This window comes from Amazonocrinis nigriterrae CENA67 (assembly GCF_016056305.1).
Lineage (GTDB): Bacteria > Cyanobacteriota > Cyanobacteriia > Cyanobacteriales > Nostocaceae > Amazonocrinis > Amazonocrinis nigriterrae.
Map to the genome: position 1 here is coordinate 1 of NZ_JAECZC010000105.1, position 50,082 is coordinate 50,082.

The following is a 50,082-nucleotide window of genomic DNA, read 5'->3' on the forward strand; positions in this document are numbered from 1 at the left end:
AGATGAGGGAGATGGGGGAGATGGGGGAGATGAGGGAGATGAGGGAGATGAGGGAGAATAACCAATTCCCAATTCCCAATTCCCAATTCCCAGTGCCTTTCACCTTCAAAATTACTCCCCCAGTTCCAAGCCTTTGCCGCCTTGATATAACTGTTTGAGTCACAAACATAATATGTGACTGAATATCAATTACCCCTTGTTTATTGATTATGACTTTCTAGATAGACGGCTTTGCCCATTTGGGCATAACAAATAATGAAAATCCTTTTTCGACTTAGCACTCACCAGTACGATGGACGCAAGGTCTTGCGCCCGTACAAATTTAGCAATATTTCCCAGACAGTTCCCCAGAACCAGCCCTTATGCAATTAAGAGATTCTCTACGCCGAACAAAAATTGTCGCTACCATTGGCCCCGCCACTAGCAGCCCAGAAATGCTGAAGGCGATTATTGAAGCGGGTGCAACGACGCTGCGGTTAAACTTCTCCCACGGTACTCATGCCGACCATCAGCGCAATATTCGCCTAATTCGACAAACTGCCTTTGAACTAAATCAACCAGTGGCAATTCTCCAAGACTTACAAGGGCCAAAAATTCGCTTGGGGCGGTTTGAAAATGGGTCTATAGTTGTGGCAAAAGGCGATCGCTTCACCTTGACAAATCGCCCAGTTATCGGTACACAAGAAATCAGCTGTGTCACCTACGATTACCTAGCAGAAGAAGTTCCCGTAGGTGCAAAAATCCTCCTCGATGATGGACGAGTAGAAATGTTGGTGGAGGAGATTAACCGGGACAAAGGTGATTTGCATTGTCGCGTGACTGTGGCCGGTAAACTATCTAACAACAAAGGCGTAAATTTTCCGGGAGTTTACTTATCGATTAAAGCTATGACCGACAAAGACCGTGAGGATCTGATGTTTGGTCTAGACCAAGGCGTAGATTGGGTAGCACTTTCCTTTGTTCGTAATCCCCAAGATATCATCGAAATTAAAGAACTAATTTCCAGCACAGGCAAGCAAGTACCAGTAGTTGCCAAAATTGAAAAGCATGAAGCTATTGAACAAATGGAAGCGGTTCTGGCTTTGTGCGATGGCGTGATGGTTGCTAGAGGCGACTTGGGCGTAGAACTGCCTGCGGAGGATGTTCCCGTATTGCAAAAGCGGTTGATTGCTACGGCAAACCGCTTGGGGATTCCCATCATCACGGCTACCCAGATGTTAGATAGCATGGTGAGCAACCCGCGTCCCACTCGTGCAGAAGTGTCAGATGTGGCCAACGCAATTTTAGATGGTACGGATGCGGTGATGCTCTCCAATGAAACTGCTGTAGGTAACTACCCAGTGGAAGCAGTAGCAACTATGGCAAGAATTGCTGAACGCATTGAGCAAGAAGAGGCGCAGTCTACAGCACGTCAAATGAGAGATTCCAGGCGTTCTATTCCCAATGCAATTAGTCAAGCCGTGAGCCAAATTGCTGAACAACTGGGAGCAGCGGCAATCATGACCCTAACACAAACAGGGGCAACAGCTCGCAATGTCTCTAAATTCCGTCCCCACACACCGATATTAGCAATCACGCCCCACGTTAATGTAGCACGGCAGTTACAGATGGTATGGGGAGTAAAACCGCTGTTGGTACTGGGACTACCTTCTACCGGACAGACATTTCAAGCTGCAATTAACGTTGCTCAGGAAAATCAGTTATTATCTGAGGGTGATTTGGTAGTAATGACTGCTGGTACACTCCAAGGGATTTCTGGCTCAACAGATTTGATTAAGGTTGAGGTAGTGACAGCAGTGCTAGGACAAGGAATTGGACTAGGACAAGGTTTGGTGAGTGGTCGCGCCAGAGTGGCTTACACTGGTTTAGAAGCGAGTAACTTTAATCCTGGAGATATTTTAGTTGCTCCTCGCACTGGTGCTGATTATGTAGAGGCAATTCGCAAAGCATCTGGGATTATCACAGAAGAAGAGAGTTTGACTAGTCATGCAGCAGTGATTGGTTTACGTCTCGGTGTACCTGTGATTGTTGGTGTGAAGAAGGCGACACAAGTAATTCGAGATGGAGCAATTCTGACACTAGATCTGCAACGGGGTTTAGTATACTCTGGCGCGGTGGGAACACCGTAAAATTGGGGATTGGGGATTGGGGATTGGGAATTGCTATTAGTTATTTCACCCCTACTCCCCTGCTCCCCTGCTCCCCTACTCCCCTGCTCCCCTAAAGAAATTGTTTCAGGACTTCAGCAGTGGCTTGTCCTGTTTTTTCCCAACTAAATTGCTCTGCTCTGGCGATGCTTTGGGTGGAAAGCTGCGATCGCAATTGTGAATCTGTAGCAATTGTTTGCATTGCTTCAGTAATTTCTCCTGTGTTGTAGGGATTGATGAGAATGGCTGCATCGCCAGCAACTTCTGGTAAAGAGGAAAGGTTGGAGGTGATGACAGGAGTACCACAAGCCATTGCTTCTAAAACAGGAAACCCAAAGCCTTCCCAAAGACTGGGGAAGACAAGAGCGATCGCCCGATTGATGATTGCTGGCAATTCGTTGTAAGGTACATAGTTGAGGAATTTTACCTGATTAGTTATCCCCAGTTTTTTAGCTTGTGCCTGTAAAACCGGGGTATAACGGCGATCGCTGGGGCCTGCGAACCACAGTTGATAGTCTTCCCTGTTGGGTAGTGCAGCAAAGGCTGCAATGAGCCTGTGTAAATTTTTATATGGGTCTTGCCGTCCAATGTAAAGGAAGTAGTTGCCTTGGGGTAGATTGAGAAAGCGAAAGTGAGTGCGATCGTGGGCTAGGTGAATGGGAGTAATCTTGCTGGCTGGAATTCGATAAAAGTCGATGATGTCCTTAGCTGTGGCTTGGGAATTACAAATGATGTGTTGCGCTTGCTTGAGAACTTGGGGAATGTAGTAGCGATGGTAGGGTGTCAACGGTGAAAAAGGTTTAGGAAAGCGCAACGGTATCAGGTCGTGTGACATCACCACAAAACGACATTTGGTGTATAGAGGTGCTTCTGGTAGTGGGGAAAATAACAGGCGCGATCGTAAAGTTTTATAAATTTTTGGTAATTGGAATTGCGTCCAAACAAGGCGGGAAAAATGCCCTTTTGTACCATGAGCAGGAGTAAGATTATTGGGGATTAAATGGCATTTAAAATCAGAGTATTCTTGCGACGTTAATAAAACGGGATTGAGAGCTTTTAAATACGGAAATATCTTTTTAGCATAGTTACTGATGCCTGTTGGTTGAGATAAAACAATAGATAAATTAATAATTAATTCTTGATTTATAATATTCATTAAATTATGCTTCTATAAGCTTTTAATGTTTTTCTTGCCGTTATTTCCCAAGAAAATAATTTTGCTCTTTCTTTCCCTTGATTAATTAAGTCTTGGCGTAACTCCGAGTCACTGATTATTTTCAGGATAGCTTCAGCTAGTTGGACATGTTCATTGGGGTCAATTAGTATAGCTGCATCTCCTGTAACCTCTGGAATGGACGAAGTATTACTAGCAATAACAGGTGTACCCAAGGTCATCGCTTCCAATACAGGTAGCCCAAATCCTTCGTAATGAGATGGATAAACGAAAACATCAGCTTTTGAGTAAAATAATGCAACTAATTCATCAGATAAGTAGTCAAGATGATGAATTTCATTTTGCCAAGGAGAAGTTTCAATAGCTGTAAATACTGGAGCATAATTCCATCCTTTTTTACCAATTAATATTAATTGATGGTCGATTTTATACTGAAATTTTAAAAAATTAAATGCTGTAATTATACTATTAATGTTTTTTCTTGGTTCTATAGTGCTAACAAATAGTAGATATGGCTTAGAAAAATCATAGCTAACTTTATTTTCCAATTCCTGAATATTTTTGCCACATAAATAATCAGAATGATAGCGGCTAGCTAGAGGCGTAACCCAGATTTTTTTTGGATCTACTTGTAAATATTCAATAATGTCTTTTTTAGAACTTTCAGAAATTGTCAAAACTAAATCTGTCCACTGTAAACAGCGTTTAACCTTTCTAGCATAAGTTTGAACAACTGAGTCTATATAATTAGGATATTTAATAAAAGTTAAATCATATATATTTATTACCTTTAAACTATTCTGACAGGGATAAACAGAGTAATTAGTGCCATGTAATATATCTGGAAAGCCAAAATATTTTTCAAAGTAAGCTAAACTAGGTTTAAAAGAAGTTGCTAATAGTAAATCTGATATTCTCACAGGTAAGGGCAGCAAATGCTTTTGAGAATAATGTTCAAGGTAGTTAGGAAAAGTGAAATTACATTGCAGCCACTTCTTTAAACCTGGTTGATAAGCTACTCCTAGCTGAAAATTTTCTTCTTGTTGTAGTGCATCAAGGGCACATATTAAATTAGCCACATAAAAGCCTACTCCACTTTGTTTTGGATCTACAGGGGTAGCATCAACTACAATTTTTAGCATGAAAATATTTAAGCTCTGCCATTACTCAATTTTGTGAGATCATAATCAACCATTGACTTGACCAATTCTTCAAAGGAATGTTGAGGCTGCCAACCTAGCTCAGTTTTAATTTTATTAATAGAACCAATCAATTGTACTGGTTCATCAGGTCGGTAAAAAGCAGGGTCAACTGATACATAATCTTGCCAGTTGAGACCAACGCAATTAAAGGCACACTCAACAAGTTCTTTGACAGAGTGAGTTTCACCACTAGCAATAATATAGTCATCAGGCTGTTCTTGCTGCAACATCAGCCACATGGCGTAAACAGCATCTTTGGCGTAGCACCAGTCACGACGGGCATCAAGATTGCCTAATTTTAGTTCATTTGTGAAACCGAGTTTGATTTGAGCTGCTGTATGTGTAATTTTGCGAAATACAAATTCTGTACCGCGTCGAGGAGATTCATGAGTGTAGGTAATGCCACAGCATGTGTAGAGGTTGTATTTTTGCCTATAGTTGACAGTCATCCAGTGAGCATAAGCTTTGGCAACACCGTAAGGATTGCGGGGACGGAAAGCAGTGCGTTCAGTTTGCGGTGATTCGTCTGGCTGACCGAAGACTTCGCTACTAGAGGCTTGATAGAATTTAGCATCCGGTTTGCAGCGGCGGATGGATTCTAGTAGTCGAGAGACACCGAGGGCTGTGTATTCCGCTGTCAGTGCTGGTTGTGTCCACGAAAGCGGAACATAACTTTGCGAGGCAAGGTTATAGATTTCATCAGGTTGTGATTCTGCAATCACATCCATCAAAGAAGACTGATCCAAAAGGTCACCAGACACAATTTCAACGTTACCTGAAAGATGGGTAATGCGCTCCAAGTTGCTAGTGCTGGAACGACGAACTAAGCCAAAGACTTGGTAGCCTTTGGCTAAAAGGAGTTCAGCTAGATAAGAGCCATCTTGTCCGGTTAAACCGGTAATTAGAGCTTTTTTCGTCACGTTGGTAATTAGAGTTTATTTTTGCCAAACAACTAATATTACTCCACTCACGATTAAACTCAAGCCCACTAAGCGTGTTAGTGGAATAGTTTCTTTAAAAATGAAATAACCTAATAATACTGAAAAAACATAAACTAGTGATACTGATGGCCCGGCAACGCTGAGGTTGACTCTAGTTAGCAGAAGGATATAGGCTAAAGCGCCCAAAGCATAGCAGGTCAGTCCTATTAGAAGTTCAGGTATTGTAATAATACTAATAATGTGGCTCACGGCATTTCCTACATGGACTCTGCCTAACTTCAAAGCACCTGCTTTTAAAAAAAATTGTCCTCCTATACTGGCTAGGACTGACATCAGCAGTAAAATAAATTCTTGTGGTGTCACAGATATATCCTCACACTAATTTTTCAGTTTTTTCTAATTAAGATTAATCTCATATAAGCTTATATATATTAATTGATATTTTATAATTTTCAAAATATTCATACATATCATTATTTTTTTGCATTTTTCTATATAATTACTAGAATATATTAATTATTAAAATTATTAAGTTAGTTATTTTTTGTTCAACTATAAAACTATCTAACTAAACAATTTTTAAAATTACTTTATTAATCTTCCACCTTTACATCTATTACATACTTTGGCTGACTAACATTTTGTGGAAATTCACCTAAACCTTCAGCTATCAAGTCTAAGGTAAGTTTGTACATTCCTGGTTTTTCAGGGAAAATAATAGAAGCGATCGCATTTGATGATTCATACTGTTTAGGATTTCCAGAAACAAACAGTCTAACTTCATTGATCTGCTGGTTATTTTCATCATAAAAACGCCCTCTTACCCGCACTTCACCCTTTTCTATAGCAGATTCATAACCAAACCACTTTGATAAACCCGTATTTTCAATATTGGCCTTAATAATTTTTTGAGATCCGGCCTTAACTAAAATTAGCGAACCAAAAGGTTGATTATTTTCATCCATAACTTTTTTAATCACCCCGTCCAGGTCTTGGATGTAAACTGCATTATCTATGGGTAGTTTAATAATCTTATAAAATAAAGCATTAGCATTTCTTTCTATTGGGTTATCGCGTATATTCCAAAGCCTATATTGATATTTATCAATATTTAAAGGGATACTATTCCACTGACCGCCAGGATTATATCCAAAAGCTCCTACAAACTGAGTTAATGTTGAAAACACTAGCAAACATATAAAAACTGATATATTTATGATGAATGTTTTTGTTACTCTATTATTTATAATTTTAATCGTTAAAAAGTAATTCAGTAGATAGCAAATTATAGGCATTATATCAGTCATGAACCTTGATCCATAACTGAAGCCAGCCCACCAAACTATATAGAAGCAATAACTCAAACTTAAAATAATAGCAGCAATAGTCATACATGCTATCATTTTTTCATCTTTAGTGGATCTTAATTTAAAAACTTGATAAGCTCCTGGAAGAAAATATAAAACTATAGGAGAAAATATTAAAAGACCTCGACTAGGACTAATGAACGTTCCTAAAGAAGCTTTGATAAAATTATTAAAATTGAAAATATATGGTGAACCTGAAAATAGTTTTGAGTAGCCACCAGTAAGGTTGCTGAAGTAGTATAAATTCCATAGAATACTAGGTATTGCAGAAAACAAACCAAAAAACAAGTAAATAGATTTTAATTGATAGGTAAAAACTGAGTACACAATAGCTGCAATCATGTAAAGTGTACTAGTAGGACGAATACCAGGTAAAAGCCCACAAGCAAATCCTGCCAATAATAACCAGTTTTTTTGGCGTTGTTCTACAGCACGATTGGCCTTAAGTAAGCAAAATATAATACTTGTAACAGCTAAATTAGATATTCCGTGTTGCCATAGTCCTTGAGAACTTGTCATCCAAGTATTTGTAGCAAAGGCAAAAACAAAAGTTGAAACTAGAGATATATTTCTATCAAATTTTAACCTTGTAGATAAATAAAATATGACTACTGTAACAGCTGTGGTTATTGTTGCAGCTAATTTTTCAAAAAGTATTCTGTATACTTCAAAGTTTGCAGATGTTAAGTCAAGAGGAACTGAAGCTGATAAACCATATATGTACTTAAAACAAACATAAAAGACTAGGTATAGAGGAAAAGTAACAATCGCAGGGCCAATTGGATATACAGAACTTAAATGACCATTATTAGCCTCTGTAAAAAAATAGCAAGGTGAATAATTATCTGAGCAAAAATAACTTTCTCTGAAAGCATCAAAATGAAAAGTATGGTTCTCAAGCAGATTGAATGCTAATAAAGTGTTAGGAATTGCATCACCGCTACTTATGGTTACTCCATTAGCCAGGTAGGTTATAATACAAAACAAAAATATACTTAAAACTTCAATTGTAAAGATTAAATTTGCTTTAAGTCTTTCTGGCATTTTAGTTTTTTAATTGCAAAAATGTAAGTACAATTATTATTTCAAAATAAGTTATATTTTATAATACAATATATAGCTCTGAATCCATCTTTCCAACTAATTTTTTTACCTTCCTTATATGTACGACCATAATAAGATATGCCAACCTCATAAATACGGCAACCCATTTTAGCTACCTTTGCTGTTATTTCAGGTTCAAAGCCGAAGCGATTTTCTCTGATCCTTATAGATTGAATAACTTCCCTACGAAATGCTTTATAACAAGTTTCCATATCTGTTAGATTTATATTGGTAAACATATTTGATAACATTGTTAGGAAGCCATTACCCACTTTGTGCCAATAGTAGACAACTCTGTGAGGTCTACCACCTTGGAAACGCGAGCCGAAAACTACATCGGCTTTATTGTCAATAATTGGTTTAATCATTAAAGGATATTCTTGGGGATCATATTCTAAATCTGCATCCTGAACAATTACGATGTCACCAGTTGCAGCAGCAAAACCGGTGCGTAATGCAGCACCTTTCCCCATATTCTTTTTGTGATAAATAATTTGATCTACTTCTAGCTCCAATCTAGAACATAATATATCTGTTGTTCCATCAGTTGAGCAGTCATCAACAATAATTATTTCTAAGTCTTGGATAGGAGATGTCTTAACTGCATGTAAAACTTGTTCAATTGTTCCAAGTTCGTTATAACAGGGAATAATAACAGATAGTTTCATATAAATAAATTAAACCTTTTTCACAACTGTACAAAAATTGTTCATCCACAACTGAAAATATTCATGATGGAAAGATTTAAATCCAGTAACCTCAATCAAAACTTTCTTGAGTTTGCTACGATTGTAGTATCTTTTATGATCCCGAATTTCGGCTTCACTTATAATTTTTAGTTTATAAGCTAAAAATTCTAGTATTGGCTGAGACCATACTGATGGAACTGTCAATACCAATTTGCCACCTGGCATAAGAACTCGATAAATTTCTTGTAAAATTTCCTTTTCTTGATCAATGTGTTCCAAAACTGCTAGCATAGTAACCACTTGGAAAGTTTCATCAGCAAAGGGCAAATGGTTTTCTAGCTTCAATTGTTTAGTTTGAATATTATCAAATTGATAATTATTTACTTTGAAGTCAACCCCGAATCCCTGTTTAATAAAGGGAGATATCGCTTTTAAAAAAGCTGCTTTATTACCACAACCTATATCTAAAACTACTGATCCTTGTGGGATATGACGTATTACTCTTCGTAGCCGCAAGTATCTTAATATTGGTTCTAAAATGGGTTCACTCATATATACTTGTTGGGTTTTATATATTCAAACAAAGTATTGAAATATTTTTTCAAGCTTTGACAATAGTATTGACTTTTTCGTAAAATTATTTAAATTTATGAAATTCTCTACCAATAAAATATATAGCTTCTGCAATTTGTTCTAATTGTGAATTTAATATTTCATAATTCATCCAGCTACTTAGTTCTTCTGCTACCTTTTCTATGAGATCAAATGCTACAGCATTACTTCTGAATTTTTGACTATTTTCTGCAAAGCTGATAATTGCCTGAGCATAAATTTTTGGGTTATGTTGCTCTTGCAAAAGTTGCTGACCCTTTTTCCCCTTTGCTGCAAAGAGTTCGGGATTGGCAATAAAATTTCTAAAGTGTTGTTGAATATCCTCAATTTCATGCTCTGGACGCACAAATGCAACTGTATTTTCAGGTTGTTCTGCATACCATCCAACCTGTGTAACTAAACTGGGAAGCGCATGACTCCAAATCCGAAGTTGACTTCCTGAAGCTTCTCCCATCGTTGGATAGCGCAAATTTACAGCTAGATGAGCATTTGCCAAAGCTGAGTCTAACTCACTTTCTTTGACAAAACCATGCAGTTTTACTAAGTCACTCAGTCCTAACTTCTGAATTTGATAGCAGATGTAGTTTTTATCCCAAACTTCACCGTAAATGTCTAAACGAAAATGGTCTCTTTCAGGAAAATTAGATAAAGCTTTTAGAAAAGGTTCCAAACAGCGATTGGGCCCAATATATCCGAAAATTATTAACCTATATGGTGCATTAACTACTTTATTACTTGTTTTTGCTTGCCATTTACTAACATAAGGTAGAGGTGCATAGCCCACAAGCCAACGATTTTTCTGTTTGAGCGTATGAAAAACCTCTTTTGTATGAGTTACTACTCCTACTGCATTTTCTAAAGCTAGAAACGTTAAAGGATAGTGTTCAGCCATGTATTCAGTTGTTAAAGCACCATTCCAAAACCTGACACCAGCTTGCTCACCCTCAACACCATAGTATCTTTTCATGTGTGATATGTAAGATATGTAAGCTTGTTGATTATTTTGTTTTTCTTTATAGATACCAGTAAAAAAGTGTTGGAGCTTAAAATCATGAAGAATAACTAGCCCAGGACATTGTTGGCTAATCTGCCAGGTTTCGTAATGAAAATTTGTATTATTACCTATGTGATATATATTTAAATCAGCTTCGTTAATTTCTGCCCAAGGAACATTCACAAAATTATATTGGCAAACTTTGGCATACTTCTCAACCTCTGAATTCCATGTCGACTGATCTGTCCATAGCAATACCTCAGCATAGTGACTTAAAGCTGGAATTACACGCATTGTATACTCAGCAATATCTGTTTTGGCTGGTGGTATTGGCGAAAACCAATTAAGTTTCATGAGAGTAACTTTTGAACAACCTTAGACCATGAGATGTTGAGGCTATCATAATAGTCTCGTCCCGCCTTTCCAAGAAATTGTGCCCAAGAACGATTTTCCCATAATTGATCCATCGCTGCTGCAAGAGATTGAGGAGTAGGCTCACTATATAATCCAGTTTCTTCATGACGGATAAATTCTAAGGAACCTCCTGAGTCTGTACAAGTAATAACAGGTTTAGATGCTAGCATTGCTTCCAAGGTTACATAGCCGTAGTCTTCATCCAAGGGAGGGTAAATAACTCCTATACTTTTTGCATATCTTCTAATTTTTTCTTCTTCACTAATTTCGCCTAAAAAAACTATCTTCTTCGTAACTCGTAACTTTTTAGCTAAATTATTTAAATGTTCAGCATAAGCTATTGTATCCGGCTTACCTGCAAACAAGACCTTTACAGGGTTCTTGGTTTGTGCAATGGCTGTTATTACAAGTTCTTGTCGTTTGAGAGTCGTAAGTCTACTAGGAAAGAAGAAATAATCATCTGGTTCTTGACAATAGAAAAGTTCTGAATTTTGAGGAGGATGATAAAGTGGTATTGAATCTACTTGATTAAATTTCTTTAAACGTTTGGAAACATTTCCAGCAATAGTATATATAGAGCTATACTCCTTCATAATTTGATTATCAGCATTGATAATCGCTTCACGAATTTGTAATCCATTTGGGAAATATATTAGATCGCAATAATTTGTCTGCCACAAATCATAAGCTGTGCGATGTTGATGCAACAGCCACATGACTTTATTAGGGTGTGGAATTAAATATGCAGGAAATTTCAGACCTATAATTCTATCTACAACTTGACCACAAGCTTCTGATAGATCTAGTAAGCGACAAGCCAACATAGTATCCAAAATTCGTTCTGGGGGATACCATTTGAAGGGAATTGCAACTATCTCAGCCTCATGACCTTCAGTACGTATAGCTTTGAGCAACCCTTCTGCTAGTATCTCTGCACCTCCTCTAACAAAGGGAACTTGAGTCGTAACTATTAATACTCTCATGGCTTAAATCCTACAACTGCATAATCTTGTGGCCCATAAAAGTAATCACTGAAACGCTCAGCCACTTCTGAGCCAGTCAACCTGGATTCAGCAGTATCATGAAGCTTGATACATGAAACTCTCGATAGACCAAATGATTCAGCCACAAACTTGATCATAGAACTTGGCAGCGGGTTGCGATGAGTTGGATCGAGATAGAATGTGTTACTACCCACTAATACGTTATCAGGATTTGGTGTTTCAAAAATGATCAATCCACCAGTTTTAAGCACTCTAGTAGCTTCATTGAATAACTTGAGCAATACCTCAAATGGTAGATGTTCAATGATGTGGAAACCAGTTACTGCACCCAAGCTTGCATCTGGGAGAGATTGCAAATAGCTAATCACATCCGCTTCTAGAACCTCTAAACCTCTGGCTCTGCATTGCTCTAGCATTACTCTGTTGATGTCCAAACCCCTAGCTGTGTGTCCTGACTCTCGCAGCAGTTCTAGCCACTCACCCCGCCCACAACCGACATCTAAAATAGGCGAGTCTGGTTTGCCAATATCTGCTTCTTCAATCAAAGGTAAATAAACTTTTAACCTATTCAAAATATCTACACGACTACCCCTAAATTGGTCTTCAAAAGCTACATAAAAAGCATCTAATGTATGTTGCTTCTCTTTTGCGAAGCTGTGTAGTTGGTCTTGAGTGAAAGGTTCTGTTAGACGTTTTTGTGCTTCTTCTAGAAACATTGTGATTAAGCGCTTTTGCTGTATTAAGTCATTTTTGAGATAACTGTCATTTTTCATGTAACGCTCATCAATTTCTTGGACACGATTATCCGCAGTAACTAAATGCTCATCTACAGCAACTAAATGCTCATCTATACCTTGTAATGTACTATTTACATTCCCCAAACGTTTTTGAATATCAGTTAGACAGTTATTAATTGAGGAATCTTTGATATTTATATTCTCATCAATTCCTTGAATACTTATAGATGTATCATTCAGACGCTGATCTAGTACTTGGAAACGACTATCTACATTACTGAACTGCTCATATATTTGTGTATTCAGATCTGTGATTTGTGTATTCAGATCTATGATTTGATTTATCAATTTTTTATTGAGCGCTACCGATTCTTTTAAAGCAGTGATTAAATTGAGATTTACTTCTCTTTGATCTTTGAATAAAAAATTAAATAATTTAAGAATTAATTTTGATATTTTAGGATTAAAGTTAAGAGGAAAACGATTGACTTTAGACGGCAATTTTGTCCGAATATATGCTCTAGACTCTGCATTTCTCAACAAAGCTTCAATATAATGAATAAATTGTATCATTTTGTCTGGATCAGAATTTTGATGCATATTACGAGAGTTATCTAGAGATTTAGCAATTTTTTCACGGATTTTGTTTATGATAATATCAGGGTTAATTTCAGGGGTACTTATTTCAATCATTATTCGAGTCAGGAAAATATGTGAATTTTGAAAAAATCTTTTATAAAAAATTATTTCATATTGATTTGAGAGCATTTAAGTAGCAATTGACAGTTGCGTCAGCTTTCCCTGCAAAGCGGATGTTTCCTTTGTCCAACCAAACTACCCACCCACAGGATTGTTTAATCAAATCCAAATCATGAGATACCACTAAAACCGTTGCGCCCTCATCCCAAAATTTATTAATTCTTTGCTTACACTTATTTTTAAAATTTTCGTCTCCTACCGATAACACTTCATCCAAAATCAAAATATCAGGTTGTATATCGGTAGCAATAGAAAATCCCAATCTTGCTACCATACCAGAAGATAAACCTTTCACAGGTACTAATGCATAATCCTCCAATTCTGCAAATTCTAAAATAGACTTTGCTCTGTGGCGCATTTCTGCTCTAGAAAACCCCAATAATACTCCATAAAGTTGGATATTATCCATTACGGAAATTTCCGGATCAAATCCTGCTCCTAGTTCAATCAATGGTGCAATCTTACCGCGTACCCGTACTGTTCCACTCGTTGGTTGAAGAATCCCAGAAATTATTTTTAATAGTGTTGATTTACCAGATCCATTTGCCCCAATAATACCTATTTTCGCTCCTTGTTCAATTACTAAATCAATTTGATCTAGTACTAATTTTTTTGCAGGTCTGCGATATTTACCTTCCAAAATGGATAGAATAGTCTTTTTGAGGTCATAAGAAAACTCTTCTTGAGTCCGCCGCCACAACGAAACTTTATCTAGACGAATGACTTCCATCTACAGCAAATCCATGAAATGAGAACGCCACGAGTGAAAACAAGTCCATCCTAGGGACAAGATGATAATGCCAGTGAACAAAGCACCCCAAATTAAATTTAAATCCGGTAGCATTCCTGATAATGTAATCTGACGCAGACTTTCAATAATCGGTGAAAGCGGATTTAATCCCAAAAATGACTTGACCTGTGCTGGGACAATTGCAGCCGGATAAAATATGGGACTGGTAATCCAAAGCACAAATACGATTAATTCATAAAAGTAAGGCAAGTCTCTAAAAAAGACATACAATGCACTGACTAAAAATCCAATACCTGTGGAAACTAAGATGAGAGCAAGGCATGGAAATAGTAGCGCTAGAACATTCAATAGACTCTTAGAATTAATAAAAGTCATTACTATTAGTAAAGGCAGCACAGCGATCGCAAACTGAAATACATTCGCTGCAATCATCGATACCGGAAAAATACTACTCGGCAGTTGAATCTTATTCAGTAGCGATCCGTTTGTGACTACGCTACTTAAAGCTTGGGAGGTAGAAGCTGAGAAAAAATTGATGACTACCAGCCCTGTAAAGGCTGCCAACATGTAGTTTAGTATGGAATTACCATAGTACGACGCAAAGGTTGTTCCAAAAATCGCAGTATATAGCCCCGTCATAATCAACGGGTTTAATAGTGACCAATAAACCCCTAAAAACGAACCACGATAGCGCACTTTCAGATTACGCGATACCAAGACTTGCAGCAGTTCCCAGTAACGTCGCACTCGCAACCAATTGGAATTATCTTTAAGCGAAAGGGTCATCCTCAAAAACCACCACACAGCACAGGCAAGTTATTCGCGCATTCTATACTATTGAAGCAAACTTTGTCGCACTAATTTGCCGCCAAAACATTGTAAATTACTCTTACTTGTAAATTATTAAGCACATCTTAACCTCTGCACGTCAGTAAAGCAAAATACGGTTGCGCTCAAGTATTCCATTGATCACATTGGCCCTAGCTTGGTTTAGAGAGCAATCATCATCTCTTCAAAAGCATCAGGCGAATTTTCATGGCAGGAAAGTAGGATATTGCCTCAGCGCCATAATTTTGCAAACAAACGCTCTGTGAGTGATGGAAGATACCCAGTTTCAGCTAAACTGAGATTTGGTTTATATCTAATTGTTAAGTTGGCATGGAAATCGGACAAAAAGTTAAGGTGTTTCGTTTGCGCGATCGCGTATCTCCCTCCATCGTGAAAAAATTAGGACAAGAGGGCATCATCCTAGGCTACAAAGTGACGGATGGTCGCGGTATTGGTGTAGTAGTGCAGTTTGATGATAATACTTCCACTTGGTTTTTTGAGGATGAAATCAAACCCGTGCAGTAGAGATAACTCCAGGTGGAAGCTAAGAGCATTTGCCTGGTGCTAAGTTGAAGTTGAACAGACAGGTGGTAATTGGAAATCAAGTAATGTCCCTGATATTGACATTTTTGGGCAAAGGCAGCATCAATCGTACCAAAATTGCGATCGCTGCCGCTAAGCTACTAGCAAGCCAAGGCAAGCGCGTACTTCTAGCAGGACTGGCAGAACCAGCGTTACCCATCCTGCTAAACCAAACCCTTGCTCCTGACCCCCAGGAAATTGCTCCTAATTTAGAAGTTGTACAATTCCAAGCTTCTGTACTGTTAGAACGCAACTGGGAGGAAGTCAAAAAACTTGAGGCACAATACCTCCGCACACCGATTTTTAAAGAGGTTTACGGACAAGAACTGGTAGTATTACCAGGGATGGACAACGCCCTTGCCCTCAATGCTATCCGTGAATATGATGCCACTGGCAAATATGACGCGATCGTCTATGATGGCACGGGTGATGCCTCCAGTCTGCGGATGTTAGGGCTACCAGAGTCTCTTAGTTGGTATGTACGGCGATTTCGGCAATTGTTTGCTAACTCTGATTTGGGCAAGGGTATTAATGAATCACCCTTGATTCAACCACTAATTAGCAGCTTTTTCAACGTCAACTGGACAGCGGATAACTTTGCTCAGCCGACTAATCAAGTCAACAATTTCTTAGACAAGGGTAAAGCTGCTCTTGCTGACCCCAAACGCATCGCTGCCTTCTTGGTAAGTACACCAGACCCAATTGATGTAGCGAGTAGCCGTTATTTGTGGGGCAGTGCCCAGCAAATTGGTTTAACTGTTGGTGGTGCAATTATTGTGTCTTCTGAAACAAACGTTAACCTGTCAGAGGAATTTGCACCTCTGAAGCTTAGTGTTGTTCCCGATTCGCCAACAGGTGACTGGCAACCGCTGATAGACGCTTTACCCAACTTTGTAGAGCAAGCAGTACAGGCTCCCAAACCAATCGAAATCGACATCCACAACCGTCAGGTACGCCTATTCTTACCCGGTTTTGACAAAAAGCAAGTCAAACTCACCCAGTACGGGCCAGAAGTCACCGTTGAAGCAGGAGACCAGCGACGGAATATTTCCCTACCCCCAGCGCTGAGTGGCAAACCAGTTGCTGGAGCGAAGTTTCAAAATAATTATTTGATAATTTCGTTTTAATTTAGTAAGGAGTGAGGAATCAAGTTAGGAGTTAACAGTTAAAAGTGAGGAATAAAAACAACAATTCATAACTCCTAACTCCTAACTCCGCGCCTCCTAACTCCTAACTTATTAACCAGTCTTATGTCCGAATCAACTCCCATTACCCCAAATACCAATCCAGGCAAGGCACCAGACTCAGTAGCCAATAATTCTAACGAAGAAATCACAGCAGTTGGCGATCGCAGTGCCAAAACTAGGCAACTATTAGGCATGAAAGGTGCAGCACCAGGGGAAACTTCAATTTGGAAAATCCGGTTGCAACTGATGAAGCCCATCACCTGGATTCCCCTGATCTGGGGAGTAGTCTGTGGTGCAGCTTCTTCTGGCAACTATACCTGGACGCTAGAAAATGTTTTAAAAGCAGCAGCTTGTATGTTGCTGTCTGGCCCTTTGCTAGCAGGTTACACCCAAACCCTCAACGATTTCTACGATCGCGAAATCGATGCCATTAATGAACCCTACCGCCCCATCCCCTCTGGTGCAATTTCTGTACCCCAGGTAATTACGCAGATTAGTGTATTATTCTTATGTGGTATTGCTTTGGCTTTCGTTCTGGATATCTGGGCAGGTCATGACTTCCCCAACGTCACAGTCTTGGCTTTATTTGGTTCTTTCATCGCCTATATCTACTCTGCACCTCCTTTAAAGCTGAAGCAAAACGGTTGGCTGGGCAACTATGCTCTAGGTGCTAGTTATATCGCCTTACCTTGGTGGGCGGGTCATGCTTTGTTTGGCGAACTCAATTGGAAAATTATTGTTCTCACCCTAATTTACAGTTTGGCGGGATTGGGCATTGCCATTGTCAATGACTTTAAGAGCGTAGAAGGCGATCGCCAGCTAGGGTTACAATCGTTACCTGTAATGTTTGGTGTCACCACGGCAGCATGGATTTGTGTGCTGATGATTGATTTATTTCAAGGATTTATTGCCGCTTATCTCGTCACCATCCACGAAAATTTCTACGCCGCAATTTTGGTACTGTTAATCATCCCCCAAATCACCTTCCAGGATATGTATTTTCTGCGTGACCCCTTGAAAAATGATGTTAAATATCAAGCCAGTGCCCAGCCTTTCCTCGTCCTGGGAATGCTGGTTGCTGGTTTAGCACTAGGTCATGCTGGGATTTAAAAAAGCCTTTTACTCCCCTCTCCTTGTAGGAGAGGGGTTGGGGGAGAGGTCGAAACAATATTTATCAAGCTCACGTTAGTAAAGATTTTTCATCGCAAATCTCAAATCTCAAATCCCAAATTAGTATTACTCAGCACTACTAAATTTATACTTCTGTAGTCAGAAGTTATCAATGAGGAGTTAAGAGGTAATATACTTCTAACTCTTAATTTTTATCAGGACTTGCCGTGTTGGAACTGATATCTTTTCTCATTCATGGAATTCAACCTTTCTTAGTCCCTATTTGCTTTGTTGGTGCTTGGGTTGTAACTATTCTCTGCGTTTGGAGTCTATGGGTGGCAGCACGAGATAGCGTAAGCGCTGCCAAGCAAATGCATCAAATTCCTTGCACAGGCTGCCAATTTTTTACATCAGACTACCGTCTAAAATGCACTGTACACCCCTCTATTGCCAACACAGAAGCAGCAATCAATTGTTTAGATTTTCAAGCGAAAACGAATCCCTATTTGTATTAGGGAGCTTTCAGAGCAGGGGAGCGGGGGAGATGGGGGGATAGGGGGACAAGGAGAATCACAACTGCCACTGACCACTGACAACTAACCACTGACAACTGACAACTGACAAATATTAATTTCCGCTAGAGTGGGATAACAATCAAAGTGTGAGGATTAATACTTAATGCGAATCTTGCTAGTTTATCCGATATTTCCAAAAACCTTTTGGTCATACGAGAAAATTTTGGCGTTAGTCGATCGCAAGGTTTTGTTACCACCTTTGGGTTTGGTGACAGTGGCGGCGATTTTACCCCAAGAATGGGAATTTAAGCTGGTTGATCGCAACATTCGTCAAGCCACAGAAGAAGAATGGGCATGGGCGGATGTAGTTATCTTTTCTGCGATGATTGTCCAAAAACAGGATTTATTAGATCAAATTCAAGAAGCAAAGCAACGCGGTAAGTTAGTCGCAGTCGGTGGCCCCTACCCGACCTCCACACCCCACGAAGTGCAAAATGTGGGTGCAGATTTCCTGATTCTCGATGAAGGGGAAATCACTTTGCCTATGTTTATTGAGGCGATTCAAAGAGGAGAAACTTCTGGCATTTTCCGCGCCACGGAAAAACCAGATGTCACCAGTACACCCATACCCCGCTTTGATTTACTAGAATTTGATGCCTATGACATGATGTCGGTGCAGTTTTCCCGCGGGTGTCCCTTCCAGTGCGAATTTTGCGACATTATTGTGCTTTATGGTCGCAAACCCCGCACCAAAACTCCAGCACAATTATTGGCAGAGTTAGATTATCTCTATGAATTGGGTTGGCGGCGCGGTGTGTTCATGGTGGATGACAACTTTATCGGCAACAAGCGTAATGTCAAGCTGTTGTTGAAAGAGTTAAAAGTTTGGATGGCAGAACATAACTATCCTTTCCGCTTTGATACTGAAGCTTCAATTGACTTGGCACAAGATCCAGAATTGATGGAGTTAATGGTTGAGTCTGGTTTTGCTGCGGTGTTTTTGGGCATTGAAACACCAGATGAAGATAGCCTGCAATTAACCAAAAAGTTTCAAAATACCCGAAATTCTTTGATTGAGTCTGTAGAAACCATCATCAATGCTGGTTTGCGCCCAATGGCTGGCTTTATTATCGGGTTTGATGGAGAAAAAGCTGGTGCAGGCGATCGCATTGTCCGCTTTGCTGAACAAGCAGCAATTCCTTCTACTACTTTTGCCATGTTGCAAGCGCTACCAAACACAGCACTGTGGCATCGGTTAAAAAAAGAAGGACGACTGCGAGAAAATCAAGATGGCAACATTAACCAAACAACGTTAATGAACTTTATTCCCACTCGCCCACTGGAAGATATTGCCAGAGAATATATTGAAGCATTTTGTGCTTTATACGACCCAGTTAAGTATTTAGATCGTACTTATCGCTGTTTTTTGATGATGGGTGCGCCGAGTTGGAAAGCACCGTTCAAAATGCCAGAATGGGTAGTGATTAAAGCGCTGTTAATTGTGATTTGGCGACAAGGAATCAAACGAGAAACTCGGTGGAAGTTCTGGCATCACTTGTTTAGTATTATTAAGCGTAACCCAGGAGTTGCCGAGCATTATCTTTCTGCCTGTGCCCACAACGAACATTTTCTAGAGTATCGTCAAATTGTTCGTGATCAAATTGAAAGTCAGCTAGCTGCATATTTAGCACAAGGCGCTGAAAAGCCATATGTGCCGACACAAGCAAAAACAGAAGCAGTAGTGAGCTAAGTTGGCTAATGGCTAATATAGCTGGGGACTGGGGAACTCGGGGCCCCCACGACCGCAGGGAGGAGCCACTGCGGTCTTGGGGTTTCCCCAAGTGGAGCATGTGGCGTTGGGGATTAGGGGTAATGGGTAAAAAGTCTTTGTCTTGAAAAGTTCAGATCGGCGGAAGCCGCCGCTCCGACGCCAGTTGCTTTCCGACGCAAGGCGACAGGATCGCACTGGCTCGACTTTTCGCTTTGTGTCTAGGTTTAATCATCTGTTGGTGTCCTAACACTACTGGCGACTGCTATAATACCCCAATACAAATATTGGTTGATATTGTACTAACTGCCAGTAGAACAATAGTAACGCTCTCCTAATTGCCAAAGCTTAAGGGCAAGCATCAGAAAAAGAATGCCTGCTACGGGAGAAGTGTAACAAAACCACAAAGGTACTAAAAAAGAATCTGCTTTTTCCAGTACCGCTAGCAGAGGAAAATAGCTCACACAGCCAAGCGGTATAAAAAAAGTAAAAAATCGCTGGAACCATTTAGTATAAATTGATAGAGGATACTGAGCCGTTTCCACTCCTCCATAAGTGAGGATATTCATAATTTCCAGAGATTCAATAGTCCAGAATGTGAGTGTTGCTTGTATGATAACTATCCCCACAAACAATGCAACCCCACTAATAAACGAAGTGCCTAAAAGCCACAAATTTTTGAAAGTCAAAGGAATGTGCAGAGTTGAAATTGACCATCCCATAACCACAACTCCCTGAAACAATCTTCCCATGCGTTTCAATGTCAATTCTTGTCCTAGAAGTTGAATAACTGTAGTGCGTGGGCGTAGTAGCAAACGATCAAAATCTCCATTTTTAATAATTATTGTAAATGATTCAAATCCTTTGCCTAACGCATCAGCACAAGCAAAAGAAATATTCACCATGCCATAAAACAGAGCAACTTCACTTAAAGTCCAAGTACCAATATTATTAAAGCGAGTAAAAAGCGCCCAAATACCAAAAAATTCAATTACAGTGAGCAAAAATTGCCCTGCAAGTTGCAGCCAAAAAGAAAGTTTATACTGCATTTGTGACTTTAAAGAGATAGAAATATATCGCAAGTAAAGGAAGAAATCGTTCATGCTTAATTCAATGAATTAATTACCACAAAGACGAGGCAGCGCGTTGGGGAGACACTGCGTTGCGCGGGTTAAGAGCGTTGAAGCAAGTGTTGTCGGCTTTGCCGACTTGAAGCGACTGCTGTCACAAAGACACAGAGAGAGATATTAGAAAAAATTTATGTACTAAATTAGTCCAGTTGCGCTAGTAGGGTGTGTTGTCGCGAAGCGCAACGCACCATTACAGATTTGTCGGTGCGTTAGGACATTCCATCTATAACGCAAGTAATAAGCAAAGGACATGATCTAATTTAATGATTGCAGACCGATGCAACTCAATTGCAGACTGATGCAAACAAATTTCCATAAATTATATAAGCGAAAACCCTACCGCAGGCTATAACAAACTACACACTTGATCAACCGCCTTGAATTACAAGCTTGCTGACACCACGATTTACAATAAAACGCCCCAGAGTAATAATAACCACTATCCAGAAAATTTGATGCAGCACTACATTAAACAAAGCATCCGCTGGCAGATTACCCGTAAAAATACGAAAAGGTTTATCAATAAGTCCTGAAAAGGGAAGCGCATTCAACAAAGGTTTAATCCACTCAGGAAACAGTGGCAGAGGAACTATCATTCCAGAGAAGAAAATAATAAATGTGGGAAGTAAATTATTAATTCCTTCACCAGAAATTGTCCACATCATTGATACAGTCATCAGCATAGTGAATGCTGACGAAAGCAGAATTGCACCAATAAAACAGACAACAAAAGCTACAAGTGACGCCATCGAAGGTGGAAAAGAAAGCGACCACTTAGACAACCCCACAAAAGGCAAAAACAAGTTTATGATTAACACCAAGGGAATAGCACGGAGTATCAAAGGCGCTGTACGCATTGCTAAAGCGCGAGTAAACCAAAAATTATACAAATCTGTGGGTCGCAGTAGATCGTATCCTACCGCGCCTGACCTAATATGTTCTTGAATCTCGCGATCGCCACTCCAAGGTACGATCGCTACTAGAAATACTTGTATCAGCCACAAATATCCTATAGCCTCTTGTAAAGTCATGGGTTGAGGAGTGGTTGCATGAGTAAAAAATGCCTCCAGCACCATAATTTTCACCAACCCCCAAAAAAGTTGAGTTACCACTCCTGCCAAAGCAGCAGTACGATATTGCAACAGTAGAGCAAACCTAGCAACAAACAGTGACCAATATGCTCTCATCCTCAAATCTCTCCTGAGTTGGCATAAAGTTGAGCAATTATTTCCTCAATAGGTGGATTTTCGACAAACAGATCCTCTACTTCATTTTGTGCAGTAACTTGGCTAATTAAGGAAGCAGCAGAAAGCTTAGTGGGGTCAAAAGCAAGAGTGACAGTACGACCTGCTTGTGAGATGATACTGACCCCTGCTTGGGCAAAAGAGAAATCCTCATTTTTCAAATCGATTCTTAAGTACCGACGGGAGGAAACCTGAGAACGCAACATTGCCAGAGTTCCATCACACAAAATCTCACCGCCACCGATAATAATGATGCGATCGCATAATGCTTCAATATCATCCATATCGTGAGTAGTGAGAATAGTGGTTACTTGATGAGTTTTATTCAGCGTTTTGATAAATTTTCTAACTGCCAACTTAGAAACTGCATCCAGCCCTATTGTGGGTTCATCTAGAAACAGAATCTGTGGTCTGTGAAGCATGGCTGCGGCAAAGTCACATCGCATCCTTTGACCAAGGCTTAACTGTCTGACAGGGATAGAAAGCAAGCCAGATAGATCTAGCAAATCAATCATTTCTTGCCGTGTCTTCTGATATTGTGAATCAGGAATGCGATAAATATCTCGCAGTAAATCGAAAGACTCAATTACTGGCAAATCCCACCATAATTGCGTTCGTTGACCAAACACCACCCCAATGCGACTAACATGGCGGATTCTATCTTTCCAAGGAGTATGCCCACCAATTAAACATTTTCCACTGGAGGGTACAAGAATACCACTTAAAATTTTAATGGTCGTTGATTTTCCAGCTCCATTAGGCCCAATATATCCTACAAGTTCTCCCTGTTTTAATGAAAAAGAAACCCCTTTTAAAGCATGAACTTGTTTTGTGTTGCGCTGCACCAGCCCTCGTATTGCACCAAACAATCCAGAAGAGCGTTCAGACACAAAAAAAGTCTTTCTCAGGTCTTCGACAACAATATAAGACATATTTTAGGTAACTCCAAGAAATAGTTATCTGGCTTGAAGTTGCTTGCAGATGGATGATGGCTGATGACTGATGACTGTGAATAGTGGGTGTTTTTATTTGGAAGTTTTTTTATATTACTATATTTGAATTTGAAAATCCTCAAATTTTAGCTCTCCTGAATATTTGTTAAATATAGTAGAGCCTTGATAAATTTTGATTACTTCCAATACAATTTGTTTAAAATACTTACTACTGACATCACTCAAGTTGCCAATCAAAATCCCACACCCCCAAACGCCGGGGTTTACATCTGAAATATTTTCGTCAAGCAAAATTGACATGATTTCAATTCCTTGCAAGCTTCTACTACTAGTGTTAGTCAGTCCTTGAAAACCTTGATGTAAAGCATTTCTTTCTTTCGATGTATTAAATCCATACCAAAGCATTCCTTTCACACCTTTTCTCATCGCTTTTATGAAAGCATCAAAATAAGAATTTCCATGAGGATTTTTTTCATGGATTAAGTAAGGATCAACATGAATAAAATCCTCTATACTTAATTCTTCAATCATATTTAATAGTCCCTCTACAGAGTCTTCATTTTTATAGAAAATCTGGCTAGTTAAATTTAATTTACTGGCATATTCTGCTATGCTTGTTAAGCAGGGTTCTTCAATATCAAAAAACACAAATTTCTCAGTAGATGCTCTCAATATGTTTAATGCCAAAGCTGGGGAACCCAGATATTTTGATATGCCATGATCATTTTCAGAGATACTGTTTAATACTTTCCAATAAACAGAAGCTTGAATTAATTGAGATTTTTGGATATTCTTTTCTATATGTAAAATCCCGTATTCTTGCTCAAGAGAACCTGTAAGTTGATACTCTGGATAAGCAGAATTTGTCTCAATATAGCTAGCTGGTTTTTCTATAGCTAAAAATTGACACAAAGGTATATGTTTCCAAATGTCCCCAATTCTTCCAAAATGTTTGTAACTCATATTAAACTTCTCATTCGCCGAACTCGCTGCAATGTTAAAAATTGAAAGGGAACAGGAAGTGAGTGGAATGACGATGAACCCACAAGAACATAAGTCGAGAATACAATCTCAGGAGGAATGGTTAAATTCCAATACCGATCCAAAAGATTGGTCATGGCCGTTTTGGCCTGCTTTACCACTCTATCCCTACGGTAGGCGGCGGACACTCCGCACAGAAATAGTTAAGGACACAATCTGGACATTCGATCAGCCTCACGGTATCCTCTACACCATCGTGCCGATTCGGATGATTGTAGTCAAGCTGGAAGCTGGCGGTTTGTTGGTTTATGCACCCGTTGCACCCACAATTGAGTGTATCCGTTTAGTTAACGAATTAGTCGTCAAGCACGGTGATGTTAAGTACATCATTCTATCAACCAGTTCGGGACTGGAACATAAAATTTTCGTCGGCCCCTTCGCCAGACACTTTTCCCAAGCTGTGGTGTATGTTGCACCACATCAGTGGAGTTTCCCGTTCAATTTGCCGCTGAGTTGGCTGGGTTTTCCCCAAAAACGGACACAGGTACTTCCAGAGGATAAAAGCCAAGTTCCCTTTGCTGATGAATTTGACTATGCTGTATTGGATATCAACTTGGGGCGCGGATCTTTTGCGGAAGTGGCTGTGTTTCACAAGCGATCGCGCACACTGCTTCTAACTGATTCTATACTGTCCATACCAGAAGATCCGCCAGCTATCATCGAATTAGACCCGTATCCTTTGCTATTTCATGCTAGAGACAATGCCCTGCAAGTCATAGAAGATAATCAAGCAAACCGCCGTCAAGGATGGCAACGTATTTCACTGTTTGCGATTTACTTTGGCCCCAGCATGGTGGAAATTGCTGGACTGAAAGAGATATTTCGTGATGTTATCAAAGCACCAGATCATTCAAAAAAAGCATACTTCGGTTTATATCCATTTCGCTGGCGAAGCAACTGGAAGCAGTCATTCGACGCCTTACGAGGAGATGGGCGTCCATTTGTCGCACCAATTCTGCAAACTCTGATTTTGCCTCAAGCCCCAACACAAGTACTTCACTGGGCTGACAAAGTTGCAACTTGGGATTTTCAGCAAATTATATCCTGTCACTTTGACGCGCCAATTCAGACAAGTCCACATCAATTTCGCCAAGCATTCGCTTTCCTAGAAAAGCAATCTTCTATCAATGAGGACTCATCTGCAAGCAAAAGCCAACAGCAATTGCAGGAAGACTTTAGATTTATCAAAGAACTAGAAGCGAGTCTAATCAGGCGCGGTATCGCAACGCCACCCAAAGAAAAAGTGATGATTGATGACTAATGCCAATTCCTAACATTTTCGCAATCCAAAATCCAAAATCTTAAATCTAAAATGGTATGGATTAACTTAGTTGACGGCGAAAATTGTTAACACTGATGGATAAGAGTAATACAGCAAAAAATAAAAGTGCGATCGCGTGAAACCAAAGTACTTCTAAGCCTACACCTTTGAGTAATATTCCCCGCACGATCGCTATATAATGACGCAGCGGATTTAATAGTGACAGATACTGAAATACTACAGGCATACCTTCTATGGGGGAAATAGCACCAGAAAGTTGAATCATAGGTAGATTGATAAAAAATGATGTTAGTACAACTTGTTGCTGAGTCCGGCATACAGTTGCTAACATAATCCCAATACCAATTCCCACAAATAAATAAAGCCCTGAAAGTACTAAAAATAAAACTAGATTTCCTCGAAAAGGTACTCGAAAAACTAATCTAGCCAAACTCAAAGCTAAGATAATATCACCTATCAGCAAAACAAACAGTGGTACAATTTTAGCTAATAAAATTTCCCAAGCTTCTGCCGGAGTCATTAACAATTGTTCCAGAGTTCCTATATCCTTTTCTCGCACAACTGTAACTGAAGAAACTAGCGAACTAATTAGCGTCAAAACTAATCCCAAAACTCCTGGTACAAAAAACCAACTACTCACCAAACCAGGATTATAAAGAAAAATCGTTTGTGGACTGATTAATGCTGGCGCTTGGTTAGGTGACAATCGCTGGCTAAATTGATTAATTATCTGATTCATGTAACCTTGAGCAATACCAGCAGTGTTAGCATCTACAGCATCAACTAAAACCTGAACTTCAGCAGGTTTACCTTCAGATAAATTACGTTTAAACTCAGGGGGGATTACTAAACCAGCCGTAATTTTTCCCCGCCGCACTTGCTCACCTAATTCTTGAGTATTTAATGTATATTTTTCTGCAATAAAGACTTTATTTTCAGTTAAAGCAGAAACTAATTCTCTGGTTTCATAAGTATTTGCATAATCGACAATTCCTAACTTGAGATAATGCACATCTGGATTGAGAGCAGAGCCATAAAGTAGCATTTGAACTGTAGGAGGAATTATCAACATTATCAGTGTTTCTTTACTCCTGAGTATTTGTTGAAATTCTTTAATAGCTAAAGTCAAAATTCGGCTATTCAGCAAAGTTTTAATCCAGTTCATGAGGGAGATGAGGGGATGAGGGGATGGGGAGCAGAGGAGCAGGGGTGCAGGGGAGCAGAGGAGCAGAGGAGCAGGGGAGAATAACAAATAACAAATGACAACTGACAACTGACAACTGACAACTGACTAATCCGATAATTGCATTTGCTTGAATATATTACGTGCTACATTAAATAGTAATAATCCCAAGATAACCAGTATTAATATCGATAACCAAACACCAGCCCAACCGGTACCACGAACATAAGCATCACGAGTAATTTCAATATAGTAACGTGCGGGTACAATATAAGAAAATAATGATAAGGGAAAGGGAATATTACTGAGTGGATAAATAAATCCAGATAGTAGTAGAGCCGTCATAAAACCTATCAGTGCAACAGCTTGAACAGCTGCATTTTGATTAGGAACACGAACACCAACTAATAAACCAAACATAATACTATCTATTAAAAATACTAGTGTACCAATTAATAGCGGCGTAGGTTCAACTGCTAAAGTCAGTTGCCATATTAATGAACTCATAATCATAATCAATAAGGCTTCAATAATGCCGATCAGCAAATAAGCAAAAGCTTTGCCTAATAGCAACTCTTCAACACTAAGATTAGAAGCATAAATTTGTAAAATTGTGCCTTTTTCTTTCTCTCTTACCATCGCGATCGCAGTTAATAACGAAGGATAAATCCAGAGAATAACTGCAAAAACACCTGGTACAATATAAAGAGATTCTTGTCTGCCTGGATTGAACCAAAGGCGGGTATTAGTAATGATTTGATTGTTAGAGGATTGTAAACCTGAATTACTCAAAAAAAATCTTGTTGTCGCCTGGATGCTATTTTTGATAATACGTGCATTATTCACATCAGTTCCATCTACTAAAATTTGAACTGTACTAGTTAAACCCGATTTAATCCGACGGCTGAAATCTGGCGGAATCACCACAGCAACTTTTGCAAGTCCTTGATCAATTACTTTTTGAGGATTTTGATTTTCAATTTTAATGTCAGAGTTTGGAAACAAATGTTTTGATGATTGAATTAGCTGGGAAAACGGTAAAATTGAATTGTTGATTGGTTCAAATTGATTAGTAGCAAACAACCGCTCTATATAAGCACGGCTAAGAGGGCTATTGTCAAAATCTTGTACAAATAAAGGAATATTTTTAGATTCTAGTCGAATCACAAAACCAAAGATAAATAAAGTCATAAATGGCAGCAGAAATGCCAGCGCTAAAGTTAGGCGATCGCGCTGAAATTGTGCTAATTCTTTGCGACATTGAGATAAAATTCTTTTCATTTGTTATTTGTCAGTTGTCAGTGGTCAGTTGTCATTTGTAATTTGTTATTTGTTATTCTCCCCTGCACCCCTGCTCCCCTGCTCCTCTGCTCCCTACTCCCCAGCCTCTTCGGCCCGCTGCACAATGCCAATAAACGAATCCTCAAGGGAAAAGGGGATGGGCCGCAAGGAGTGAAGATTAATATTTTCTGTTTGTAGAATTGTACGGATACGGGGAATTTCTGAGTCTGGATGATCGAGAACCAGATGCAAGCGATCGCCAAAAATTGATACTCGCCACTCTGCTAAGTGGGTTTTGAGTAAGTTAGAAGCAGCTTGAGTTTTATCGGTGACAACTTCTACTAACTGACCAGGTTGAGAAGCTTTAATCTCGGTGGGAGAACCTTGCGCCACTACTTCACCTGCTACCATAAATCCCATACGGTTGCATTGTTCTGCCTCTTCTAAATAATGGGTTGTTACTAATATTGCTGTCCCTGACCTGGCAAACTCATTAATCAACCGCCAAAACTGACGACGTGCTAAAGGGTCTACACCTGATGTCGGTTCATCTAAAAATAAAATTTCTGGTTCATGCATCACTGAAGCACCAAAAGCTACCCGTTGCTTCCAACCTCCCGGTAGTTGACCAGTAAGCATATTTTCTCTGCCAACTAAGCCGCAGGTTGCCAGTACCCAGTCAATCTTGCTACGGCGCAATCGATTTGGTACACCGTAAACTCCACAGTAAAATTGCAAATTCTGAATAATCGTTAAATCATCGTAGAGTGTGAATTTTTGACTCATGTAGCCAATGCGTTGGCGCAAGGCACTGCTACGTAAATTCTGAGTTTGTCCAGCTAAAGAGATTTTCCCAGATGTCGGTTCTAGTAAGCCGCAGAGAATCTTAATTGTAGTTGTCTTTCCCGCACCATTAGCTCCTAGTAACCCATAAATTTCACCATAGCGAATTTCTAAATCTATATTCTTAACTGCTTGGAAGTTGCCAAAAACTTTTTTCAATCTCTTGGCTTCAATAGCGACCTCTCCCTCAACCCCTCCCCTCACAGGGGAGGGGAGTCCAGCCCCTTCCTTTGCAGGGAAGGGGGTTGGGGGGTTAGGTTTTTGACGGGAACGAGGAAAAGAAATAAATTCTGGATCATTACCAGCTGCACGTAGGCGGGTCACAAAAACGTTTTCTAGCGTGGCGTCAGCAGTTTGAATGCTGTTAATTTGTAGTTGCTGTTGATTAAAAATTGTCTGGACTGCTGCTGTACCTACTGATACATTTTTGACTAACACATCCAAGCGATCGCCAAAGGTTTGGACATCAACAATAGATGTTTGTTTGTTGTTTGTTGCCTCTTGTAATACTTGTTCAGCCGCTTCAATTTGATGAGTCCGCACTTCCAAACGTTGTAAACCAAGACTTGCTCGCAACTGTGCAAGAGTACCAATTTGGTTAATTTCTCCCTCATACATTAAAGCTATGCGATCGCACCTTTCAGCTTCATCTAAATAAGGCGTGGCTACAACTACCGTCACTCCCTCCGCTGCTACTGCGGCTAGAACATCCCAGAATTCCCGCCGCGATACGGGGTCAACTCCTGTAGTCGGCTCATCTAACAAGAGAATTTTCGGTTGGGAAATTAATGCACAGCACAAAGCTAACTTCTGCTTCATCCCACCAGAGAGGCGACCAGCCAAGCGATCGCCAAATTTCTCCAAACTCATCAATTGCAGATATTTACTGCGACGCTGAAAGAATTGCTGTTCTGGAACCTCACGCAACCCAGCACTATACCGCAGATTTTCATCAATACTCAAATCAAGATAAAGTGAAAATTGCTGTGTCAAATAACCGATAGCTAAACGAGCATTACGCGGTGGTTTTCCTAAAACTTGGATATTACCAGCAGATGCTTCCATAACCCCACCTAAAATGTGGAAAGTTGTTGTTTTTCCTGCACCATCAGGGCCAATTAAACCAAAGATTTCTCCTTGTTTAACAGCAAAATCTATACCCTTAACGGCGACTAATTTTCCGTAACGTTTATATAAACCTTCTACTTGAATTACGATATTAGTCATTTGTCAGTTGTTAGTTGTCAGTTGTCATTTGTCATTTCTCCTCATCTCCCCTGCACCCCTGCACCCCTGCTCCCCTGCTCCCCTGCTTTAAAAGCTCCTCATCTCCCCCGCTCCTTTGCAATCATAATCTCAGCATCCGCCGGCATTCCTGGCTTGGCTAATCTATCGGGATTGTCGATGGAGATTTTCACACCAAAAACTTGCTTAACTCGGTCTTGCTGAAAATAAATGTTTTCGGGGGTAAAAGATGCTTGCGTATCAATAGCGGCAATTTTAGCGCTGAGGGGTTCTTTGGGTGCTGAATCCAAAAAGACCTGAGCTTTCTGACCAACTCGTACTTTTCCAATATCGCCTTGAGGAACAAAAGCACGCAGATAAACTGTATTGGGATTGATAACTGTCAGTAGAGTTTTACCAGTGGTAACTACGGCACCTGGTTCTACACTACGACTAACGACAACGCCATCGATAGGACTAATGACATTCAAGTCAGCAATTTTGGCTTTAGTTTCCTGCTGAGAGGCTTTGGCGTTGGCGACATTAGCTTGAGCTGCTGCTAGTTGTAAGCGTGTCTGTGCCAATTGTGTGCGTAACCCCGCCAGCTGCGTGTTGCGAATCGAGGGATTTAACGCTGTGGTTTGAGCTTGTGTTAATTGACCTTTGGCAGAATCAACTAATTTCCGGTAAGAATCCACTGCTGCTTGACGTGAATTGACAGTAGCGAGGGCAGTTTCAAAGCTGGTTTGGGCTTGGTCAAATTGTTGCTTGGTAACAGCTCCTTGGTTTACCAATTTGGCATAGCGATCGCGATTTATTTGCGCCAGTCGCAACTCAGATTTAGCTTGCTGTACTTCGGCTAACGCTTGATTTAGTTGTGCTTGAGTTGAAGCCACTGATGATTCAGCCTGAAAAATTCGACCTTTGGCATCTCCTTGAGACTGTTGTAAAGCAAGCTGACTTTCCAAAATCTGACTTGACAACAGATTAATTTGTAATCGTGCCTGTTCTTGTTGTTTCTCAGTAGAATCTAAACGAGCTGCTGCACCCATTAGTTGTGCTTGAATCTCTGCATCGTCGAGCTTTACAATCACCTGATTTTGGTGAACTTCATCTCCTTCACGCACTGCTACAGACTCGATTCTACCCGCTACTTTCGCTCCAATATCTGTTTCGTAGCCTTCAATGCGACCGCTTACCCGCAGTGTGTTAGTTTCCGAGTTTGATGAGAGAAAATACCACGTTAGTATACCTGCTCCTGCTAGTAATAAGCCCAACGGAATCAGCAATAGGGGGGACAGTTTGCGCTTGTTTTTGGACGATACAGAACTATCAAAAGGTTCTTGGGCTGGGGAAAGTGACTGAGCCATAATTTTTCTCTTTGGGTCATTGGGCATTGGGTATGGGGCATTGGAAAAGGAAGATAACTCCTAACTCCTAACTCCTAACTCCTAACTTTTTAAACTAGACTGTATGGTTTGTTGGTGTGGATTTTACTGAAAACAGACGTATAAGTATTTAAGCTGAAATAACCGATTAACAAGAGTTAATCGAGATTATACTCGAAATTTTTATCGATTGTCGGATAAAAATAGGGTAAAATATTAGCTCTATAAAATGAACAAAAAATGATACAAAAATGAAACAACTAAGAGATTACAGCTTGAGAGTTACACTCAATCAAACTGAGCTTTCCTTATTGAAGGAAGAGTCAGAACGTCAGGGAGTACCGATGACTGCCGTAATCCGCCAGATGATACGCGCTAAAGCTATCAGTCCAGAAATCACTCCTCCCATGACTGAGTTACATGAACTACCTTCACTACCAAATTTTTCATACACCAGCAAGCCAGAACAAATCCTACAGGGAGCTATGCATGAGTTTCTCCTACATGGCTATGCAGACACCAGCATGGATAGAGTAGCTGCAACAGCTGGAGTATCAAAACAAACTCTCTACAGTCATTTTCGGGACAAAGAAGGACTGTTCACAGCTTTAATAGAGCAAATAGTCAGTGAACGGTTTGAGTTTTTGTTTAGTTTTGAACTGCTACAAGGAGAACCAAAAGTGGTTCTGCGACAACTAGCAACAACATTTCTCAACCAAATTTTGAACGATCAAAGATATCTATCTTTTATTCGGTTAGTGTTTGCGGAGTCGGGTCGTTTTCCCAATTTAGCTCAGGCATTTGTTCGCAACGGCTTTGGATTAGGTATCCAAACCCTTACTCAATATTTAGCTTCCCATCCAGAACTAGGGATTTCTGACCCGGAAGCAACAGCAAGAATTTTTGCAGGTTCGGTGATGTCATACGTGATCACTATGGAGGTGCTTCACGGTAAACAGGTAATGCCAATGGCAAGCGATCGCTTAATTAATAGTCTCATTAACTTTGTCATTCCACAGACTTAGGGACTTCCAAATTAACAATTTAATTAACATATTTATTAACTATTGTTGAAAAAAATTCAAGATACTTTTGCCAGTTTGTCCTGAAATGGGCGCATCATCTTACAATACAATATAGGACAGTTATCACTCATAAATTTGACCCTGAGCGAAGAAACTATAACCTTTCATTTAGACTCCGAAAAGCGAAAGTCACTTGATGAAATAGCTTTACTTTTAGATCGCGATCGCTCTTATGTATTGAACGAAGCTATTAATGCTTATCTAGAAATATACTCGTGGCAACTAGACCATATTAAAGAAGGTCTGCGTCAGGCAGATGCAGGTGAGTTCGCTACTCCAGAAGAAGTAGCTGCTGCGTTTGCAAAGTGGCGTAAATGAAAATTGTTTGGACTCAACTTGCTTTAGCAGATTTGGACGCAGCCTACAACTACATAGCTGCAAGCAATCCAAACGCTGCTATTGATATTATTGATCACATTGAAAAAGCTCTAGATCAGCTCATAAAATATCCTGAAATCGGCCAATTTTGCCGATTTCCAGGTACTAGAGAATTAATCATTACTCGTACACCGTTTATTATTCCTTATCGAGTACAAGCTGATCAAATTGAAATTTTAGCCATTATTCATGGTGCTAGACGCTGGTCAGATAAATTATAGCCATAGTTTTAGCAGCAACTTAGAATTGGTGCAGGTTACGTAGTGTATTCAGCGTTAATCTTCACGTAGTCATAACTCAAGTCGCAACCCCAAGCTTTACCAGAACCATATCCATTACCAATGCTGACTGCAATGATTACTGGATTGTCTAATCGTTGAGTTTTGATAGTGGTGCGATCGCCTGACAAATCATTACTATTATTGGTGGCAACAAAATCCTTGGGTAAGGAAGCATCATCAGCGGCTTGTTTTAAGTAAGCACTCGCTGCTTTGCGGTCAAATGGTAAAGGTTGACCATTTTCTAACATTAAGAAATCCCCTAGCTTAATTTGCAGGTTTTCTTGCTCAAAAAGCACACCAGACCGACCAGCAGCGGCGGCGATACGTCCCCAATTGGGGTCACGTCCAAAGATTGCAGACTTGACTAAAGAGGAACCAGCAATAGTTTTGGCTATTTGACGCGCTGAGAGTTCATCATGGGCGCCTGTGACTTGCACTTCAATTAAACAGGTTGCTCCTTCACCGTCACGAGCGATCGCTTTTGCTAAATGCTGGCAAACTGCTGTTAACATTGCCTCTAATTTTTCTGCTTCTGCACCCGCGTCGGTAATGGCTGGAGTGCGGGATTGACCATTGGCGAGAGCGATTAAGCTGTCGTTGGTGCTAGTATCACCATCAACGGTGATGGAATTGAAACTTCTATCAGCTGCTCTAGCTAACATCTGCTGCCAAAGGCTTGGTGAAACAGCCGCATCACAGGTCACAAATGCCAACATAGTTGCCATGTTGGGGTGAATCATACCGGAACCTTTAGCAATGCCCCCAATTCTTACCGGGCGATCGCCTATAGTTGTCTCTAAGGCAATGGATTTTGTTACCAAGTCTGTGGTGATAATTGCTCTTGCTGCTGCATCTGAGCCTGTGTCAGATAATGTTGCCACTAACTTGGGAATGCCACTTCTGAGGGCATCCATTTTGATTCGCTGACCAATCACGCCAGTAGAAGCTAGTAAAATGGCATCGGGTGAAATATTCAACTCACGAGCCAATAAATCAGCACTTTCAATAGCATCTTGCACACCCTGCTTACCCGTGGCGGCGTTTGCTTGTCCGGCGTTGCAGAGAATTGCACGAGCGCTATGTTTAGCTTGCAAACGTTTGCGACAATAATCTACACAGGCGGCTTTAACTTGACTTGTAGTAAATACACCAGCTGCGATCGCTTCTACCTCTGAGTAGATTAACGCCAAATCCGGTAATCCCGAAGGTTTCAGTCCGGCGGTTATTCCTGTCGCCTGATATCCCCTTGGAGCTGTAACGCCACCGCTAATTTCCTGCCAGTCTGTCATTTTTCTGCACCCACAACTATTAACCGCACGACTGGCGATTATACCAAGTCTTACTCATTAAGTTATTAGTTCGTTGTTAGTTATTAATAACTACCGATTTAGAAGAGAAATTTGACTAATCCCAGCCATTAATAGACGTATTATGCCCAATACCTACACCCTAGCGATACAAAATTCAAAAAAGGAGAGCCACTTAGGCAGCTCTCCAGATCATCAGGGTGCATCTACTTAGCACATTATAACACTTTTGCCATGAGGAGTAATACCCATTATTTCTTTTTTGTATACATATTGTTAAGAACTTACCCCGAATTTACTTAACCTAGAAAATTTTAGTTGAAAATAGTAATTTTGATTACTATCAAGAAATACATAATGTGTATAACCAAAACTAGAGTGCTGGGTGTAGGGTAGAAGAGAAAATTATATTTTTGTACACCCTGTAAGAGTACCAATAGGGATAATAAGCAAACACCAATTACCCTACATCCCACACCCTCAAAGCTTGACACTCATAACTTATGAGCTAAAAAAGAAGGAGAGCTATTTAGTCAGCCCTCCCGATCATTAGGGTATATCTACTAGACACAGAATAGCTTTTCAGGTGTGAGGGGTGTTACCTATTTTTTTGGTTTTTTTGTAAAAATATGATGAAGAAATTTTAGAGGACAGCAACTATAGCAAAGTGCTGAGGAGCCACTGCGTTGCGGTGAGGCAGTCCGGTCTTGGGGTCTCCCCCTACCCTTCGGGTTCTGCTTTGCAGTACGGGTTCGGGAGTTTGCCAGACGCTCGTTCGCGTAGCGTCTCCGACAGGAAAAGACTCGCTACCGCTGCGCTAACGACGCAAGACGCCCTTCGGGTTCGCCACTTTGCCATCTCGGCAGAAGCCAAGACAGCAAGTGGACTCACCAAGACGGCAACTCCCTCACCAAGTGGAGGAACTGCCGAACCCGTACTGCGAAGCCGTTCCCGAAGGGTAGGGAGGTTCCCTCCGTTGTAGCATGTGGCGTTGTTAAGTGCTTAGCTATGAGTAGGAAGCCAGTTTTTTCAAGGCTTTGAGCAATGAACATTGTCTTAACCTATGTGACTACGACTATCATTAAAGGCTATGTATATAGGACTCCTATTTGATTTTTGAAAAAATTCAGTACAACTCAAAAAGGGTTCTTCCCTACTCCCTACTCCCTACTCCCCACTCCCTGATATCGTGAGCCATTAGGCATAATCGCACCTTCTAGAAAAGCTCTACTCAGTTCATAATCGCTCACTTTGGCATTTTTGAGATTAGCACCAGTCAGGTAGGCTCCCTCCAGGTTAGCACCACTCAAACTAGCATCTCTCAAATCTGCACCACTCAGGTTTGCATGACTTAAATCTGCACAAATCAAATTAGCACTTTTGAGATTGGCACTATTAAGATTAGCCTTACTCAAACTAGCAAAACCCAGTTTTGCATGACTTAAATCTGCACCACTGAGTTTAACCTGACTGAGATTAGCATTATCTAAATTGGCATAGCTCAAATTAGCATTACTGAGGTCGCTTTCCATCAAATTGGCTTTACTTAGATTGGCATGAGAGAGATTAATATCTACTAACTCCGCACCAGGAGCATCCAAACCTCTTAGAGAAACACCATCCTCATTCAAATCTTGTAATGCCAAAACTCTAGCATAACTAACTTTAACATCGTGTGCTGCATCAACCGTACTCCAGGCTTGATAATGAAATTGTTTTCTACGATCTGGAGTTTCCTTAATAAATAGAACCAACGCCACCACCAAACTGATACTATCAGCAGCACCCAAAGCTTCTGCAAGCACAGAATTGTCATCGACATTGACAACAACTAATGTAAAAATAACTGCCGAAACTATAGCGACTAACCACGTTGGTGCTATCCAGAAACTATCAAGAAGTTTTTGAGGAATTTTCTTAATGACTTCACTTAATGGTTGTTCTGATATTTTTGTCTGAAAACGCTGATAATTAATGGTAAATTTATTGAGAATTTCATTGAAAACCTCACCATTTATCTGAATCGATATAAGAGCTTTTTTTTCTACCTCTGCTGTGGACATAAATAGCTGAGGTTCTCTTTGGGTTTCGGCTTTGAATGTCGGAATTTTCGCTAAATTTCCAGATTTTTCTTCAGCTGAGACAGGTTTTGGTAAAGTGGCAAGTTTCTGTGCTTGGACAACTTTAGGTGAAGATTCTTCCCCCGCACCTTTTAACATTAACGCCGTAATTGCTCTAAAAGCATCTACCCAAGCTTTTTTAACTTCATTAGTCCAATCTTCTTGGAGATACTGTTCAAATGTCACTAGCAGAGCTTCTCCCACTGGGCCATAATATTTAGGAATGGCTCCATAGCCTACATGTCTAGCTCCTAGAGCTTTGAGAACTGGTACTAAAGCCTCTGGATTGCGGAGATTTTCTACCACTAAAACTAGGGAATTTAACAGTTGTTTCTGTTGAGTTCCCATATCAGTATGATTAAATAGTGGTTTCACCTCTGGATGAGCTTTAAACAAATTCTCATAGAAGCTTGCGGCAAATTCTTCAGCACGAGGTTTAACTTTTTCAAAACTACTCTCTAGTAACTCTACAGGTAGCTTGGAAGATTCTTCTTTTGATATTGGTGTTAAGATTTGCTCAGTTGTTTCTTCTTGTTTAATATCTTCTAAATTTTGCTCAATTGGTTGTATAGCTGCTGGTTGTTCTGAATTTACTGCTATCTCTAATTTAACTTTTGTGGGTGCATGATCTACACCTGCACCTTTTAACATCAAAGTAGTGATAGCTGTGAAAGCATCTACCCAAGCTTTTTTGACTTCATGAGTCCAATCTTCTTGGAGATACTGTTCAAATGTCACTAGCAGAGCTTCTCCCACTGGCCCATAATATTTGGGAATGGCTCCATAGCTGACGTGTCTACCTCCTAGAGCTTTGAGAACTGGCTCTAAAGCTTCTGGGTTGCGGAGATTTTCTACTACCAAAACCAGAGAATTTAATAGCTTTTTCTGCTGATTTACCATATCAGTATTGGTAAATAGCGGTTTTACCTCCGGGTGAGCTTTAAACAAATTCTCATAAAAGCTTGCGGTAAATTCTTCAGCACAAGGTTTAACTTTCTCAAAACTTTGCTCTAGAATTTTAACATTTAAAGTCATATTTATTTTGCAATTTACCAAGAAAAGTTTTTAATTTTTTATACAGAAAATTGAAAAGTATATAGGAAATAATGATTTTTACAAAATCTATTCAATCAATTCAAAAAATACACTGATATCATTTTGGAAAAAAAATTACCAAATCAAATCTTCTAATTCATGCCATAAAATAGACATAAACTCATTAGCATCTTTAATTCCCATTTCTCCCAGTGCTTTCCACTCTTCAGTCGTGTAATCTAAATCTTGTCCCATGATTTCTTGAGTCCAATAAGGCAACTTAGAAGGATTTTCCATTAACTCATAAGTCATTTCCAATATTTTTGTTCCTGTAGTATTTCCCCTGGCTTTTGTCGCCAAACAAAAAGCAAGTAACTTAGCTAAATTGCTTTGTGGCGGAATAGATATTAGAAAAGCCATATTTTGTGCCAATACAAACTTGTCTAACTTCATTTTTATTGTTTTCCTAATGTACAAGAATTTTAGCAGACGTTGGAATCATTATGAAGATAAATTAACGTAAGTTTGATGAAGCTCTCCCCAACCCCTCTCCACGTCGGAGAGGGGCTTAAAGATCCTTGGTAAAGGACGAAAAATCGAGCTTTTGAAGCCTCTCTCCTGATCCTGGCTATAAATTTTATTTTCTATAGCCAAAACCGTATTTGGTACAGAGACTCTTTCACTTTGTTGAGAGTTAAAAAATATTTGTCAGCTAAATCTACTTATTTAGCAATAATTATTTTACAATTTTGGATGCAGTAGCAGGGACAATATTCAGATTAGCAACTAACCCATAGGTTGATACATAATCTTCTAACTCTTGCAAATCAACTGTCCCATTTTTATCAGCGTCAAGAGTGACGAAAAGATAATCTGTTATGTATTTCCTGACTTCTTCAGAGCTACGTTCGCCTGTTGTCATATCTTCTATTCGACCTAAAAACTCCATAATTTCATCTCTATCGAGTGCCCGACTTCCATCTGTATCCAGTTGAAAGAAAAGCTTTTTGATCTCTTCTGTTGCCATTCTCGAAGAGCGCAGTGTTTCTCTCAATAATTCATTGCCAAATGAATTCATAAACAATATCTGCTCTATCAGTGGTATGGAGAAAAAACCCAGTGCTGCCCAAAAAATTGCATATCTTACGGTTTCCTGATTTGTACTTGCACTAACTCCAACGAAAAGAGCAGCCCAAAGGAAAAAGTTTGGATTAACAAGCAGTATATAAGCATCTTGAGCTTCTGCTTTGTTAAGCTTGCCTTTTGTAAACACTGAAGTCAATACGGCAAAGATGCGTATTAAGGCAAAGACTAATGTTGCTACTGCAAGTTGTTGGAGACAGGCTAGGGAACGATTCGTATCTGTTGAGGAAAATAAGTCGTTGATGAATGTTGGCAAAGTAAACTGAAACCCAGTTATCAAGGCCATTAATGCTACAGCAAGCACTCCGATAAACTTCCAATTCTTGCTGTGGTGGTTGGATTCAACAGGAGATTTCTCACGCCAAAATTGGCCTAAAGCTCCTGGTATTGCTAAACCAACAATTAGAATTACTAAGAAAAATTGAAGGCTGGAAGAGTTAATTGGTAACTGTTTTGCTAACCCAAATGTCACAATCAAGGCAAGTGGAGCGATGATTGATAATGTCCTTGATAAGATAGCTGAGGGATAGAGATTACCGCCCCAAAGTACCGATAAAATTGGGGAAGTAAGGGCGGGCGGAACCATCAAAAAAAGCACCCACATAACTTTGTATAAATCGCTGGGGTTTTGATACAAGATTCCAGAAAAGATTAAAAATAGCCCAACAACCCATCTGACCAACATCCACGCGTAGACTATGTACTTCACAGTTGCACTGACTTTGCGTTTACTGGCTGCAAAGTCAATATCTAGGTAGGCATAAAAGGTTGAAGCAGCTAGACAAGCAACGATGATTGCTCGAAATAGTTCTGATGGAATTCCCCCTTCAAGACCGCTGAAAGCTCTTACCAAGCATCCCAATAAGAAGGCAGCAGCATAGAGCAAAATTGCCCACATAATTGACAAATCGTTGATTTGTTTACGTAAAGAAGCAGCACCGCCAGATTCTTTATCGCGAAACTTGACTAGTTCCTCTCGACTGAGAGCTTTACCATTGGGGAGTTTTAGATGTTTATAAGCAGTCGGTGGTAGATTGCTTAAATAGAGTGCTAAAGGCTCCAATACATATTGGTGACACACCACCAAAACATTTTCACCTCGTTGTAAGTGCGGTACAACTCGCTCCTCATAGAAACGTGCAGCGCGTTCATAAACTTGTCCAATCTTCTCACCAGCTGGAGGTGCTTCGTTGTGTGAATGCAACATTTCCTCGAAGCCTTCATAACCCAAAGCCAGACGCAGTAGATTCAAATTACGACCTGCAAAAATACCAAAAGATTTCTCGCTAATTCGATGGTCTATCTGTATGGGAGTATCGGGGGATTTCAACGCTTGGCTTTCTGCAAGTGCAATTTCACAGGTTTGTCGTGCGCGTCTCATATGAGAGACATATACCACGTCGAACTTTACACCTTTCTTCTTGAGGTCTATCCCTGCTTGACGTGCTTGCAATCTACCAAATGTAGTCAAATCGACATCTAACACACCTGCAAAAATATTGCGTTCATTACTAGTACTTTCACCATGCCGAATGAAATACACTTTTCCATGCTGATGATTGTTTTCTGCTATTTGGCTAGATGTCGGCAGGTTTTCCGAGTTAGAAATTGTTTCCAAGATAGATTTTCCCTTTGTAGATTCTTATTCACGTACTTCTTCTATGCAAAACAGGCTTGTTAGTCCCTCGCTCGAACTGTTTTGGAGCCATATTTTTGCGTAGGCGTAGCCAGCCGCAGACATCACACGAGTTTGTTCTCTTAAGAGTTGACATACCCCAAGAGCCATAGCCTTCATGTATGAATTGCCTTGTCATGAGATGCTCTGCATCTCCAACTCAAAAAGCTTACACCAAACCTGTCCACCTACTATGTATTAGTTTGGTGAACTATTCGACTTTGAGGATGCAGTTGATGACAGTCGCAAGAAAATAGATTTATGCCTGATTTTAGCGGCTTTATATACTTTTAGCACTCTTGATAACTCAGAATTAACTATTGTTAATGTGAAAAGCTTTTGAGTGAAAAATGTGGACTGCAAGTAGAATTATGAATAGGTAATCTATCCAGCCAATATAACTACCCCCTTTCGGAGGAGGTTGAAAGTGTATATTTATATTAGGTAAAGAAATTTAAATTATTTATAATAAATTTGTGGTACTGAATGAAATTAATTTACAAGTCCAAGAAACAAGTGGCGATCGCCTCGACCGCTACCTTGCCCAAGAATTACCAGACTTATCACGTTCCCGCATCCAACAGTTAATTGAACAGGGTAATGTCCAAGTCAACGGCAAAGTCTGCACAACCAAAAAGATAAATGTGAAAGCAGGCGATCGCATCAGCCTGGAAATACCAGAAGCCCAACCTCTAGAACTACAAGCCCAAGAGATACCCTTAGATATTCTCTACGAAGACGACCAGTTACTCATTCTCAACAAACCCGCTGGTTTAGTTGTGCATCCTGCACCTGGCCATGCAGATGGCACTTTAGTAAATGCCTTATTAGCCCATTGTCCCAATCTCCCAGGAATAGGGGGAGTGCAACGTCCGGGAATCGTGCATCGATTAGATAAAGATACAACAGGCGCGATCGCTATTGCCAAAACAGATCTTGCCTATCAGCACTTACAAGCGCAACTCCAAGCAAAAACTGCACGGCGAGAATATCTAGGTGTGGTTTACGGTGCGCCCAAAGTGGAAAGCGGCATCATAGACTTGCCCATTGGTCGCCATCCCCAAGACCGCAAGAAAATGGCAGTTGTTTCCCTAGAACAAGGCGGACGATCTGCCATCACTCATTGGCAAATACTAGAACGTTTAGGAAACTATACATTAATCCACTTTCAATTAGAAACTGGACGCACCCATCAAATTCGCGTTCATAGTGCCAAAATCGGTCATCCCATTGTGGGTGATCCAATTTATGGTTCTGGTCGTTCTGTGGGAGTAAACTTGCCAGGTCAAGCGCTACATGCTTGGCGACTGAAGTTGCAGCATCCCGTTTCTCTTGATTGGATCGAAGTCACAGCCCCCCCTCCGCAAACATTTACAACTCTACTAGAAGTTCTACGCCGACGAGCAGCAATTTCTTCATAAAATGATTAGGTACTGGGTACTGGGGAGATAGGGGGAGATAAGGAGGATGAGGGTGAGAATAACTAAACCAATTCCCAATTCCCCATTCCCAATTCCCCATTCCCAATTCCCAATTCCCAATTCCTAATTCCCAATGCCGCAACTGAGTGAAAAAGTTCAGGAACTGATTAAAAAAGCCCGGATTGTCAGCTTTGCTACCTGGCAAGATACCCATTCGGTTCCAGCCATTGAGCGATTCCAAGCAGCAGATGACCAAGGACGCTATCTGACAGATGAGGATTTTCAAGAGATTCAGAGGCTTGTGCCAACTACAGCACAACTGATTCCAGTAGCACAGATGTTACGCGATCGCGTCAACGACATCGTGAATGAAGCTAGAAACGAAGTTTTAGCTACCTTTCCCAGTATTACCCAACCAGGTGGCGGACTCTACCCGGCCGAAAGAGCTGAAGCTTGCTGGCGGGACTTTTGGCACTTCCTGCGCTGCATCACCTACGGTATTGCCGGAGGTCGCACCGATTACACCAGTGTAGAAGGTCTGCACTACATGCAACTCCTTTATCAAGAATTGCAAGTGCCGTTAGATGCCATGATAGTCGGGTTAGAAGGTATCAAAGCAGCTAGTTTGAATCGGGTAGAACCAAAGCAACAACAAGTGCTAGCTCCCTATTTCGATCACTTAGTTGGACAATTGAGACAGTTCATAAAATAAATTATTCAGTTTGTTGAAGTTGTGAACTGATGGCTGATGACTCATAGAGTCTAAAAAATCTGGATTTGTCAGGATTTTTTACTGATACTGAGCTGCTAGTTAAGGTAGCCTAGAAGATAAAGTATTATTGACAACAGTTAAAGATTGTGAATGATCTGCTTCGAGGGCGGATGTTGCTCTCCCATAACTTTGACGTTTCTACCGACATCGTGCCAGCCCTGAGTCGGGAAGAATTTGCACAAGTTTTTATGGAAGGTTTGAGTGTTCATCAACACCTTAAATGTCGCCTAGTGAATAATCCTCATTGGATTGTAGAGGTTTTGTTTGCTACAGAAGAATTTTCACCCCGACAGGTAGGAGAACTGTGTGCTAATGCCCTATTCGAGAAACGTCAACTAGAGCGATCGCACCCAGGATCTATCCCTGAGATATTGGTCTTAGGTGGCATTAAAACCACCCCTCCAACAAGCAGTTCACCCGATGCATTACAACCGGGAAATTGGGGCGTAGATGTAGTAGAAACCCTCTCCTCTGACGCATTTTTGCAAGCGATCGCCTGGGATACTGCTATTGCCCAAAAGCCTGCGGATAGCATCTTTAAGGTGGAACTGAAGAACTAGGGATTGGTGCAGGGGTGCTTTTGGTGCAGGGGAGATAGGGAGATAGGGAGATAGAGGGATGGGGAGAAATAACTCATACTCAATTCCCAATTCCCAATTCCCAATTCCCAATTCCCAATTCCCAATCATTCAAAATTCAACATTTAAAACTATGGACTCAAAAGACGAATTTCATAAGTTTTTTGCAGCTTGCGTTGGTAATTGGGCGACTGAACGCACCTACCATTATCTGACACATCAGGAAGTAGAGCGATCGCGTACAGAATTCCTGATCCAGCCCATCACCACAGAACGCAAAGCCCAAGTTCTCAGCGATAACCAGTATCCAGATAACTCACACCTAGAGGGTTTACCTGGATACCATCTAGAATTTACAACGGTTTCAGAGAAAGGCGAAAAAGTGAATCAATCTCTGAATATGCTGTTTGTACCTCAGATGGAAGAAGGTTTTATATTGGTGGGAGATTATTTGCGCGATCGCGCCTACGAAGAATCCCGACCAATCGTGTCTAACTTTCGCTTCAACCCGGAAACCAGGGAACTGTTGATGACTACTACCTACACCCGTGTAGTTTCTGTGGACTCCATCACTCTAGTAAACCCCAAACTCCGTATTCGTAAAATTCTTAACTACCGTCGTCCAGCAGAAGGAGAACCCTTGCAAGAGGTCGTTCTAGTAGGCTTTGGAGTAGAGCAGAAACAAGATTAGGGAATTGGGCATTGGGCATGGGGCATTGGTAATTGGTAATTGGTAATTGGTAATTAGGAATTGGGGCATTGCTCCCCATTCCCCATTCCCCATTCCCCGCTACAATCATCAAGATTCATAAATCTTCATGTTGTTGGTTACAGACTCATATGAAGATTGATCATAACAAAGCGTATAAAACCTCCCAAAAATTTCTATGATTTGTGGGGTTGGGCTTCTGATGAAGAAATTTAGGCTTTGTAATCAAACAAATCAATCAATTGCTTGATTTGTTGGATGAACAATCTGAAATTTCTTAACTTTTTGAAACAAATTTCTTAAACTCTGTTGTTAACGCAGGAGATATCGTTAATGCCTTTTGGACCAGCTTCACGCTTGGGGGTCAGCCTATTTGACGAAACCCCTCCGATTGAGTCCTTACCCGGTAGTTCGGCAGAAGAAGCAGAATCAATTATTCGGGCAGTCTACAGGCAAGTGTTAGGCAATGCCTATGTCATGGAAAGTGAGCGGCTTGCTGTACCTGAGTCGCAGTTTAAGCGCGGCGAGTACAGCGTCCGTGAGTTTGTCCGTGCAGTGGCAAAGTCTGATCTGTACCGTTCTCGCTTTTTTGATGGTGTTCCTCGTTACCGTGCGATCGAACTGAACTTCAGACACCTTCTTGGTCGTCCTCCACGGGATTTAGAAGAAACCCGCGCACACAGCACTATCTTGGATACCAAGGGGTATGAAGCTGAGATTGATTCCTATCTCGACAGCGATGAATATCAAAACACCTTCGGTGAAAACTTTGTACCCTATATCCGGGGCTACAAAACTGAAGCCATTCAAAGCTTAGTTCAGTTTACCCACACCTTCCAATTAGTTCGCGGTTCTGCTAGCAGCAGCCTCAAAGGCGACCTAGCAGGAAAGAGTCCCAAACTGAATTCTTTAGTGATTCAGTCGATCGCCACTCCGGTAGTTTCGCCTTCTAGCAGTGGTGCAACCTTCCGTACACCCCCAGCAGTTTCTCGCTCACGTCAAGGAGTGGGTGCTACCTCCGATGGCAAGGTTTATCGCATCGAAGTTACCGGCTACCGTGCAAAAGCTGTCAATGCAGTTTCCAAGTTCCGCCGCTCGAACCAAGTCTTTTTGGTACCCTACGATCAGCTGTCTCAAGAGTATCAGCGGATTCACCAGCAAGGTGGTGTCATTGCCAGTATTACAGCGGTTTAGTTACTAGACTGAAATAATGCTGAATGCTCAGTTCCCATAGCTAAAGCTTGGGAATTGAGTATGGAAAAGATTTCTTTTTTCAACCTAGCTTTCACAAAGCTTGGTCTAAAAGTCTATGTGCTGAATTGATAGTGTGAGTGTGGCAGTAACACGATCGCGAGAAGTCACAGCAGCGTTTTCCGAAAATTCTATTAGGAAGTTCGGTGGCTAAGCTGAACTTCGCTGAATCAGCGCTTTTTTATATGTGCTTAAGCAAACCGAAAAAATTGAAGCATTTTAGGAGATAGTTTCAATGGCATCCACTACAATTGTTGAACTGCGGTCTAACAGCGGTTTAGAGGACATCGAAATAGTGATTCGGGCAGTTTACAAGCATGTTTTAGGAAATCCGCATGTGCTGGAGAGTGAACGCTTGGTGACTGCTGAGTCCCAGTTGCGCGATCGCGCCATTAGCGTGCGTGAATTCGTCCGCGCTGTGGCTAAGTCTAATTTTTACCGCAGTCGCTACTTTGAGTCCTCTGCCCCCTACCGCTTTATTGAACTGAACTTCTTGCACTTACTCGGTCGCGCACCCCTAGACCAAAGAGAAGTTTCCGAACACATCATCCGCACTGTTGCTGAAGGTTACGACGCTGAGATTGACTCCTACATCGACAGCGAAGAATATCAATCAGCTTTTGGTGAAAATATTGTGCCTTACGAACGCGCCAAAAACAGCGCAGCCAACCAAAAGCAAGTCGGCTACAACCGCATTTTTGCTCTTGATCGTGGCCCTGCTCAAGTTGATAGTGCAGTCAAATCTTCACAGCTCGTCTATGCGATCGCGGCTAATGCTAGCAACAAAATTAAGCCATCTTCAGCAACTGTATTTAGCTCAGGCAGCGAAAGGCAGTTCAAAATTGTTGTCACTGGCTCCAAATTTGACGCTCCCCGCCGTGTGAGTACAACTGAATACATCGTACCCGCTAGCAAGATGTCCCCGCAAATTCAACGGATTAATCGCACTAGCGGTAAAATTGTCAGTATTACTGAGATAGCATAGTCCCCTGTGGGGTGGGCACTGTCCACCTTGATGATCCTGTTCATCGGATCAACCATCAATATATGTAGACCTCTTGCAAAAGTATCTTTTTACAAGAGGTAAATAAAGGTGAAAAAGGTATATAAAGAGGGGAAAAGGGAAAAAGATAATTCTTCCCCTTCCCCTTTCCCTTGTTGTTTCGTTGTTTTCCTTTTCTCGACTTCTCCAAGAATTCTCATTTAATTATTAGTCGTTATGAAGATTAAAGAATTTGTTGAGCGTTCCATTGGGCGTTGGCGATCGCAACGCAGCGCCCATCACTTAGCTTTTGGTCACTTTGAAGCCATACAATCAGTCATCGACATCGTTGCCATTTCCCCAGATGACCCAGCAGTTGTTGACCTCTGCAAATCCTATAATATTGACACAAATGCAGCTGTTTCCCCGTTTCGCATGACTTGGGACGGTCAATCAGACTGGGATGAAAACGAAGTACTCAAAGGTAGTTGTATTTTAGTTCCAGTTCCCGACCCTGACGACCCCAATCGCGGCAAACTCCTACGCGATCAAGGTTATGCAGAAACAATGGCAGCGGCTGGTAATTATTACTTGACCGAAGATGATACTTTTGTTTTAGTTACACAATATGACCGCGCAGCCGCAGAAGAAAAAATTTGGTTTGTTAACCCCAACGTCCGCTGTCGAGTTTCCCTAATCAAAACCAGCGCTGGTACAGGAATTGTGACAGCCTCTTTCTCATCAGAAATTCGACAAGAAATTAAAAATTCAAAATAAATAATAAACAATTGCCTGAGCCTCAGCCAAATTGGTAACTTTACAACAGAAACCAATTGCATAACAATAAAAACAAATTTTCAGAAAATGTCTTGTTGATTTTCCACAGGTTAAAATTTTAATAAATACCTGTTCAAGCCGTTTTTAAGCATGTCTTAATTACGAATTAGAAATTACGAATTAGTATGACTACTCCACTGCATATTTCTGAGTCTGAATCAAATGATTTAGTAACCCTGGCTCGTTGTATGGCAGGGGATTTTAGTAATTACAAACAGTCTGTTGAAAATCCTAAAAATTTCGCCCATATACATGTCTACTTTCGCCCCTTGCCGTTTGAGTTCTTCTCTGGCATTGGCTTTTATTCCGAGCAGGTTTACGACTATGATCTTTGGAGTCCCTACCGTCAAGGTGTGCATAGGCTGGTGGATTGCAAAGACCATATTTACATCGAAAACTACAGCCTCAAAAACGCATATCTTTATGCGGGTGCAGCGCGTGAATTAGACATTTTGAAAACAATTACAACTGACTGCATTCAACGCCGACATAACTGCGCCATGATTTTCAGGCGAGATGGTGATCTGTTTCGAGGCAGTGTAGAAGGTAACTCATGCTTAATTGAGCGCAATGGCTGCCAGACTTACCTAGTGAGTGATGTCGAAGTCACACAAACCACTTGGGTGAGCCTCGATAAAGGCATGGATATGAATACACATGAGCAAGTTTGGGGGTCAACCTTCGGGCCCTTGAGGTTTGAAAAACGAGAGAGTTTTGCCCATGAAATCCCAACTATCCTATGACACTTCCTTGAAGAGTCTGGAGCGCGTTGAAGCAAGAATGTTGCCACCAGAAGCTCAAAAAAAGATGCAATGCTGGCTCCGAAGCCGCCATTTGATTTGTTCAGGTAATTTTTTCATTTTTGAAACAGTAGACTATAGTGCTGTGGAGCGTTTTTCAGAATGCGTTGTAGCTTTGGGAGGAACCATAATTTCGGTCGAACCGGTTGATAAATTGTGGATGGGAGATCATCGCCAAGTTCTTCTATATCGCGCTAGAGCCAGTTTACATACGCCTTGCCATAACCTAAAGCAATACTGGATTAAATATGGCAGTTTTCGCACGCGATTTGATGTGCAATAAAAAGGGATTGGGGATTGGGTATTAGGTATTGGGGATTGGGAAAACTCTTACCCAGTCCCCAGCCCTCTAAAATTAAAGAAACTTTTGTCATTTGCTCTCATGGAACTTGATCAAATCAAAACCAATCTGCAAAACTCCGATTTTAAATATCGGCTGGATGCGATCGCAGCTTTGAAAAATTATCCCCCTGAAGTGGCTGTTCCTTTACTCACCAAGCATATTCAAGATCCAGAATTTCTAGTGCGATCGTTTGTTGCTAGGGGATTAGGGAGCCATCAAACGTCTGAATCTTTTGCTGCTCTCCTCCAGATTATGAAGTTTGATAACACTCCCAATGTACGGGCAGAAGCTGCTAACTCGCTGTCTTTATTTGGTAAGATATCTGCTTCCCATTTAGTTCAGGCATTTTTCATGGATGATCATTGGCTATTGCGCCGTAGCATCCTAGGAGCTTTGGTTGAACTGGAGTGTCCCGAAGAACTGCTTGAAGTTTGTGTCCAAGCAATACAGGGAGAAGATGCAACTGTGCAGGAAGCAGCGGTAGACATGCTGGGTAGTTTAGCTAGTTCCCGTCAACATCAAGCAGCCTTATCCCAACTCCTCAATCTCAAGAATTCAGAATCTGAAGGCATTCGGGTACAGGTTGCTTATGCCTTAAAACATTTTAATGACCCCGATGCTAAACAAGCCTTGGCTCAACTTCGACAAGACACAGATCATCGCGTCGTTGGGGCGGCGATGGAAGATTTGCTCTAGTGAAGGGATTGAGCAACTGAGAAAGTTATTTAATCAAGATTAACTACCATTAGCAATAAATCCTGCAAGCTCAAACCCTACATTCAAAAGCTGTATGCAGGAAACTTCTGCTGTCGTTAGGAAGAGTCAAAAGTACTTCTTGAGGAACTGGATTCCGAATTTTGGGAACCATATAGTGTAATTAACAATGATACCTTTATAGCAAATTGGCATAAATGTCTAGCATAAAAGTATCATTGTTTACAGAAATTAATATTCAGGGTGCGAGAATTTTTAGTACCTAACAATTAACACTACTGTTGTTGAGAAAAACTATGGCTGAAATACCAACTGGTGGTCAAATGACCTGGAAAATAGAAGGAGCAATAGATTGTGCCTTACACTTACGGCATCATCCATCGGAACCTTGGCGTCCATATGAAGAGTTTCCAGAATATTTTTTACCCGACCCTCGTCACTTTTCTAAAGGTTATGCAACCTTTCTTGCCTTGCTCAAAAAAGGTTGGAAGGCTGTTTGAGCCATCTGTAAACTAAGCCATAACGTATTTAACTTGTACATTGAGACTGCTATTAAGAGGCTATTTATAAAGTAAATATGTCAGTAATAGCGTGTGTAGACTAAAATGTTGCAATAGATTTTTGAGAAAAGTGATAAAAATCAATTTTTTTCAGTTTTTCCTAATGCACTATTTTAAGCTTGCCACGCCAGTAGTAGCGCGACCGGGCTAAAATAGTGCATTAGATGTAGCAGAAACAGACAAAGAAAATGGGACGTGGACGAACAAACAAGATTCGCTTAAGTGCAGAACAAAGACAACACTTGGAAGCGCTCAGCCGTAATGGTCATGCACCAGTGAAAAAAATTCTGCACGCACGTGTACTGATCATGTCGGATGAGGGTGAATATGGGCAGCAACGCTGGAATGACCAGCAGATAGGGGCAGCACTAGGATTACATCGTAATAGCGTTGCCCGCATCCGCTCATCATTTTTAGAGCAAGGAGAACAAGCAGCCCTCAACCGCAAGCCGCGTCAGACACCACCCGTGCCACAGAAATTAGATGGAGAAAAACAGGCGCATCTGATAGCTATATGCTGTTCACCACCGCCGGATGGTAGGACTCGTTGGACGATGAAGTTATTAGTAGACGAACTCAAAGCGCGAAGTATCGTCACGCAAATAGGTCGTGAGACTGTGCGATGTACACTCAAAAA

Annotated in this window: 46 protein-coding genes; 22 read left to right on the forward strand and 24 right to left on the reverse strand. The window is 40.6% G+C overall.

What is annotated here, in order from left to right:
• Positions 1–362: 362 nt before the first annotated feature.
• Positions 363–2,129, forward strand: coding sequence for a pyruvate kinase (gene pyk / locus I8748_RS32395; RefSeq protein WP_198128580.1), 1,767 nt, complete (start codon positions 363–365; stop codon positions 2,127–2,129).
• Positions 2,130–2,220: 91 nt separating this feature from the next.
• On the opposite strand, the gene I8748_RS32400 is transcribed toward pyk, so the two are convergent.
• The 12 genes from I8748_RS32400 to I8748_RS32455 all read right to left on the reverse strand — a co-directional run bounded on the left by I8748_RS32400 (position 2,221) and on the right by I8748_RS32455 (position 14,681).
• Entirely contained in the window at positions 2,221–3,303 is a 1,083-nt protein-coding gene (locus I8748_RS32400; protein WP_198128581.1) for a glycosyltransferase family 4 protein, read from the reverse strand.
• A complete protein-coding gene (locus I8748_RS32405) occupies positions 3,303–4,463 on the reverse strand; it encodes a glycosyltransferase family 4 protein (protein WP_198128582.1) in 1,161 nt (386 codons plus the stop codon). The genes I8748_RS32400 and I8748_RS32405 overlap by 1 nt, the downstream gene beginning before the upstream one ends.
• 8 nt (positions 4,464–4,471) lie before the next feature.
• Positions 4,472–5,443 (reverse strand): GDP-mannose 4,6-dehydratase, encoded by a 972-nt coding sequence (locus I8748_RS32410; RefSeq protein ID WP_198128583.1) that lies wholly within the window; start codon positions 5,441–5,443, stop codon positions 4,472–4,474.
• Between the two features lie 15 nt (positions 5,444–5,458).
• The gene (locus I8748_RS32415; protein WP_198128584.1) at positions 5,459–5,827 is read right to left on the reverse strand and encodes an EamA family transporter; all 369 of its coding nucleotides are present in this window, start codon (positions 5,825–5,827) and stop codon (positions 5,459–5,461) included.
• A 230-nt stretch (positions 5,828–6,057) separates the two neighbouring features.
• A complete protein-coding gene (locus I8748_RS32420) occupies positions 6,058–7,875 on the reverse strand; it encodes a glycosyltransferase family 39 protein (RefSeq protein ID WP_198128585.1) in 1,818 nt (605 codons plus the stop codon).
• Positions 7,876–7,916: 41 nt separating this feature from the next.
• Positions 7,917–8,603 carry a glycosyltransferase family 2 protein gene (locus tag I8748_RS32425; protein WP_198128586.1) on the reverse strand — a complete coding sequence of 229 codons (687 nt, stop codon included), beginning with the start codon at positions 8,601–8,603 and terminating at the stop codon, positions 7,917–7,919.
• Positions 8,604–8,612: 9 nt separating this feature from the next.
• Complete coding sequence (locus I8748_RS32430) at positions 8,613–9,176, reverse strand: class I SAM-dependent methyltransferase (RefSeq protein WP_198128587.1); 564 nt, start codon at positions 9,174–9,176, stop codon at positions 8,613–8,615.
• Positions 9,177–9,261: 85 nt separating this feature from the next.
• Complete coding sequence (locus I8748_RS32435; protein WP_198128588.1) at positions 9,262–10,584, reverse strand: glycosyltransferase; 1,323 nt, start codon at positions 10,582–10,584, stop codon at positions 9,262–9,264.
• Positions 10,581–11,627 (reverse strand): glycosyltransferase family 4 protein, encoded by a 1,047-nt coding sequence (locus tag I8748_RS32440; protein WP_198128589.1) that lies wholly within the window; start codon positions 11,625–11,627, stop codon positions 10,581–10,583. Before I8748_RS32440 ends, I8748_RS32435 begins: the two co-directional genes overlap by 4 nt.
• On the reverse strand, positions 11,624–13,078 hold the full coding sequence (locus I8748_RS32445; protein WP_198128590.1) for a class I SAM-dependent methyltransferase: 1,455 nt from the start codon (positions 13,076–13,078) through the stop codon (positions 11,624–11,626). The genes I8748_RS32440 and I8748_RS32445 overlap by 4 nt, the downstream gene beginning before the upstream one ends.
• A 55-nt stretch (positions 13,079–13,133) precedes the next feature.
• Complete coding sequence (locus I8748_RS32450) at positions 13,134–13,874, reverse strand: ABC transporter ATP-binding protein (protein ID WP_198128591.1); 741 nt, start codon at positions 13,872–13,874, stop codon at positions 13,134–13,136.
• Positions 13,875–14,681 (reverse strand): ABC transporter permease, encoded by an 807-nt coding sequence (locus tag I8748_RS32455; protein ID WP_198128592.1) that lies wholly within the window; start codon positions 14,679–14,681, stop codon positions 13,875–13,877.
• A 372-nt stretch (positions 14,682–15,053) separates the two neighbouring features.
• On the opposite strand from I8748_RS32455, the gene petP reads away from it, so the two are divergent.
• From petP to I8748_RS32475, 5 genes are all read left to right on the forward strand, one after another.
• On the forward strand, positions 15,054–15,248 hold the full coding sequence (gene petP / locus I8748_RS32460) for a cytochrome b6f subunit PetP (protein WP_198128593.1): 195 nt from the start codon (positions 15,054–15,056) through the stop codon (positions 15,246–15,248).
• An 83-nt stretch (positions 15,249–15,331) separates the two neighbouring features.
• Entirely contained in the window at positions 15,332–16,432 is a 1,101-nt protein-coding gene (locus I8748_RS32465) for a Get3/ArsA fold putative tail anchor-mediating ATPase NosAFP (RefSeq protein ID WP_198128594.1), read from the forward strand.
• A gap of 123 nt (positions 16,433–16,555) precedes the next feature.
• A complete protein-coding gene (chlG, locus tag I8748_RS32470) occupies positions 16,556–17,602 on the forward strand; it encodes a chlorophyll synthase ChlG (RefSeq protein WP_198128595.1) in 1,047 nt (348 codons plus the stop codon).
• A 227-nt stretch (positions 17,603–17,829) separates the two neighbouring features.
• Entirely contained in the window at positions 17,830–18,117 is a 288-nt protein-coding gene (locus tag I8748_RS35545) for a hypothetical protein (protein ID WP_318781309.1), read from the forward strand.
• A 163-nt stretch (positions 18,118–18,280) separates the two neighbouring features.
• Positions 18,281–19,867, forward strand: a complete 1,587-nt coding sequence (locus I8748_RS32475) for a B12-binding domain-containing radical SAM protein (protein WP_198128596.1) — start codon at positions 18,281–18,283, stop codon at positions 19,865–19,867.
• Between the two features lie 320 nt (positions 19,868–20,187).
• Here I8748_RS32475 and I8748_RS32480 read toward each other — a convergent pair whose 3' ends face one another.
• The 4 genes from I8748_RS32480 to I8748_RS32495 form a co-directional block, all read right to left on the reverse strand.
• Positions 20,188–20,988 (reverse strand): ABC transporter permease, encoded by an 801-nt coding sequence (locus tag I8748_RS32480; RefSeq protein ID WP_198128597.1) that lies wholly within the window; start codon positions 20,986–20,988, stop codon positions 20,188–20,190.
• A gap of 395 nt (positions 20,989–21,383) precedes the next feature.
• Positions 21,384–22,202, reverse strand: a complete 819-nt coding sequence (locus I8748_RS32485; protein ID WP_198128598.1) for an ABC transporter permease — start codon at positions 22,200–22,202, stop codon at positions 21,384–21,386.
• Between the two features lie 2 nt (positions 22,203–22,204).
• Positions 22,205–23,191: an ABC transporter ATP-binding protein gene (locus I8748_RS32490; protein WP_198128599.1), complete on the reverse strand. Its 987-nt coding sequence runs from the start codon at positions 23,189–23,191 to the stop codon at positions 22,205–22,207.
• A 117-nt stretch (positions 23,192–23,308) separates the two neighbouring features.
• The gene (locus I8748_RS32495; RefSeq protein WP_198128600.1) at positions 23,309–24,175 is read right to left on the reverse strand and encodes a hypothetical protein; all 867 of its coding nucleotides are present in this window, start codon (positions 24,173–24,175) and stop codon (positions 23,309–23,311) included.
• Positions 24,176–24,248: 73 nt separating this feature from the next.
• Between I8748_RS32495 and I8748_RS32500 the strand changes: the two genes are divergently transcribed.
• A complete protein-coding gene (locus I8748_RS32500; RefSeq protein ID WP_198128618.1) occupies positions 24,249–25,514 on the forward strand; it encodes a DUF4336 domain-containing protein in 1,266 nt (421 codons plus the stop codon).
• 61 nt (positions 25,515–25,575) lie between these two features.
• Here the strand turns inward: I8748_RS32500 and I8748_RS32505 are convergent, their stop codons facing one another.
• From I8748_RS32505 to I8748_RS32520, 4 genes are all read right to left on the reverse strand, one after another.
• Entirely contained in the window at positions 25,576–26,700 is a 1,125-nt protein-coding gene (locus I8748_RS32505; protein ID WP_198128601.1) for an ABC transporter permease, read from the reverse strand.
• A 126-nt stretch (positions 26,701–26,826) separates the two neighbouring features.
• Entirely contained in the window at positions 26,827–27,999 is a 1,173-nt protein-coding gene (locus I8748_RS32510) for an ABC transporter permease (protein WP_198128602.1), read from the reverse strand.
• Positions 28,000–28,092: 93 nt separating this feature from the next.
• Complete coding sequence (locus I8748_RS32515; RefSeq protein ID WP_198128603.1) at positions 28,093–30,069, reverse strand: ATP-binding cassette domain-containing protein; 1,977 nt, start codon at positions 30,067–30,069, stop codon at positions 28,093–28,095.
• Between the two features lie 98 nt (positions 30,070–30,167).
• Positions 30,168–31,436: an HlyD family secretion protein gene (locus tag I8748_RS32520; RefSeq protein WP_198128604.1), complete on the reverse strand. Its 1,269-nt coding sequence runs from the start codon at positions 31,434–31,436 to the stop codon at positions 30,168–30,170.
• A 425-nt stretch (positions 31,437–31,861) separates the two neighbouring features.
• Between I8748_RS32520 and I8748_RS32525 the strand changes: the two genes are divergently transcribed.
• The 3 genes from I8748_RS32525 to I8748_RS32535 all read left to right on the forward strand — a co-directional run bounded on the left by I8748_RS32525 (position 31,862) and on the right by I8748_RS32535 (position 33,138).
• Complete coding sequence (locus tag I8748_RS32525) at positions 31,862–32,479, forward strand: TetR/AcrR family transcriptional regulator (protein ID WP_198128619.1); 618 nt, start codon at positions 31,862–31,864, stop codon at positions 32,477–32,479.
• 135 nt (positions 32,480–32,614) lie between these two features.
• Positions 32,615–32,857 (forward strand): CopG family ribbon-helix-helix protein, encoded by a 243-nt coding sequence (locus I8748_RS32530; RefSeq protein ID WP_225896622.1) that lies wholly within the window; start codon positions 32,615–32,617, stop codon positions 32,855–32,857.
• Complete coding sequence (locus I8748_RS32535; protein WP_198128605.1) at positions 32,854–33,138, forward strand: type II toxin-antitoxin system RelE/ParE family toxin; 285 nt, start codon at positions 32,854–32,856, stop codon at positions 33,136–33,138. Before I8748_RS32530 ends, I8748_RS32535 begins: the two co-directional genes overlap by 4 nt.
• A gap of 35 nt (positions 33,139–33,173) precedes the next feature.
• Here I8748_RS32535 and argJ read toward each other — a convergent pair whose 3' ends face one another.
• The 4 genes from argJ to I8748_RS32555 all read right to left on the reverse strand — a co-directional run bounded on the left by argJ (position 33,174) and on the right by I8748_RS32555 (position 40,421).
• Entirely contained in the window at positions 33,174–34,487 is a 1,314-nt protein-coding gene (argJ, locus tag I8748_RS32540; protein ID WP_198128606.1) for a bifunctional ornithine acetyltransferase/N-acetylglutamate synthase, read from the reverse strand.
• 1,178 nt (positions 34,488–35,665) lie between these two features.
• A complete protein-coding gene (locus I8748_RS32545) occupies positions 35,666–37,660 on the reverse strand; it encodes a pentapeptide repeat-containing protein (protein ID WP_198128607.1) in 1,995 nt (664 codons plus the stop codon).
• Positions 37,661–37,795: 135 nt separating this feature from the next.
• Complete coding sequence (locus I8748_RS32550; RefSeq protein WP_198128608.1) at positions 37,796–38,113, reverse strand: hypothetical protein; 318 nt, start codon at positions 38,111–38,113, stop codon at positions 37,796–37,798.
• A gap of 283 nt (positions 38,114–38,396) precedes the next feature.
• Complete coding sequence (locus I8748_RS32555; protein WP_198128609.1) at positions 38,397–40,421, reverse strand: histidine phosphatase family protein; 2,025 nt, start codon at positions 40,419–40,421, stop codon at positions 38,397–38,399.
• A 539-nt stretch (positions 40,422–40,960) separates the two neighbouring features.
• Between I8748_RS32555 and I8748_RS32560 the strand changes: the two genes are divergently transcribed.
• From I8748_RS32560 to I8748_RS32615, 12 genes are all read left to right on the forward strand, one after another.
• On the forward strand, positions 40,961–41,899 hold the full coding sequence (locus I8748_RS32560; RefSeq protein ID WP_198128621.1) for an RluA family pseudouridine synthase: 939 nt from the start codon (positions 40,961–40,963) through the stop codon (positions 41,897–41,899).
• Positions 41,900–42,032: 133 nt separating this feature from the next.
• Positions 42,033–42,611: a globin family protein gene (locus tag I8748_RS32565; protein WP_198128610.1), complete on the forward strand. Its 579-nt coding sequence runs from the start codon at positions 42,033–42,035 to the stop codon at positions 42,609–42,611.
• Between the two features lie 146 nt (positions 42,612–42,757).
• Positions 42,758–43,231, forward strand: coding sequence for a DUF2656 domain-containing protein (locus I8748_RS32570; RefSeq protein WP_318781312.1), 474 nt, complete (start codon positions 42,758–42,760; stop codon positions 43,229–43,231).
• Between the two features lie 151 nt (positions 43,232–43,382).
• The gene (locus I8748_RS32575; RefSeq protein WP_198128611.1) at positions 43,383–43,940 is read left to right on the forward strand and encodes a phycobiliprotein lyase; all 558 of its coding nucleotides are present in this window, start codon (positions 43,383–43,385) and stop codon (positions 43,938–43,940) included.
• A 351-nt stretch (positions 43,941–44,291) separates the two neighbouring features.
• Positions 44,292–45,152 carry a phycobilisome linker polypeptide gene (locus tag I8748_RS32580; protein ID WP_198128612.1) on the forward strand — a complete coding sequence of 287 codons (861 nt, stop codon included), beginning with the start codon at positions 44,292–44,294 and terminating at the stop codon, positions 45,150–45,152.
• A gap of 292 nt (positions 45,153–45,444) precedes the next feature.
• On the forward strand, positions 45,445–46,194 hold the full coding sequence (locus I8748_RS32585; RefSeq protein ID WP_198128613.1) for a phycobilisome rod-core linker polypeptide: 750 nt from the start codon (positions 45,445–45,447) through the stop codon (positions 46,192–46,194).
• A 234-nt stretch (positions 46,195–46,428) separates the two neighbouring features.
• Positions 46,429–46,968, forward strand: a complete 540-nt coding sequence (locus I8748_RS32590; protein ID WP_198128614.1) for a phycobiliprotein lyase — start codon at positions 46,429–46,431, stop codon at positions 46,966–46,968.
• A gap of 185 nt (positions 46,969–47,153) precedes the next feature.
• Positions 47,154–47,771 carry a chromophore lyase CpcT/CpeT gene (locus tag I8748_RS32595; protein WP_198128615.1) on the forward strand — a complete coding sequence of 206 codons (618 nt, stop codon included), beginning with the start codon at positions 47,154–47,156 and terminating at the stop codon, positions 47,769–47,771.
• Entirely contained in the window at positions 47,749–48,111 is a 363-nt protein-coding gene (locus I8748_RS32600) for a CpeR family transcriptional regulator (RefSeq protein ID WP_225896623.1), read from the forward strand. Before I8748_RS32595 ends, I8748_RS32600 begins: the two co-directional genes overlap by 23 nt.
• 99 nt (positions 48,112–48,210) lie before the next feature.
• On the forward strand, positions 48,211–48,867 hold the full coding sequence (locus I8748_RS32605) for a HEAT repeat domain-containing protein (RefSeq protein WP_198128616.1): 657 nt from the start codon (positions 48,211–48,213) through the stop codon (positions 48,865–48,867).
• 314 nt (positions 48,868–49,181) lie between these two features.
• Positions 49,182–49,385, forward strand: coding sequence for a hypothetical protein (locus I8748_RS32610; RefSeq protein WP_096557787.1), 204 nt, complete (start codon positions 49,182–49,184; stop codon positions 49,383–49,385).
• A 248-nt stretch (positions 49,386–49,633) separates the two neighbouring features.
• A partial coding sequence (locus tag I8748_RS32615) for a helix-turn-helix domain-containing protein (RefSeq protein ID WP_198128617.1) occupies positions 49,634–50,082 on the forward strand: 449 nt, incomplete at its 3' end.

What these genes read in the sequence shown, in the direction of transcription:
- pyk (WP_198128580.1), top strand. Translation starts at nt 363, where the DNA reads ATGCAATTAAGAGATTCTCTACGCCGAACAAAAATTGTCGCTACCATT.
- I8748_RS32400 (WP_198128581.1), bottom strand. Translation starts at nt 3,303, where the DNA reads ATGAATATTATAAATCAAGAATTAATTATTAATTTATCTATTGTTTTA.
- I8748_RS32405 (WP_198128582.1), bottom strand. Translation starts at nt 4,463, where the DNA reads ATGCTAAAAATTGTAGTTGATGCTACCCCTGTAGATCCAAAACAAAGT.
- I8748_RS32420 (WP_198128585.1), bottom strand. Translation starts at nt 7,875, where the DNA reads ATGCCAGAAAGACTTAAAGCAAATTTAATCTTTACAATTGAAGTTTTA.
- I8748_RS32425 (WP_198128586.1), bottom strand. Translation starts at nt 8,603, where the DNA reads ATGAAACTATCTGTTATTATTCCCTGTTATAACGAACTTGGAACAATT.
- I8748_RS32430 (WP_198128587.1), bottom strand. Translation starts at nt 9,176, where the DNA reads ATGAGTGAACCCATTTTAGAACCAATATTAAGATACTTGCGGCTACGA.
- I8748_RS32435 (WP_198128588.1), bottom strand. Translation starts at nt 10,584, where the DNA reads ATGAAACTTAATTGGTTTTCGCCAATACCACCAGCCAAAACAGATATT.
- I8748_RS32440 (WP_198128589.1), bottom strand. Translation starts at nt 11,627, where the DNA reads ATGAGAGTATTAATAGTTACGACTCAAGTTCCCTTTGTTAGAGGAGGT.
- I8748_RS32445 (WP_198128590.1), bottom strand. Translation starts at nt 13,078, where the DNA reads ATGATTGAAATAAGTACCCCTGAAATTAACCCTGATATTATCATAAAC.
- I8748_RS32450 (WP_198128591.1), bottom strand. Translation starts at nt 13,874, where the DNA reads ATGGAAGTCATTCGTCTAGATAAAGTTTCGTTGTGGCGGCGGACTCAA.
- I8748_RS32455 (WP_198128592.1), bottom strand. Translation starts at nt 14,681, where the DNA reads ATGACCCTTTCGCTTAAAGATAATTCCAATTGGTTGCGAGTGCGACGT.
- petP (WP_198128593.1), top strand. Translation starts at nt 15,054, where the DNA reads ATGGAAATCGGACAAAAAGTTAAGGTGTTTCGTTTGCGCGATCGCGTA.
- I8748_RS32465 (WP_198128594.1), top strand. Translation starts at nt 15,332, where the DNA reads ATGTCCCTGATATTGACATTTTTGGGCAAAGGCAGCATCAATCGTACC.
- chlG (WP_198128595.1), top strand. Translation starts at nt 16,556, where the DNA reads ATGTCCGAATCAACTCCCATTACCCCAAATACCAATCCAGGCAAGGCA.
- I8748_RS32475 (WP_198128596.1), top strand. Translation starts at nt 18,281, where the DNA reads ATGCGAATCTTGCTAGTTTATCCGATATTTCCAAAAACCTTTTGGTCA.
- I8748_RS32480 (WP_198128597.1), bottom strand. Translation starts at nt 20,988, where the DNA reads ATGAACGATTTCTTCCTTTACTTGCGATATATTTCTATCTCTTTAAAG.
- I8748_RS32485 (WP_198128598.1), bottom strand. Translation starts at nt 22,202, where the DNA reads ATGAGAGCATATTGGTCACTGTTTGTTGCTAGGTTTGCTCTACTGTTG.
- I8748_RS32490 (WP_198128599.1), bottom strand. Translation starts at nt 23,191, where the DNA reads ATGTCTTATATTGTTGTCGAAGACCTGAGAAAGACTTTTTTTGTGTCT.
- I8748_RS32495 (WP_198128600.1), bottom strand. Translation starts at nt 24,175, where the DNA reads ATGAGTTACAAACATTTTGGAAGAATTGGGGACATTTGGAAACATATA.
- I8748_RS32500 (WP_198128618.1), top strand. Translation starts at nt 24,249, where the DNA reads ATGAACCCACAAGAACATAAGTCGAGAATACAATCTCAGGAGGAATGG.
- I8748_RS32505 (WP_198128601.1), bottom strand. Translation starts at nt 26,700, where the DNA reads ATGAACTGGATTAAAACTTTGCTGAATAGCCGAATTTTGACTTTAGCT.
- I8748_RS32510 (WP_198128602.1), bottom strand. Translation starts at nt 27,999, where the DNA reads ATGAAAAGAATTTTATCTCAATGTCGCAAAGAATTAGCACAATTTCAG.
- I8748_RS32515 (WP_198128603.1), bottom strand. Translation starts at nt 30,069, where the DNA reads ATGACTAATATCGTAATTCAAGTAGAAGGTTTATATAAACGTTACGGA.
- I8748_RS32520 (WP_198128604.1), bottom strand. Translation starts at nt 31,436, where the DNA reads ATGGCTCAGTCACTTTCCCCAGCCCAAGAACCTTTTGATAGTTCTGTA.
- I8748_RS32525 (WP_198128619.1), top strand. Translation starts at nt 31,862, where the DNA reads ATGACTGAGTTACATGAACTACCTTCACTACCAAATTTTTCATACACC.
- I8748_RS32535 (WP_198128605.1), top strand. Translation starts at nt 32,854, where the DNA reads ATGAAAATTGTTTGGACTCAACTTGCTTTAGCAGATTTGGACGCAGCC.
- argJ (WP_198128606.1), bottom strand. Translation starts at nt 34,487, where the DNA reads ATGACAGACTGGCAGGAAATTAGCGGTGGCGTTACAGCTCCAAGGGGA.
- I8748_RS32545 (WP_198128607.1), bottom strand. Translation starts at nt 37,660, where the DNA reads ATGACTTTAAATGTTAAAATTCTAGAGCAAAGTTTTGAGAAAGTTAAA.
- I8748_RS32550 (WP_198128608.1), bottom strand. Translation starts at nt 38,113, where the DNA reads ATGAAGTTAGACAAGTTTGTATTGGCACAAAATATGGCTTTTCTAATA.
- I8748_RS32565 (WP_198128610.1), top strand. Translation starts at nt 42,033, where the DNA reads ATGCCGCAACTGAGTGAAAAAGTTCAGGAACTGATTAAAAAAGCCCGG.
- I8748_RS32575 (WP_198128611.1), top strand. Translation starts at nt 43,383, where the DNA reads ATGGACTCAAAAGACGAATTTCATAAGTTTTTTGCAGCTTGCGTTGGT.
- I8748_RS32580 (WP_198128612.1), top strand. Translation starts at nt 44,292, where the DNA reads ATGCCTTTTGGACCAGCTTCACGCTTGGGGGTCAGCCTATTTGACGAA.
- I8748_RS32585 (WP_198128613.1), top strand. Translation starts at nt 45,445, where the DNA reads ATGGCATCCACTACAATTGTTGAACTGCGGTCTAACAGCGGTTTAGAG.
- I8748_RS32590 (WP_198128614.1), top strand. Translation starts at nt 46,429, where the DNA reads ATGAAGATTAAAGAATTTGTTGAGCGTTCCATTGGGCGTTGGCGATCG.
- I8748_RS32595 (WP_198128615.1), top strand. Translation starts at nt 47,154, where the DNA reads ATGACTACTCCACTGCATATTTCTGAGTCTGAATCAAATGATTTAGTA.
- I8748_RS32600 (WP_225896623.1), top strand. Translation starts at nt 47,749, where the DNA reads ATGAAATCCCAACTATCCTATGACACTTCCTTGAAGAGTCTGGAGCGC.
- I8748_RS32605 (WP_198128616.1), top strand. Translation starts at nt 48,211, where the DNA reads ATGGAACTTGATCAAATCAAAACCAATCTGCAAAACTCCGATTTTAAA.
- I8748_RS32610 (WP_096557787.1), top strand. Translation starts at nt 49,182, where the DNA reads ATGGCTGAAATACCAACTGGTGGTCAAATGACCTGGAAAATAGAAGGA.